The sequence below is a fragment of the Mesorhizobium sp. M0207 genome, from assembly GCF_040321995.1.
Lineage (GTDB): Bacteria > Pseudomonadota > Alphaproteobacteria > Rhizobiales > Rhizobiaceae > Mesorhizobium.
The window spans coordinates 1-56,470 of sequence record NZ_JAMYSQ010000018.1 but is presented as its reverse complement, the minus strand read 5'-3'; the positions used below and the strand labels follow the sequence as shown (position 1 = coordinate 56,470).

Here is a 56,470-nt window from a genome sequence, read left to right as displayed (position 1 = left end):
GCGCTTCGGCGGAAGCGACCGCTGACAGCGTGCGCAGGGCGTTGCGCAATGGCGGCTCGCTGGATGCCGTTCCGGAGGTGTTGTCTTCCGAACTGATCCAGCGCCTACGCGAGCGGCAAGTCGAACTCAAGAACAACATCGCCGACCTTTCCACCACCTTGCTCGACAACCATCCGCGCATCCGCGCGCTGAAGTCGCAGCTCGCGGATCTCGACCGCCAGATCCGCAACGAAGCGGAAAAGATCATGAAAGGTCTGATGGCGCAGGCCGAGACGGCGAAGGCGCGAGAGGCTCAACTCGTGGCAGACGTCAACACGCTGAAGGCGGCGTCCGCCCGCGCCGGCGAAGAGCAGGTGGAACTCGATGCGCTGCAGCGTGATGCCGCGACCAAGCGTCAGCAGCTCGATCTCTATTCATCCAGCTATCTCCAGGCGGCCGCACGCAAGGATCGCAACTATCTGCCCGTCGACGCTCGCGTATTTTCGGACGCCCAGGTGCCGGCCGAACCTTATTTCCCCAAGATTGGTCCGATTGTCAGTGCGGCCTTTGTCGGCTCGTTGCTCATCATGGCGATCGTCACGCTGCTGCAGGAACTGTTTTCCGGCCGCGCCATGCGTCCGGCCGCCGGTGCCCATTTCGAGCGCATCGAGCAGGTTGCGATGCCGGCTGCCCAGGCCGAACGCGTGATGGCCGAGCCCGACCCGTCGGTTGGCCGGTCCGAACCGGCAGTCGTTGAGATCGATGAGGCCGACGACGACAATATCATTGAAAGCAAAGTGGAGCCGGAACCCGTCGCGGTGGCGGAAGCGGCTGCCGAGAAAATCGAACCGGAGTACTCTGAAATGGCCGCTGGAGACATTGAACCGGCACGTTCTATCCTCGGCGAGGTCGACATCGACAAGGCCGCGGAAAAACTGATCGCCACCGGTGCCGCCCGCGCCATATTCGTGTCACCGGAAGGCGACGAGGCGGCCGCCTCGGCAGTGCTGGTGGCGCGCGCAGTCTCCGACGCCGGGCTTCGCGTGCTGCTGCTTGATCTCACCGCTTCGGGTGCTGCCTCGCGGCCGATGCTGGACAGCGGGCTGTTTCCGGGCATCACCGATCTGCTCGCCTCACAAGCGCAGTTCAGCGATGTGATCCACCCCGATCTCTATTCGGACTGCCACGTGATTCCCGTCGGCACAGCCGATCCGGTCCGCGCCATGCGCGCCGCCGACCGGCTGCCGATCATCATGCAGTCGCTGACCACCGCCTATGATTTGGTCGTGGTCGAATGCGGACCGGCCGACGCGCAAGGCATCAGCCGCCTGGTGGGCGAGGGGACCGAGGTTTTGCTCTCCATGCTTGAACCGGACGACGAGGTGACGCAGGCCGCGGTCGCGCTCATCGAGAGTGGCTATCCCGACCTGACGCTGGTCACGCCCATCGGCCATGTGGCGCCGGGCCCAATGCCGGGACGGCGCTCGGCTGCCTGAGGCAGTTTTCTCTCAAATCGAAATCAGCTGTCGTCTTCGCCTGCGGCCGGTGCTGTCCGCCCCACGGCTTTGCGGCGCAGCAGCTTGGTCAGCTTCCAGACCATTGGGCTGTGCTTGATGAATGCCTTCAGGCTTGCGCCGTGCCTGAGCGCAAGCGCCAGCGCACGACCTTTCGGCGTCAGCGGAACCAGCACCTCGAAATGCTGCGTTTCGACATCGCACCACAATCGCTTGTAGGGTTCGTCGCCGACCGAGAAATCATAGATTTCGAAACCCGCCTCGCAGGCTTCCTGGATGTTCTCGAAGAACAGGAAGTCGCCCGGGCTGGTGTGTGCGAGGTCGTCCTCGGCAATCGCCCCGAACTCGCAGATCAGCCGCTTGCCCGAACGGCTCGACCCGGTGACTGCACGAAGTTTGCCGGCGACTTCCAGCCCATGCAGGACGAAGGACGGATCTTCCTCTTGAAGCGCGTCGGCAAACAGCGAGCGGAAAAAAGCGCGCACCTCCGCCTCACCGAAAACATTGGCGATGCCCATCTTGCGGAAGCGGAATTCCTTCATCTCAAAAAAGGCATCGAGCAGCATGTGCACCTCGTCCGCAGTCCTCGCCTCGATGCGACGATAGCTGCCAACGGCCTCGAACTTGCGCGCCTGCGAGCGATGCTTTTTGCGCCTGCGCTTGCCGCTCACGCGGGTGAGCAGTGCGTCAAATCCTCCCACAAGACCGGCAGCCAGCGACAGATTGGGGCTCGAAAAATGCGGCAAGGCGGAGAGCGGGTTGGCAACGCCGTCGAGATCGGGCAGCAGCCGCTCCAGCGCGACAAGATCAATGTCGCGCCGCGCCTTGGCAATCGCCGCCAGCATCGAGCGGATCGCCGCGCTATCGGCATTCGCCAGCCATTGCGGGTCGGCGGCGGCAAAATTGCCGTTTGCATGGCGGCCGCCCATGAACCGGGCGACGCGGAACGCTCCACTGCGAGTGACCTCCAGCGCCAGTGAGAAAACCGGCCTGTCCTCGGCGCGCAGCGTCGCAACGACAACGTCGGCGCCGGTATGTGCGGCCCAGTTCAGGATCCAGCCGGCGCTTTGCGCAGGGGCAAAAAGCGCCGAATGGCAGAATTCTGCGTACGCCGCCAACGCCGCACTATCGGCGACCGAGGTTGACAGGCCGGCTTTGCCGGCCGGCAAGGCATACGGCGACGCCTCGCTGCTTGCCAGCCGATTGCCGTCAAATGACGCGGTGGCGTCAACCATACCTCAATCCTTGGGGCGTATTCGTCGCGATTGGGGGTCCGCGCAGGCGCATTCCATGCTTAATGAGCTTAGGCGCAAAAGGTGAATGAATGATCGACGGGGGCGAGGCAATCCGCAAACTGGCGCTCAATCTCGCCCGCTATTCCGGTCTCGCGCCGCTGGCCAAGCCGTTTATCGGCGGCCTTGGCGCCATCCTGATGCTGCATCGGGTAACCGCGACACCGGAGAAGCCGAACGGTGTCAACCGCCATTTGAACATCGCGCCTGGGTTTCTCGACACCGTGATCGCCGACATGAAGGCGAACGGCTACAGTTTCGTCACGCTTGACGAGGCGATCGAGCGCATCAAGGCCGGCGACAAGGACGGCCAGTTTGCGACGATCACCGCCGACGACGCCTATCGAGACAACATGACCGAGGCGCTGCCGGTGCTGGAGAAGCACGGCGCGCCGATCACCATCTACGTCGCGCCGGGGCTGATCGACGGCGCTGCCGATTTGTGGTGGGACGTGGTCGAGGACATCGTCAATGCGCGCGATCGCCTGACGCTGACGACGCCGGATGGCCCGGTGACAATCGACTGCTCGAGTCCGGGAAAAAAGGTCCAGGCCAATGCGCGCCTGCACGCTCATCTGACGCTGAAGGTGCGCGAGCAGGACCAGCGTGCGGTGTTGCGGGATCTGGCGCGCTCGAACGGCATCGAGTTGGGTGGTCCGCGCCCGAGCACGCTGATGAACTGGGACGAGATCCGCACCATGGCCGGGCACCCGCTGGTGGCGATCGGCGCACATAGCGTCAATCACTGCAATCTGAAGCGGCTTTCCGAGAGCGATGCGCGACATGAGATCGGCGACGTCAAGCGCATATTGCAGGCCAAACTCGGCGAGGAACCGCGCCATTTCGCCTATCCCTACGGTTATGCCAGTGCCGTCGGCCGCCGCGAAGTAGGCCTAGCCCGCGATGCCGGCTACGCCTCGGCGGTGACGACCCGCCACGGCATACTCCGCGCCGAGCATGCCGGCTTCCTGCACGCCCTGCCGCGCATTTCGGTCAATGGCCGCTATCAGAGCGTCGCCCACATCCGAACAATGTTGTCGGGCGTGACGACGCCGCTGGCCAATGCCGGCAAGACGGTGGTGACGATCTAACTGTTGCCTCGCCCCTTCGGCCGCGGCTCCAGGATCAGCCATTTGATGATGCCCATCGCCGGCAGCACCCACAAAAGCCCGCTGAGCAGGAAGAAGATGAAGTGCGCCAGCGGCCCGGACTGCGACAATTGGGCGACCGCCACGATCGAGGCGACCAGCGCATAGACTATGACCAGCACTACCAGCAGGAAGCTTCCGATCAGCTTTTTCAGGCGAATGGGCATGGCGCGATCTCGTTGATCGCTATCGCTTAGGCCGAACAGCCAATACGCGCAACCCGCCAGAAACGGCGCGACGGCGTGCCGCGCTGTCCGGTCTTGCAAGCCGGGTTGCGATGGTTCACCAATCCGCGACTTCAACTGCCGGGACAAATCCATGGCTGCTGCCATATCCGATGCCGCGCCTTTCGCCGCCCGCGATCGCGACCTTCGCAACCGCGCGCTGGTACGCGGTTGGCTCTATGTCGTGCTCCTGGTGCTGTTTGCGCTGGTACTGGTCGGCGGCGCTACAAGGCTCACCAATTCCGGCCTGTCGATCACCGAATGGCAGCCGATACACGGCGTCATCCCGCCGCTCAATGATGCCGAGTGGCAGGAGGAGTTCCTGCGCTACCAGCAGACCCCGCAATATGCCGAACTCAACAACGGCATGAGCATCGAGGCGTTCAAATCGATCTTCTGGTGGGAATGGGTGCACCGCATCCTGGCGCGTAGTGTCGGCGTGGTCTTCGCCCTGCCGCTGCTGTTCTTCTGGGCGACGCGCCGCATCGAGCGGGGCCTCGGCACGAAGTTGTCGGGCATCCTCCTTCTCGGCGCTCTGCAGGGCGCGATAGGCTGGTGGATGGTGGCGTCCGGGTTGGTTGACCGGGTTTCGGTCAGCCAATATCGGCTGGCGACGCATCTGACGCTGGCGGCGCTGATCTTCACGGCGACCATGGTGGTCGCGCGTGGGCTGGCGCCGCACTCGGAACCTGCCGCCGACAGCTCGACGCAACGTCTGGCCGGCTTTCTGGTGCTGCTGGCGCTGGTCCAGATCTATCTCGGCGGGCTGGTCGCAGGGCTAGACGCCGGCTTGAGCTACAACACCTGGCCGCTGATGGACGGTAAGCTGGTTCCCGGCGACCTGCTGCTGCTCGAGCCGGCATGGCGCAATTTCTTCGAAAACCCGAAGACGGTGCAATTCGTCCACCGGGTCGGCGCCTACACGATCTTCGCGGTCGCGCTCTGGCACATGATTGCGACATGCCGGCGCCTGCCGGGCACGACGCATGCCCGGCGCGCGACGCTGCTGTTCCTGATTGTCGCGGTGCAGGCGTCGATCGGCATCGGCACGTTATTGATGCAGGTGCCTCTGCACATGGCCCTGACGCATCAGGCATTCGCGCTCGTTCTGCTGGGCTTCGCCGCCGCGCATTGGCGCGGTACCAAGGGCGCTTACCCGCTGCCCCACGAGATCGCTCTCAGAGGCTGAGCCGCACCCGCCGGATTGCCGCGGCAATCGCCAGCTCGCGGTTTTCGTCGACCGCATTGCGATCTTCATGGTGCCATGCAGCCGACAGACAGCCATAGGCGATGGCGTGGTCCAGTATCGCGGGCGGCGACTGGCCGAGCGTTGCGGCAAAGACATGCGCCATATGCGCGATCCGCCGCGGATCGGTGCAAAGATCGTCTCGGTCGAGTGGGTTGTAGAACACATTGGCGGCATCGAAGCCGGGGTCGCCGAGAACGCCCTTCGGATCGATCGCCAGCCAGCCGCGCGGACCGTGCATGATGTTGTCGTGATGCAGGTCGCCGTGCAGCGGCCGTACGTCGTGCGGATTGGACAACAGCCGTTCCGCGATTTCGGCAGCTTCGACATACAGGCTCTTTTCGCCGGCGGCGCGATCGGCCTTCGCCTTTTTGAACAGGCTGGAAAACCGGGTCCGCAACGGCTGAAGGTCCGGCGGGGCAGGGTGCTTCGACGGCGAGAACAGCTTGGCCATTACCTCCGCCGCGATCGCGGTGGCGGCATTGTCGCCCTGATCCGCAATCATCTGTGACAGCGAGGTTTCGCCGGCATACTCGAGCAGCATCCGGTGGCCATCGCGACCCAGCAGCCGCACCGCGCCTTCGCCACGTCGCCAGGCGAGGAAATGCTCGCCGCGCAACTCGTCCTCGACATCGTCGAAAGGCTTTAGATCCTTGACGATTGCCGGTGAGCCGTCTTCGCGATCAACCTTCCAGATGCGGCTGCTGAACGTTTCGGCGATGAGTTCGGGCGCGCCGACCTTCCAGCGCTTCGGAAATGCTGGCGCATCCATTCAGAGGCCGAGCATCAGATCCATGTTCTGCACGGCAGCGCCCGAGGCGCCCTTGCCGAGATTGTCGTAGACGGCAAGCAGCAGCGCCTGCGCCCTGTTATCATTGGCAAAGACATAGAGCTTCATCCGGTTGGTGCCGTTGTAGATCTCCGGATCGATGTCGGGCATGCGTTCCTGATGCAGATACGGCGCTACCTCGACCACGCCGCCATCGATGGAAGCGAAATGATCGGCGATCGCCGCGTGAAGCTCGGCACCGCTCGGCACATGGTCGAGGCCGCCGAGTTGCAGCGGCACCACCGTGATCATGCCTTGCGCGAAATTGCCGACTGCCGGCTGCATGATCGGATCGTGCGAAAGCCTGGCATAGGTCCTGAGTTCCGGCACGTGCTTGTGCTGCAGCGACAGTCCGTAGGGCAGGAATTCCGGCGCATCCTCGCCCTTGGCGACATAATCCTCGATCATCGGCCGGCCGCCGCCGGAATAGCCGGAAATGCCGTTGACGGTGACCGGAAAATCGGCCGGCAGCAGCCCCGCCGCAACCAGCGGCCGCAGCGTCGCGATTGGTCCTTGCGGCCAGCAGCCAGGATTGGCGACGCGCTTCGCCGAAGCGATCTTCTTCGCCTGGTCCTTGTCCATTTCGGCGAAACCATATTCCCACCCATCGGCGACACGATGCGCCGTCGAGGCGTCGATCACTTTGGTGGTGTCATTGGCGATCAGCGAAACGCTTTCCTTGGCGGCCGCGTCCGGTAGGCAGAGAATCGCGACATCGGCGGCATTGAGGAACTCGGCGCGCGCTGCCGTTTCCTTGCGGCGCTCGGTCGGGATGGAGATGATTTCCAGGTCGCCGCGCTCGGCAAGCAGCGCCCTTATCTGCAGACCGGTGGTGCCGTGCTCGCCGTCGATGAAGATTTTCGGTTTCATTGCGTGCCAAAATTCCTGTTATCTCAAAGCTATATGCCGCTCGCCTGATTCAATCCGGCAACGCTGTGATTGCCTTGGTTCATTTCCTCGAGCCGGGCCTTTCGTTCCGCCAGCAGCCCGAGATAGTGCATGGCCACCATCGAGCCGGCAATCGCCGTTATATCGGCGTGATCATAGGCTGGCGCAACCTCGACGACGTCGGCGCCGACGATATCGAGCTGGTTGATCTGGCGCAGCACCGACAGGATCTTTGCCGAAGACGGGCCTCCCGCGACCGGCGTTCCGGTGCCGGGCGCAAAAGCCGGGTCCAGGCAATCGATGTCGAAAGTGACGTAGGTCTTCTTGCCGCCCGTACGGTCGACGATGGCATACGCGATGTCGGACGCACGCATTTCCTCCACTTCATGGCCATACAGGATCTTGATGCCGAACGTGTCGGGCGCATGGGTGCGGATGCCGATCTGGATCGACCGGTCGGGGTCGATGATGCCCTCCTTGACTGCACGGCCGACGAAGGAGCCGTGATCGATGCGCTTGCCGTCGTCGGGCCAGGTGTCCTGGTGTGCGTCGAACTGCACCAGAGCCAGCGGGCCATGGATGGCGGCATGCGCCTTGAGCAGCGGCCAGGTGACGAAGTGATCGCCACCGAGTGACAGCAGAAAGGCGCCGGATTTCAGGATCTTGGCCGCTTCGCGTTCGATCGTGGCAGGCGTCTTCTGGTGATTGCCGCTGTCGAGCAGGCAGTCGCCATAATCGACCACGGCAAGCTGTTCGAACAGATCGCGCGAAAACGGATATTGCGGGTCGTTGTCGAGGATGGCCGAGGCGCGGCGGATTGCCTGCGGCCCGAAACGGGCGCCCGGCCGATTGGTGACCGCAGCGTCGAAGGGAATGCCCCACACCACCGCATCGGCGTCCTTCACGTCCTTCGAATATTTGCGCCGCATGAACGACAGGGCGCCGGCATAGGTCGGCTCGAACGACGCACCCGTCCTGGAGCGGGTGGTGAAGGCATGATCGATGGTCCTTGGCGGCATGAAGCGATCTCCTGTGCGTCGACGCGCAACCTTATTGGACATAATTCTCAGAATTGCGACCCCTGCGGAGGATCATGGCCATTCGATCCGGTCACAAATCCTTGCTCGCCAGGCGAACCCGGCATGGCTCGCCATGAGATTGCCTGGCAAGCAACCGAAAGTAGCCGCCGAAGACTGCTTCGGCCGGCGCTGACCTGATTTTCCGGCATTTTGCAAGCCGGCTTCGTTCACCTGCCTGTCACGGGCATCGCTTAACCGGGGTGCGATCCCGGTACGGAGCGATTCTCGTGCGAATGACCTGTCTCATGCGAACGATTTGGTTGAGCCTTCTATTTTCCGCGGCGCTGGCGCTCTCCCTTGGCCAGGCATCGGCAGGCGAAACGCGCGCCAGGCAGATTCTCGACCGCTTCGAGCACGCCAACCAATGGCGCGACCATGTGATAGTGGCCGCGCACCGCGCCGGCGGCATGCAATCCGGCAAGACGCTCTATCCCGAAAATTCGATCGCCGCCGCCGAGGCGTCGATCGCAATGGGCGCCGAAATCGTCGAGGTCGATATAAGGCGCTCGAAGGACGGACAGTTCGTCGTCATGCATGACAGTTGGCTCGACCGCACGACGAATTGCAAGGGTGAGGTGGTCAACCGCACGATGGCCGAACTCAAGACGTGCCGTTTGGTGATCGAAGGCACCGGCGCCGTTACGGGCGAGACGGTCTCGACATTGCGCGAGATGTTGATGACGACCAGGGACAGGATCCTCATCAATCTCGACAACAAGCTCGACACCGAAAGCCTCGTCGGCATGGTCGCGGTTGCGCGCGACCTCGACATGGCCGAACAGGTGATCGTCAAGGAGAACCTGTGGAATGCGGAGCGGATTGCCAGTGTCAAGGCCGCCATGGACGCGATCGGCAGCGGCTTCCAGTTCATGCCGATTATCGCCGATGACGCGGTTCGCGACGCCATGTTTGCCGAGAAAGTGGGCCGGGCCTTCCCGATGCGCGCGGTCGAGATGATCAACTGGCGCACGGGATCAGAGACACTGACCGAGACCGGCGGCCCGCTGTTCAGCCCGCGCATGCGCGCGCTGGCGGTGAGGGGCGACTGGCACATCTGGGCCGACACCTATGCCATCGTCAACAAGCCGGGCGGCTTCCTCGCCGGCGGTCGCGGCGACGAGCTGGCGGTTGCGGCCAGCCTGCCGCGCGAGACTTATGGCTTCTGGGTTGAGCGCGGCGCCACCATCATCCAGACCGACGAACCGAAGGCCGCCATCAGTTGGCTGGCGGCGAACGGTTTTCGCGTGCCCTATGCCGGTGAGAAGCGCCCGGCCGAGCCGGCCAACACGGCCAGCATCAACTAGACCGGCGCGGCGAGAATTGGATCTCCCTCTTGTGGTGACGATGCCCGGCAGGGCAGAAGGGCGCTGTCCCGCCGACCCCAGGCCGACAGCGCCAAACTTTCGAAGGAACCCAGAAACAGAAAACCCGCCTCCGTGGGCGGGTCGCTGGAGCCAATTAGCACCATACCCAGATTAGTAGCATAGCTGCCGGCACAAAGCAAGAACAAAATGTGGCGTAGTAGCAGAAAAATGCGACGATCCTTCAGCGCCTCGGCGGTTCCGCCTGCAAGGTCGCGCCTTCGCTGTCCTGCCGGCAATCTCCCCCGCAAGGGAACCCACTTGGGGGAGATTGGCTCATCACTGCCTTCGGCAATCTACCCGCAGGCCGCCATTGCCACACCATCCAGCTCCTTGATGACATCGTCCGACAGTTCGAGGTCGGCAGCGGCGAGGTTCTCTCTGAGATGCGCGACGGAAGACGTGCCGGGAATCAGAAGAATGTTGGGCGCGCGGCGAAGCAGCCAGGCGAGCGCGACCTGCATGGGCGTGGCGCCGAGGCGTGCGGCGACCTTGGACAAGGTCGACGACTGCAACGGGTTGAAGCCGCCAAGCGGGAAGAACGGCACATAGGCGGTGCCGTCGCGGGCGAGATCGTTGATCAAGGCATCATCGCCCCGATGCGCCAGATTGTACTGGTTCTGCACGCAGACGATCCTGCACATCCGGCGGCCTTCGGCGATCTGTGCGGCGGTGACGTTGCTCAGCCCGATGTGGCGCACGAGGCCCTGTCGCTGGAGCTCGGCAAGCGTCGCAAGCGGCGCCTCGATCGACCCTTCGGCGGGGCCATGCGCGTCGAACATGACCCGAAGGTTGACCACCTCCAGCACGTCGAGTCCGAGATTGTGCAGATTGTCGTGCACCGCCTGTGTCAGCTCTTCTGCCGAGAAAGCCGGCAGCCACGAGCCATCCGTGCCGCGTCGGGCACCGATCTTGGTGACAATAACGAGGTCGTCGGGATAGGGTGCGAGCGCTTCGCGGATCAACAGGTTGGTCACCTGCGGGCCATAGAAGTCGCTGGTGTCGATGTGGTTGACGCCTTGTGCAACGGCTTCGCGCAGTACGGCCAATGCCGCGTCGTGGTCCTTTGGTGGGCCGAAGACGCCTGGCCCTGCGAGCTGCATGGCGCCGTAGCCGAGCCGTCTCACCTTGCGGTCGCCGAGGATGAATGTGCCGGACTGGTCGACGCTGGACATGGTCTTTCTCCTTCAGGAACGGTGCACAGATAGACGCTGTCCGATCTCATGATAATTGGCTACAATTCGCACGGGCTGTGCGGAATGACGAACAATGCAGATTGATCTCGGGGACCTGAACGCCTTCGTGGCCGTAGCGCGCGCCAAAGGCTTTCGGGATGCGGCACGCGCCAGCGGCGGCAGTGCGTCCGGCTTGAGCGAGGCGGTGCGGCGCCTGGAGACGCAGCTCGGTGTCAGGCTGCTCAACCGGACGACCCGCAGCGTTGTCCTGACGGAAGCCGGCGAAGGCCTGCTGGCGCGGCTCGGTCCTGCCTTGACCGAGGTGGAGTCGGCTCTCGACGTAGTGAACGGCTTTCGCGACAGGCCGGCAGGTACGTTGCGCCTCAATGTGCCGGTCAGCGCGGCGCGGCTGGTACTGCCCAGCATCGTTCCGCCTTTTCTCGCCGCCTATCCAGGCATCCGGTTGGAGGTGATCTCGGAGGAGAGCTTCGTCGATGTGCTGGCGGCGGGGTGCGACGCCGGCATTCGCTATGAGGAGCGGCTGGAGCAGGACATGATCGCTGTGCCGATCGGACCGCGCGTGCAGCGCTTCGCCACCGCCGCCAGCCCGGCCTACTTGGATCGTCATGGCCGGCCGCAACACCCGCGCGACCTGCTCGGCCACGCCTGCCTGCGCGGCCGCTTTGCCAGCCGTGCGATGCCGCCGTGGGAATTCGAGCGCGACGGCGAGGTGGTGCGGGTCGACCCGACGGGGCCGCTTCTCGTGACCCTGGGCGGGGCGACTGACCTCAAAGTCGATGCAGCCATCGCCGGCACGGGCATCATCAGCCTGTTCGAGGATTGGCTACGCCCTCACTTCGAGAGCGGGGCGCTCGAACCGCTGCTTGAACCCTGGTGGCAGAGCTTCTCCGGGCCGTTCCTTTACTATCCCGGCCGGCGCCTCGTGCCGGCACCGTTGCGGGCGTTCATTGACTTCATCAAGGCGTCCGCCGGCCAGCCCTGACACCCAGGAGAGCCGCGCCCGAAAATAAGCGCGGCTCCCTTCCCTCAGGTGACCCGCCACTACGTTTCGCGGCAGGTCTTGCTTGATCTATTTGACTGGAATCATCAGGTGCGCGTAGGGCGTGTCGGGAAACATGACGTATGGTTGTGTGGGGTTCGGCTCGTGGGGATACAAGGCCATCATGTCTGGTGCGTTCATGACCATCACGTGCGGACCATCATGCAGCCATTCGGCTCCCTCCGGCGGCTTGGTTGCAAAGGGGTCGGTATTGCTGGCCGCATCGCCTCCTTTTAGCATGTAGGCGAAAGCAACTTTCCCTGCAGGCGGCTCCTTCTTGGACATGATCGCGTGCATCCACGCCATCCCGTTCTCATCCGTGCACATTGGGTCGTCGGCGGGAGTGCTCGGGTCGTCCGGGATGCAAGTGAAACCGTTGGTGCCCTTCCTCAACGTTTTCATCTCCCAATTCACGACGGCGGCGTTTTTGCCGACAGCCGCCGGTGCTGCTGTAATCGCATTCTCGATCAGCTGCTCGTCGCTTTTGTCGGCCGCAGGCGCGGCGAATGCCCAAGTGGCGGCGACAGCTGCCAGAAACGCACTGCTGGAATGGATGCGCATTGCCTCCTCCTTCGCGAGCGTCGGGTTACCGGCGCGTCGCAACGTGCACAGCTCCCGCTCTGTGGAGTTGGCTGCTGCCCTGGGATCTGGAACGCGCCTGTAATTAAGATACAACTAATATTACGTTGGGTCACCTGAAGATGCGGGATTGCTATGTCGACAAAGAAAAGGGGGCTGCGAATACGCAGCCCCTCTGAAAAAATCGATAGAAAACAGGTCTCTGTTTAACGCTTCGAGAACTGGAAGGAGCGGCGGGCCTTCGCCTTGCCGTACTTCTTGCGCTCGACGACGCGGCTGTCGCGGGTCAGGAAGCCGCCCTTCTTGAGCACGGCGCGCAGCGCCGGCTCGTAATAGGTCAGCGCCTTGGAGATGCCGTGGCGCACGGCACCCGCCTGGCCGGAAAGGCCGCCGCCGATGACGGTGGCAACGATGTCGTACTGGCCGGCGCGATTGGCGGCGATAATCGGCTGGTTGAGGATCATCTGCAGCACCGGACGCGCGAAATATTCGGCGAACACCTTGTCGTTTACGACGATCTTGCCGGAGCCGGGCTTCACCCAGACGCGGGCGATGGCGTTCTTGCGCTTGCCGGTGGCGTAGGCGCGGCCCGACTTATCGAGTTTCTGGACGTGGACGGGTGCGGCCGGCTGGGTGTTGGTATTGCCGGTGGCAGCTCCGAGTTCTGCGAGCGAGGAAAGCTCAGCCATCTTACGAAACCTTCTTGTTCTTGGCGTTCAGCTTGGCCACGTCGAGGACGACGGGCTGCTGGGCGACATGCGGATGTTCCGTGCCTGCATAGACGCGGAGGTTCTTCATCTGGCGACGGCCGAGCGGGCCACGCGGGATCATGCGTTCGACGGCCTTCTCGACGACACGTTCGGGGAAACGACCCTCGAGCAGCTGGCGCGCGGTGCGCTCCTTGACGCCGCCGGGGTGGCCGGTGTGCCAGTAATAGACCTTGTCGGTGAACTTCTTGCCGGTGAACACCACCTTGTCGGCATTGATGACGATGACGTTGTCGCCGTCGTCGACGTGCGGGGTGAAGGTGGGCTTGTGTTTGCCGCGAAGATGATTGGCGATGACAGTGGCGAGACGGCCGACGACGAGACCCTCGGCGTCGATCAGCACCCACTTCTTCACCACATCCGCAGGCTTCTGCGAAAAGGTTGCCATGGATTGTTGCTTTCGGTTCGGACCTTCAAAAGAAGGCGTTTCTTGTTGCTTGGATTGGCGAAAGGCGCTTGCCCGCCGCCAATAACAAAACGGCGGCCTTTGCGGGCCGCTGTTCCGTGGGGGCTTATAGGGGAGGGGTTCGACCGCGTCAAGGCGCATGAAATGTCGGCGAGCTATCAAAATCCAGCAAAAACAATGCCTTGGATGAAAGGTATTATTTTACCACACCATCAATCCGCTTTGGCGGGATCGAATAGGTGCCCGTTGCGTGCGCTACCGTGTGTCCCTCCGCGCCGGCGACGATGTCGATATCGAACACCATCAGGCTCTTGCCGAGCTTGAGGATGCGGCAATGGCCGTCGATCGGCCCGGCCTCGGCCTTGCGGACGAAATTGATGTTGAGACTGGTGGTGACCGAAAGCGCATCCGGTCCGGCATGCGAGAGCACGCAGACATAACCGCCTATGTCGGCCAGCGTGAACAGCGCCGAACCCGACACGGTGCCGCCGGGACGCAAATGGCGCTCGTCGGCGTTGAGCCGCACGACACAGCCGCCTGGAAACACCTCCAACGCCTCGTAGAAGGTGAACTGGTCGTTGAGCTGCGGGAAAATGGTCGCCATCAGCGCGTTGATTTCGGCAGCCGTCAGCACCGGCTTGAGATTGCTGTGGGCGGGCATTTCAGTCTCCCGGTTTGCGCCCTGCTTGTATGAACGCGACGTGGCGTTTCTGGCAACAGCCATTCATTAGGGCAGTAGCGGACGAGGGAGTTGGACGAAGCGAGACGGCATACTAGATTTGTCCATCAGCGGTCCGGATTCGCGGAGGAACGACCTATGGCCGAAATCGTCGCCATCAAGCCTGCCGTTGCCGAAGGGCCGGTCGTCTCCAGGCTGGACAACGGTGTGCTGCGCCTGACGCTCGCCAATCCGCCGGCCAACGCTCTTTCGCTTGCAGTGATGGCGGCGCTGACGGCGGAACTCGACCGCGCCAAGGCCGACAAATCCGTCCGCGTCATCGTCCTTGGGGCGACCGGCAAAGTGTTCTGCGCCGGGCACGACCTCAAGGAGTTGAGCGCGCACCGCGCCGATGCCGATCGCGGCAGGGGCTTCTTCGAAAAGACGTTTTCCGCCTGCGCCGCGCTGATGCAGGCGATCGTTCGCCATCCTAAGCCGGTGATCGCCGAAGTCGACGGTCTGGCGACGGCGGCCGGATTGCAGTTGGTCGCCAGCTGCGATCTCGCCATCGCCTCGCACGAGGCGACCTTCTGCACGCCTGGCGTCAATATCGGACTGTTCTGCTCGACGCCGATGGTGGCGCTGTCGCGCAACGTTTCGCGCAAGCACGCCATGGAGATGCTTTTGACCGGCGAGACGATCGATGCGGCAACCGCCAAGGAATTCGGCTTGGTCAACCGCGTCGTGCCGCGCGAATATCTGAATCAGATTGTCACCAAATACGCGCAAACCATTGCGTCCAAATCCTCTCTGGTCGTCAAGATCGGCAAGGAAGCCTTCTACGAACAGGCAAAAATGGGGCTGGCCGAGGCCTATGATTACACCGGGCGCGTCATGGTCGAGAACATGCTGGCGCGCGATGCGGAAGAGGGCATTGGCGCCTTCATCGGCAAGCGCAAGCCGGAATGGCCGGAGGAGTAGGAGGCGGATATGGAACCGCGCATCTCCATCGTCACCATCGCCACCGACGATCTCGACCGTGCGACGCGCTTCTATGAGGCGATGGGCCTGACCCGCCATGCCGGGATCACCGACGGCGTTGCCTTCTTCCAGATGGGCGGCGCCATTCTTGGCTTGTTTCCGCGCCCAAGCGCCGAAGAGGATTCGGGCGTCAGCTTCTCGAAGGCGCCGTCGGCCGTCTACCTCGCCTACAACACCCGCTCTGACGCCGAGGTCGACGAAGTGCTTGCGGCGGCTGAGAAGGCTGGCGGCAAGATCGTCAAGCCGGCCGGGCGCGCCTTCTGGGGCGGCTGGTACGGCTATTTCGCCGATGCCGACGGGCATGTCTGGGAAGTCGCGCACAATCCGGCTTTTCCGATCGCGGAAGACGGATCGATTTCGCTGCCGGCCTGACGACGTTCTCCCTGGCCCATTGCAAGCCACTTGCTCGGCTGTTGGCACCTCACTCTGAAGCGCTGTATGACGAGGCATGAACCACGACGCCTACGACAACGCCTATATCGCCGGCATCCTCAATTCGGTGAAGACCATCGCCATGGTTGGCGCGTCGGCCAATGACGTGCGGCCGAGCTATTTCGTGCTCAAATATCTGCTCGGCAAAGGGTTTTCGGTGTTCCCGATCAATCCCGGCCAGGCCGGCAAGGAAATCCTCGGGCGGATGACCTATGCCAGGCTGGCCGATGTTCCAGAGCCAATCGACATGGTCGACGTGTTTCGCGCTTCCGCTGCCGTGCCGGGCATTGTCGACGAGGTGTTGCGGCTCGATCCGCTGCCGAAAGTCATCTGGATGCAGCTTGGCATACGCCATGACGAGGCGGCGACGCGCGCAGAGGCTGTCGGCATCAAGGTGGTGATGAACCGTTGCCCCAAGATCGAATATGGCAAGCTGTCCGGCGAGATCGGCTGGACCGGCGTCAATTCCGGCGTCTTGTCCTCGAAGAAGCCGCTGATGCGCCCGGGATTCCAGAGTTTCGGCGTTCGCCAGAAGTAGGTAGTGAATAGAGAATGGTGAATAGAAAGATTTTTCTGGAAGGCCGGCAAGGCGGCATATGAGCCGCTTGCAATCAGGGTGGGGCTGGCCGACTTTGCCATTCACCATTCACCATTCACCATTCACCATTGAGGGAGGTTTTTCGATGGCCCGCACGCCCGGTTTCAATACGCTCGCCGTCCATGCCGGCGCCAAGCCGGATCCGGCGACGGGCGCACGCGCGACGCCGATCTACCAGACCACCTCCTTCGTCTTCGACGATGCCGACCATGCCGCCTCGCTGTTCGGGCTGAAGGCGTTCGGCAACATCTATACCCGCATCATGAACCCGACGCAGGCGGTGCTGGAAGAGCGCATCGCGGCACTCGAAGGCGGCACGGCAGGCCTTGCGGTCGCCTCCGGCCATGCCGCGCAGGTGCTGGTCTTCCACAATCTAATGCAGCCCGGCGACAATTTCGTTTCAGCGACAAAGCTTTACGGCGGCTCGATCAACCAATTCGGCCACGCCTTCAAGAATTTCGGTTGGCAGGTGCGCTGGGCCGACACCAATGACATCTCGACCTTCGAGAGCCAGATCGACGACAGGACCAAGGCAATCTTCATCGAGAGCCTAGCCAATCCCGGCGGCGTCTTCGTCGATATCGAGAAGATCGGCGACATCGCCCGCAAGCACGGCCTGCCGCTGATCGTCGACAACACGCTGGCCTCGCCCTATCTGCTGCGGCCGATCGAGCATGGCGCCGACATCGTCGTGCATTCGCTGACCAAGTTCATCGGCGGTCACGGCAATTCGATCGGCGGCGCCATTGTCGACGGCGGCACGTTCGATTGGTCGAAGTCGGGCAAGTATCCGATGCTGTCGGAGCCGCGCCCCGAATATGGCGGCCTCGTCCTGCACGAGACCTTCGGCAATTTCGCCTTCGCCATCGCTGCTCGCGTGCTCGGCCTGCGCGACATCGGCGCGGCGATTTCGCCGTTCAACGCATTCCTTATCCTGACCGGTCTGGAAACCTTGCCGCTCAGGATGCAGCGCCACTGCGACAATGCGGCGGCGGTCGCCGGATGGCTTTCCAACCATCCCAAGGTCGCCTGGGTTTCCTATCCCGGCCTGCCCAGCGACAAGAACAACGCGTTGCAGAAGAAGTACTCGCCGCTTGGCGCCGGCGCGGTGTTCACATTCGGGCTGAAGGGCGGCTATGCGGCGGGCATCAAGTTCGTCGAGGCGCTCGAACTGTTCTCGCATCTGGCCAATGTCGGCGACACCAAGTCGCTGGTCATCCACCCGGCATCGACCACGCATCGCCAGCTTTCCGACGAGCAGAAGATCAACGCCGGGGCAGGGCCTGACACGGTCAGGCTTTCGGTCGGCATCGAGGACGTCAACGACATCGTCGCCGATCTGGAACAGGCTCTCGCCAAGGTTTGATCGCCATGGCCACGCCGAAATTTCTTTCCGTCGGCGTCGACGCCGTCGAACCGGAACTTGGCGCACCAGCGCCGGATCGCCTGATTTCGGGCGATCCGAAATTCCGCACCTGGAATGTCGAGGAACAGCACGGCGGCCTCTATGCCGGCGTCTGGGAAGCAACGCCAGGCAAATGGCGCATCGAATATGATGAGTGGGAGTTCTGCCACATCCTGTCAGGGGTTTCGGTGATCGCCGAAGATGGTGGCGACGCGCGCACCGTCAGGGCAGGCGACAGTTTCGTGCTCAGGCCGGGCTTTAGAGGAAGCTGGGAAGTGCTTGAAACGACGCGCAAGGAGTATGTGATCAAGCTTTGATCTCGCATCGCGCCGGACTTTACAAAAGGCGATCGATGTCCGTGTCGGAAAATCCGTATCGGCTCATAATGCCGCGGTGCCATGAAACTTTCCCAGCAAATCATGACTGCCTCCGCTTCCGCGCTCCGACTAAGGCTTCATTCAGGGTGAATGTGACCGTCACGTTCGATCCGTTTCCGGCCGCGGGCCGGTGTAGCGGAGAATCCAGAGCCCCTGGTTCTTGTCAGTTATGTAAATGAAGCCGCGCCGGTCCACGACCACGTCCTCGGTCTGAACAACCAGCTTGTCTTCCGGCATAGGGCCGTAGCGTCGGACTGGCTCCGGCGGGATGAAGTAGCCGACCTCGCGCGGAAGCCGAGTATTCGAGACGTCATAGACCCTGAGCCCGGCGTTGAAGTGCGCGATATAGAACAGATCGCCTTGTTTCTGGACATCGGGATGATGCTGGTGGTGGTTGATGTTGTGCGGTCCGCGCCAGCCGCCACGAGTTGTGAAATCCGAATAGGGAGCGCCTTCGGGTGGCACTGGTTCGGGCAACAGCGACAGCAGAAAGGGTTCACTGGAATCGGAAATATCGACGATCGAAGCGTGATGCATCGGACCAAGTCCATAGGTGACGTTCTCCGAATTGGCGAAGGCAATGCCGCGCTCTGGAATCGGCAGCACGCTATGCACACCGAAGCGCGAGTGAAACGGAGGGCTGAAGCTCAGGCCGCCGACCTGCCTCGGCTGGGAGACATCGCTAATATCGAGCACAACGATTCCCGCCGCACCATAAGGCAAATAGACAAGATCGCCAGTGACATAAGGCGGGCCGTGCAGCGAGACATCCTCGCCCGTGCTGGCGCAGAAGGCGCCGCACATGCATTGCGGCTTCAGTCGCAACCGGTAGCGATCGGCGGTCTCCTGGTCGGCGGCGGGCTTCGCAGCCGCAAAGCTCTCGCCGCCGGCCTCGTGCTGGCCCGGCACCCACCAGCGTCCGGCTTCGCGCGGATTCGAGCGATCCGAAATATCGAGGATGACGTAGATGTTGCCCCTGTAACCCGGCATGCCGGCGGCAAGGTGGACATAACGTCCACCGGGATAGAGGTTGCGATGCGTGCCGTTTCCGCCGGTGCGGTAGTGACTGAGTTGTTTCGGATTGATGGGGTCCGCGATATCCCAGATCAGAACGCCTTCGCCGAACGGTGCGTCGGGGTCACCGCCGAAATTAGCAAAGGGCTTTTCGAGGGCGGTCACCATCGTGTCGCCGGACAAATCTATTTGTAGAGTCCAAGTATTCGTGCCGAGATAGGGCACGAACTTGACCGTCTCGGGCTTGGCCGGGTCGGTCACGTCCACGATGCTCCAGCCGGAGTGCCAGAAGTGCCCAGTGTAGAGATACCAACGTTCGCCAACCTGCCTGATCGCCATTTTGAAGGCTGGGCGATGATCGAGATCGGTATAGCCCACAGCTTCGACATTGTGGGCGAAAGCGCCAGGGGGCGCTGGCGACGAAGCTGGAACGGGTTGGGCAAGGGCCTCGCAGACAAGACCGGATTGAGATGTCGCGGCGATCGTCGCGCCGATGAGCGGCACTTTCAGCATCTGGCGGCGTGAAATCTCGGAATTTTTCAAAGCGTGTCTCCCGGATTTTGCAGCTTTCCGGATTTTGCAGATTCCGATACTTTCCGTCCAATATCGTTTGAGCCATGGGTAATTCTATTTGGGAAATTAAAGGCTGAAGATGAACCACAAGCTGATGCAGTCCTTCATGGCCGTCGCCGAAGAGCTGCATTTCGGGCGCGCGGCAGCGCGCTTGCATATCTCACAGCCGCCCCTGACAAAGCAGATCCAGCAACTGGAACAGGCGATGGGTGTGCGCTTGCTGGAGCGCACCAAGCGCAAGGTCGAGCTGACTGCGGCGGGGCGTGTGTTCCTTGATGAGGTTAGGGCCGTGCTTCAGCAGACAGAGCAGGCGGTGGAGCTTGCTCGCAAAGCCGATCGTGGCGAAACCGGCCATCTTGCTGTCGGATTCATCGACGCGGCTATCTACAGCGTGGTGCCTTCTGTCGTCCAACGCTTCACCAAGCGCTATCCCGAGGTCGAGTTGAGCCTGACCGACCTGCGCATTCCCAATCAAGTCAGGGCTGTGGCCGAACGCCAGCTCGATATCGGTTTTGTTCATCCTCCCGTCGTTCACAAGGCATTGAAGGTCGAAAGCATACTGGTCGAACCCCTGATCGTGGCCTTGCCGGAAACGCATCGGCTAGCCTCGGAAGCAGAGGTCGCGCTAGCCGACTTGGCCTCCGAAGCGTTGATTCAGTTCCCGCGCAGCATCAATCCATCCCTCTATGACGAGATCGTCGGGTTGTGCCGTTCATCCGGGTTCAGCCCGAGGATCGTTCGAGAAGCGACGCCAAAGCAGACAATCATCGGACTTGTATCCGTCGGGCTGGGCGTCTCGCTGCTGCCCGCCTGTCTGCAAAATTTGCGCCGGAGCGGCGTCGTTTATCGCCCTATCCAGGGACGAACCTTGTCTATCGACACTTCAATCATCTACCGGCATGAACAACCCTCGCCGGTGCTGAAGGCCTTCCTCGACATCGTCCGCGAGACGACGCAAAAAGATTCAAATCCCGTCTCTCTTCAAGCTTCATGACCGAATTTCTATAGGCATCCGGGATTGTTAGTGTGAGGTCCTGCTTCCGGTAGCTTCATCGTTCGATCAGCGATTATTTGGCACTCGCGGCCTTGAGATGTTACCTATTTGACCGGAATTCGCCGGAGCCGGCTTCGAAGCCTGTCGTCGGAAGCCGTCCTCAGATTCTGACGGCAAGCGTTTCCAGCCCGTGGAAATGATACGTGTCACGGAAGCGCGGCTGTTCGGCCATTTGGAGCCGCGGCAGGCGTTCGAACAAGGTTTTCAGCGACACCTGCAGTTCGAGCCGGGCGAGCGGCGCGCCGATGCAGAAATGGATGCCGGCGCCGAACGACACGTTCTTCTGGTCGGCACGGTCCGGCCTGAAGGCGAGGGGCTCGGCAAACGCAGTAGGGTCGCGATTGGCCATGCCGAGCAGCAGACCGATCGTCTCGCCCGGCTGGACGATGATCCCCGGCCCGGCCTCGGCCTCCTGATAGGCGTAGCGCGTGAACATGTGTAGCGGCGCGTCGAAGCGCAGGCACTCTTCGACCGTCGCGGCTGTTGCTTCCGGTGAGGCGAAGAAGCGGCGCGGGTCGCCGCCTTGCGCAAGGATCGAGCGCACCGCATTGCCGGTCTGGTGGACAGTTGCTTCATGGCCGGCATTGAGCAAAAGGATGGCCGAGGATACCAGTTCGTTCTCCGACAGTTTCTGGCCGTCCTCCTGTGCCGCAATCAGCAGCGACAGAAGATCCTCGCCCGGCCTCTTTCGCCGCTCGGCGACGTAGCCGCGCAGAAAATCGGAAAAGTCGCGCGCGGCGCGATTGGCCGTGTCCTCCGTCTCGCGGGTGCGGCCATGCATGTACATGGCGACCATCCGATGCGACCAGTCGAGCAGCTGCGGCCCCATGTCGACCGGCACGCCGAGCATTTCCGCAATGATGGTAATCGGCAAGGGAGCTGCGAATGCCGGCAGCAGGTCGACTCCTCCTGGTTCGAAACGGTCGATCAGTTCGTTGGCCAGCGCCTCGACACGTGGCCTGAGCCGCTCGACCTGGCGCGAGACGAAGGCGCGGTTGACCAGCGTTCTGAGCCGTGTGTGGACAGGCGGCTCCAGCTCCAGCATCGAATTGGCCTCGATGCCGTCGAACGCGCTGAGGTGCGTGCGGTCCTGACCGATGCCTCGGCTGTCCGGAATGCCGGCCGGGTTCTGCCGGCCGAAGCGGCGATCGCGCAGCAGCCGGTTGACGTCGTCGAAGCCGCCAAAGCACCAGAAACCAAACTCCTCCCAGAAGAAGGCGTTCGATGCGCCATGCAGGAAGGCGTAGGCTTCGTACGGATTCTGGAAGAACGCCGGCTCGTGCGGATCGAGCCGCAGGCGACGCGTGGCTGGATCAAAAGCAAGGTAGGGCGGCTTCAATTCGGTCATGCCAGATCATTAGCGCGGCTTGCCAGTCTGGTGCCAGACCGTATGTTGGCCCTCCAGTGAGGTGAGCCGCCGAAGCGGTTGCGGAAGGACGGTTTTCATGAATGTGATCGTGGTCGGTGCAGGCATTGCCGGGCTATCCACGGCGTGGTCACTGGTCAGGGCCGGGCACCTCGTCTCGATCGTCGAGCAGGGACCGATCCCCAATCCGCTTGCCGCGTCGGGCGACCATCATCGCATCATCCGCCGCGCCTACCGGGCCGGAACGGGCTACGGCCGGCTGATCACCGAAGCCTATGAAGCCTGGGATGAGATGTGGGCCGATCTCGGTGAAAGCCATCTCGATCCGCGCGGCTTCATCTGCATTTCGCGCCAGCCGGGCGATGAGGCCGAGGAATACCGCGAAGGCATGGAAGCCGGGAACTACCCGTTCGAATTGTTCGAGCCGGACGCCGCGGTCGAACGCTGGCCGTTCCTGCAGCCCGGTTCATTCCGCTATGCGTATTTTTCGCCGGACGGCGGCGCGCTGCACTGCCGCAAGATCGCCGCCGGCCTCGCCAGATGGCTGCGCGCGAACGGCGCCAATGTCTACGAAAACAGCAAGGTGGTCGAGATCGACGCCGAGGCCGGGCATATCGTGCTGGCAGGCGGCGAAACGATGCAGGCCGACCGGATCGTCGTCGCTGCCGGCGCCTGGGTGCTGAAACTGTTCCCGGAGCTGGACGGCGAGCTGAAAACCTGGCGCACCGCGCTCGCCTATGTCGAACCGCCGGCGGATCTGCAGGCAGCCTGGCAGGCAGCGCCGGTTGTCCTCGACATTGGCGGCACTGTCGACGGCTACGCAATCCCGCCGACAGGCGGCGCCGGCATGAAATTCGGCTCGGGCCTGCACAGGGTGCCGACCAGCGATGCCGACTGGAACCGTCAGCCGGTGCCGGGCGAGGGTGAGGCGATCCGCAACCTGTTTTCGCCGCCGCTTGCCCGTATCGAGGAGTATAAGGTCACCGAGGTGGTCACCTGCGCCTACACATTCACCGCCGACGAGAAATTTCTGGCACACCAGAAAGGCAGATGCCTGGTCGTCTCGGCCTGCTCCGGCCACGGCTACAAGTTCGGCGCGGCAGTCGGCAGAAGGGTTGCGGCCTGCGTCGGCAATGGCGATGTCGACGGCCTGAAGAAATGGCTCAGGGCAGAGGTGGCCTGAGCGGCTGCTAGTACCGGCAGTGGCGTGGGATGTGCACGCGCCGCCAGCTGGATGAGCCCTCCCTGACCACCACGCGGCGAGCCACTGTCTGATAAGACGCCGGAATGTCGACGATGCGCTGTTGCTCCGGCCGCACGAGAACCTCTTCGGCGACGCTCTCGTATTCGGCGGGCAGGACAACGCGCCGCCGGCGTTCCGGCTCAATCACGACGATCTCGGCCACGCGTTCATAGCGCGCCTTGTGCCTGACCTTGCACAGCACCTTGCGGCCATTGATGATGCGCCATTCCCAGGAATAGCCGCCGTCATCGACCCTCACGGACCGGTAGATGGTGCGGGTGATGGCGGGCACGATCTCGTAGCTGACGCGCGCCGGCGCGATCTGCACCACGCGCTCGCGCGTCCCGTAGATTGGCGCCTCGTATTCCACCTGCTGGCCGGCTGGGCTGACGAGCACATCCTCGTAGACGGTGTCGTAGACGGCCGGCCGATTGACCTGCTCGTAGCATTCGACCGCGCGTCCGCCGGCCGCCGTTTCCGACATTGTGCCGAGCATGGTCAGGCCGGCAATGGCGAAGGAAGAAGCTTTCCTGGTCATGGAACTCCCCCTGTTCGAACCGCATGAAGCGGGTTCAACGTTGAACTGTAGGGAAAGCCATGTCGTGGAAAAGGCGATTCATCAAACTTCGTTAATTCGACTACCTGAGTCCGACACACAAATTCTTGCTGCCAATTAAGCATCCGCTAACAATCAACGAATAACATTTGACGTATTCGAGTTGATTGACTTGGTCGCTGGTCAGGAACGTCGTGGGGGGACGTAGCTGGCCATCCGGTGTCGCATGCGATCCCGCGTTTTCCGCATATCTCGTCCTGCAACAATCCTTTCAGTAAATGTGACGTTGCCCTTGGATCCTCCACCCAGGCTGCAAGTCGTACCTGTGGCGGCGTTCCTTTGCGAGCGCCGGGCAAATGGAGGCCGACATGCCCGCAGAACCTGTTGCGAAATCCGTTGTGCAACTGCCGGCACCGACGGCTTCCACCGCAAGCCATGAACTCACCGACCTTTGCCTGGCACTCTGGGCCAGAATGGGATTGTCCTGGAAGCCTGCCGTCGAATGGTTCCCACGCGTGGTCGTTCTGCATTCGGCGATCTACCGCACGATGTTCGACTCCTCGTCGGAAGGGGACATCGATGCCGTTCTTCTGGCCGATGAGCGGCGTAACTCGCCGCTGGACAACCTGCGTGACCACATTCCGCTGGCGATGGTGCCTGTCATCGATCTGGGCGGCCGTGCCGGCCGGTTCGCGGATGTACATTTCGATCTGATGCAGCAAACGACTTGGGCGGAGACGGCAAAATGCATTCTCGATTTTCGCCGCCGCCGCGAACAGCTTGCCGCGCACATCCGTTCGACAAATACGCCCGAAACGCGCTTTCTTGCGCATGCCTTCGTCGCCGGCAGAAGCATCGAAGCCAAGCGCTATCCGATGACGTCGGCCTCCATAAGCTATCCGGGCTTTCCGTCGGCGGCCAAGACGATCCCGATCGCCGAAGATCTCTCCCATCGCGGACTTCTGCTTAAGACCTTCTTCGACCGCGTGCATGAGTGCGGCGCCTGCGGGTCGCGGCGGCTTACCGTTCGCGAGGAATGTCCCTCCTGCCGTTCGGCCGATATGTTCGAGGCCGAGCTTATTCATCATTATCGTTGCGCGGCTCTTCGTCCTGAAGGCGATTTTCGGCAGGGAAGCGCACTGGTCTGCCCCAAATGCAGCCAGCAATTGCGTCACTATGGAAAGGACTATGACAAGCCCGGCCACTCGCAAATCTGCAGGAGGTGCAAGGATTCGACATCGGAGCCGGCTGTTGGATTCGTCTGCCAGGATTGTGATGCGCGGGCTGATGGCGACAGCGTTAAACGTATCGACTTTTTTTCCTACGCACTCACGGATCAGGCGCTGTCTCTGCTCACCAGTCCGGAGAAAAAGCTGCCAACGTCCTTGTTGGGGTTGCCGCCATCCCTGGTTCAGGAACTCGACCGCGCACGCATGACCGGAGCGAAGGGCCCGCCGTTGGCGGTCACGGAATTGCGTTACGGAGCACGAGATTCGCTCATAAAATCAAAGGGCCAGGACGTGTTTGAGAAACTGCGCCGTCTCTTCATCGAAAACCTGAGCAATTACCTTGCGGAGACAGGATCGGTGCACAAAGGCGCCGCCGCCGACTATTTCATCATGACGGCGAAGGGCGACGAGACATTGTCGGAGCAGATATCGGCAATGCTTTCAATCTGCGAGGCGTCTTTGGGCGAAAAGCTTGACCCTCGCCCTCGGGTGGCGACCAAAACGGGGCAAGCCTCGCGTTGAATGATCTCGAACTCGGATTTGCATTCCTGCTAGCTCAATCGACGGCGAGCCTGGCCTCCGTTTTCTGGTACACGCTGGTCTTTGAGTTCCCCCGTTACATCATTCCGTTCGTCGCGGCCGCTGTGACCATGCGTTCGCGTGATGCCGCGGGTTCGATTGAGCATGAGCGACCATTACGGCCCAATGTAAGCATCATTCTGGTTGGCCATAATGAGGCTGAGTCCATCGAAACCTGCGTCCGCTCGTTGCGGGAACAGTCTTTCAATGACTTCGAAGTTGTCATTGTCAGTGATGGTTCGACCGATCGGATGAGCAGGGTCTCGCAAGCTCTGGTCAAGAAAGGTTATGCCTCGCGCATCATTTCGACGGATCTGAGGGGCGGCAAGGCGAGCGGGATCAATCTGGCGTGCCGCGTAGCCAAAGGCGACATACTGATCAATGTCGATTGCGACTGTTCGTTTGATCGGTACGCGATCGAAAATATTCTCGGCCCCTTTTCGGATCCAGCGGTTGGAGCGGCATGCGGCGATATTGCACCGCGCAACGGCCACGCGAGTATCGTCGCCCAGTTTCAGGAGATCGAATATTTACAGTCGATTTCGGTCGGAAAGCGTATTGCTGGAGCTCTCGATCAGGTCGTTTGCATTTCGGGAGCGTTCAGCGCCTTCAGGCGCAAAGCCCTTTTGGGGGTTGGGGGATTCGACGTAGGCGGTGGCGAGGATCTGGATGTCACGCTGAGATTGCGGCGGGCGGGCTGGCGCATGGCCTATGTCCCGGATGCGATCTGCTATACGGACGTCCCGATAACCGCATACCAATATATCCGCCAGCGATTGCGCTGGGAGCGCGATGCCATTTGGCTACGCTTTCGCAAACACTACCGCCTGTTTCGTGTCTCGGACTCGGGTTTCCGGCTTCCGGAGGCCCTACACCAATGGGATTTCCTCCTTTTCAACGTCGTTGGTGCAGCGATATTCCCGCTCTATCTCGTCTGGCTTGCCCTCCAGTACGGCTCTTTCACGCCCGCGATCCTCATCGGCATGCAGTGCGGTCTCCTGGTTCTCGACGTGTTTGTGCTGGCGCTGGCCAGTTGGACCACCGAGCGGCGGGGGTTCTGGCGAAGCATATGGTTCCTGCCCGGCTACTCCCTGTTCATGACCTATGTGATGAGACCCGTTCGATTGATCGCCTATATCGATGAATGGGTGTTCTCAGGTTCACATCGCGACAACTACACGCCGATCAAAGTTCGGCTAGAGCGGCCCTGGTAGAGAACGAGCTTCAGATGAAATACATTCGAAAACACGTCCGAGTGGACAATCTGGGAAAACAGCAGCGCGCGAGTGTGGGAAGTTGGGATCGCATCGTTTACCTCGCTCTCCTCGGTTTGTTTTCCTCTTCGATCGTCTACTACCTCATTGGTGATGCGGTCGTCTTGTCAGCGGACGGTATTGTCCTGAAGGATCGGTATGCCGTCGATGCCGCCTATCCGGCCAAGGTAACGCATGTCTTTGTCAAGGCGGGAGACAAGGTCGAGCCCGGTACATTGCTCGTCGAGCTTCAATCGTTCGACATGGTCAAGGAGATCGCGGAGCTGCTGTTGCGACAGGGTGAACTCGCCGTTCGCGAGGGCCAGCTCCACAGCCGACACGAAGCGATCCAGTCCGTGATGCCGCTGGCCGAGCGGACAGCGCGTGAAACCAGGACGACACTTGCGAGAATCGACACCATCGTCACGGCAGGCATCGTCTCGACTTCGACGAAGGACGAAGCCGTTCGTGGCAGCTTCCAGGCCGCCGAACATCTGGCTGATCTGACCGGTCAACTGCAAGCGACCAAATCCGAACTCGCCCTGGTGGCGCAATTCCGTGCGAGATCGGGCGAGGCTATGGATGAGGTAAAGGCCATATATGACGGCGGAAACATCCGCTCGGTCACGGAGGGGGTCGTTGGCGCCAAGGTGCCGGTCCCGGGCCAGGTGCTGCGGTTCGGCGATCCGCTTCTACAGATCGACGGCGGCAAGTCCTACGTCCTCGCCTATCTGCCGGACAACTATCTGTTTTCGCTGCGCGAAGGAATGGCGGTCGACGTGGGTAACGGAACCGAGCGTGCAAGAGGAACAGTCGAAAAGATTCTGTCGGTCGCCGACGCGTTGCCGGACGAGTTTCAGAACATGTTCCGGCCCCGCGACAGGTCAAGGCTGATCCGTATCGCACTCGATGAGGCGAATTCCTTCGCGGTCTCGCAAAAAGTATCAGTGAGTGGTTGCGCGTTCGGCTTCTGTTGGGCCAGGTAATGCCTGCTTAATCCTGCGGAGGCAGCTACTTAGCCGTCCCGGGAACGCAGTCAATCTTCCTCGCCCGATACGACGTTCCAGGCCCTTCGCGTTGCGAGCAACGCCAGTGCCACCATGGCCGCGCGAAACCGTGGGATCAAAGAGGTGAAGTCAATCCACCAGGATCCGTGCCGCGTCCTCCGGGCACCGTCCGGCAAGCTTGATTCGTTTTAACCAAGTGGCTAGGAGAGGCGGCCTTGCGCTAGGGTGAGCCGGCATCCTATTTACACAATAACGATCCAGAACCGATTCTGCCCGATTGCAAATCTCCGGCGCCGGAATCCCATCCTCAAAAAGGGATAGTCCATGAAGAACCCCGTCGAAACCTACATGAACCTCGTTCCGATGGTGGTCGAACAGACCAATCGCGGCGAGCGGGCCTACGACATTTTCTCGCGGCTCCTCAAGGAGCGCATCATTTTCATCACCGGCCCGGTCGAGGATGGCATGGCGACGCTGGTCTGCGCGCAGCTGCTGTTCCTCGAGGCGGAGAATCCGAAGAAGGAAATCAACCTCTATATCAACTCGCCCGGCGGCGTCGTCACCTCCGGCATGGCGATCTACGACACCATGCAGTTCATCAAGCCTGCGGTGTCGACGCTCTGCATCGGTCAGGCCGCCTCGATGGGCTCGCTGCTCTTGACGGCGGGCCACAAGGATATGCGCTTTGCCACGCCGAACGCCCGCATCATGGTCCACCAGCCTTCCGGCGGTTTCCAGGGCCAGGCTTCCGACATCGAGCGCCATGCCCAGGACATCATCAAGCTGAAGCGCCGCCTCAACGAGGTTTACGTCAAGCACACCGGCAAGAGTTATGATGAGATTGAAAAAACGCTCGACCGTGACCATTTCATGACTGCCGACGAGGCCAGGGATTTCGGCCTCATCGACAAGGTCATTTCGTCACGTGAGCCGGTCGAAGGTATTGCCTTATAGGCCCGCGGTGGCTCCGCGGTGGCAATGAGTGGCGGGATCACGCGCTTTTGGCGCAGCTTGCGGCATTTCGGCCACAATTGGCTGTTCCCTCGACGGGTGCAATTGCCTACGTTAAGGCTATGTTGATTTTCGACGGCTTAGCTTTGCGTGGGGTTGTTCGAATCATTGCCCCGTTTTCCGATTTGTGTTTCGTACGGAATGCGTTGCGGGAGCCGGGGCACTGGCGGCGGCGGATTCCCGCGATAGATTGAATATGCGCCCTTTCAACCAGACCATCGGCGGGCGGCCATGAAAGGACATGAAAATGAGCAAGGTCGGCAACAACAGCGGTGATTCCAAGAACACGCTTTATTGCTCGTTTTGCGGCAAAAGCCAGCACGAAGTGCGCAAGCTGATCGCCGGGCCGACGGTGTTCATCTGCGACGAATGCGTCGAACTGTGCATGGACATCATCCGCGAGGAGAACAAGACCTCGATGGTGAAGTCGCGCGAGGGCGTGCCGACCCCGCAGGAAATCCTCAAGGTTCTCGACGACTACGTCATCGGCCAGCCTTACGCCAAGCGCGTGCTGTCGGTGGCCGTCCACAACCACTACAAGCGCCTCGCCCATGCCGGCAAGAACAACGACGTCGAGCTGGCGAAGTCGAACATCCTGCTGATCGGCCCGACCGGCTGCGGCAAGACGTTGCTGGCGCAGACGCTGGCCCGCATCATCGACGTCCCCTTCACCATGGCCGACGCGACGACGTTGACCGAGGCCGGCTATGTCGGCGAGGACGTCGAAAACATCATCCTGAAGCTGTTGCAGTCGGCCGACTACAATGTCGAGCGCGCCCAGCGCGGCATCGTCTATATCGACGAGATCGACAAGATCTCGCGCAAGTCGGACAATCCCTCGATCACCCGCGACGTGTCGGGCGAGGGCGTGCAGCAGGCACTTTTGAAGATTATGGAAGGCACTGTCGCCTCCGTGCCGCCGCAGGGCGGCAGGAAGCATCCGCAGCAGGAATTCCTGCAGGTCGACACCGCCAACATCCTGTTCATCTGCGGCGGCGCTTTCGCCGGCCTGGACAAGATCATCTCGGATCGCGGCAGGAAGACCTCGATCGGATTCGGCGCCATCGTCGCTTCGCCCGAGGATCGCCGCACCGGCGATGTTTTCCGCCTGGTCGAGCCTGAGGATCTGTTGAAGTTCGGCCTCATTCCCGAGTTCGTCGGCCGTCTGCCTGTCCTGGCGACGCTGGAGGATCTCGACGAGCCGGCGCTGATCCAGATCCTGACCGAACCGAAGAACGCGCTGGTCAAGCAGTATCAGCGGCTGTTCGAGATGGAGAATGTCGACCTGACCTTCCATGAGAACGCGCTGTCGGCGATCGCCAAGCGCGCCATCGAGCGCAAGACCGGCGCACGCGGCCTGCGTTCGATCATGGAAGCGATCCTGCTCGACACCATGTTCGAGCTGCCGGCACTGGAAGGCGTGCGCGAAGTGGTTATTTCGGAAGAGGTGGTGTCAGGCAACGCCAGGCCGCTCTACATCTATTCCGAGCAGAAGGAAAAGAAGGGCAACGTCAGCGCCTGACGTGAGCCGGCAATGGATTTTTCTGAAACGGCGCCGCAGGGCGCCGTTTTGCTGTCGCACACCGCGTACGGCGCCGCGTAGTGGCTGCGGATTGGAGGGACGGACCGTGTTGACCCTTGATCTTTACCCCCCGGGCCTCCAACTAAAGGCGGAAGGCCGTGGTGCCGAATTCTGTGCTGTAAAACTCCCGTCACAAACGGTGGTAGGCGGAACGATCCCCGGTCGTTAATATGAGATTCGCGGTTGGCCGATTGGCGGCCGCGACATGAAAGGTTGGACAATGGCCAAATTATCCAAGGCTCCCAGCGACGGCGTCTTCGCAGTCCTCCCACTGCGCGACATCGTGGTGTTCCCGCACATGATCGTTCCGCTCTTCGTCGGGCGCGAAAAGTCGATCAAGGCGCTGGAAGAAGTGATGGGTCAGGAAAAGCAGATCCTGCTCGCGACCCAGATGAATGCCGCCGACGACGATCCGGAGCCCGATGCCATCTTTGACATCGGCACGCTCGCCAATGTGCTGCAATTGCTGAAACTGCCGGACGGCACCGTGAAGGTGCTGGTCGAAGGTGCCTCGCGCGCGAAAATCGTCGCGTTCACCGACCGTCCCGACTTCCACGAGGCCCGTGCTGCGGCGCTGGTCGAACCGGAGGAGGAAGAGGTCGAAGTCGAGGCGCTGGCACGTTCCGTGGTCACCGACTTCGAGAACTACGTCAAGCTGAACAAGAAGATCTCGCCCGAAGTGGTGGGTGCTGCCAGCCAGATCGACGACTATTCCAAGCTCGCCGACACGGTCGCTTCGCACCTTGCCATCAAGATCCCCGAGAAGCAGGAGATGCTCGCCACGCTGTCCGTCAAGGAACGGCTGGAAAAGGCGATGGGCTTCATGGAAGCCGAAATCTCGGTGCTCCAGGTGGAGAAGCGCATCCGCTCGCGCGTCAAGCGCCAGATGGAGAAGACGCAGCGCGAATACTACCTCAACGAGCAGATGAAGGCGATCCAGAAGGAGCTCGGCGAGGGCGAGGACGGCCGCGACGAGGCCGCCGAGATCGAGGCGCGCATCAAGAAGACCAAGCTCTCCAAGGAGGCCCGCGAAAAGGCGGAAGCCGAGCTGAAGAAGCTGCGGACGATGTCGCCGATGTCGGCTGAATCGACCGTCGTGCGCAACTATCTCGACTGGCTGCTGTCGATCCCGTGGGGCAGGAACTCCAAGGTCAAGCAGGACCTGGCCTTTGCCCAGAATGTGCTCGATACCGATCATTTCGGCCTCGACAAGGTCAAGGACCGCATCGTCGAATATCTCGCTGTGCAGAGCCGCCAGAAGAAGCTGAAGGGGCCGATCCTGTGCCTCGTCGGACCTCCCGGCGTGGGCAAGACCTCGCTCGGCAAGTCGATCGCCAAGGCGACCGGCCGTGAGTTCATCCGCATGGCGCTGGGCGGCGTGCGCGACGAGGCCGAGATCCGTGGTCACCGCCGCACCTACATCGGCTCGATGCCCGGCAAGGTCATCCAGTCGATGAAGAAGGCGAAGAAATCCAACCCGCTCTTCCTGCTCGACGAGATCGACAAGATGGGCCAGGATTTCCGCGGCGATCCGTCATCGGCTTTGCTCGAGGTGCTCGATCCCGAGCAGAACTCGACGTTCATGGACCATTACCTCGAGGTCGAATACGACCTGTCGAGCGTGATGTTCGTGACGACGGCGAACACGCTGAACATCCCTGCGCCCTTGATGGACCGCATGGAGATCATCCGTATCGCCGGCTACACCGAGGACGAGAAGATCGAGATCGCCAAGCGTCACCTGATGCCCAAGGTGATCCGCGACCACGCGTTGCAACCGAAGGAGTTCTCCGTCGGCGAGGACGCGATCCGCGGCATCATCCAGACCTACACCCGTGAAGCGGGCGTCAGGAGCCTGGAGCGCGAGCTGATGAAGCTCGGGCGCAAGGCGGTGACCGAGATCCTGAAGACGAAGAAGAAGACGATCAACATCACGGCGGACAATCTTGCCGATTACCTTGGTGTTCCGCGCTTCCGCTTCGGCCAGGTCGAGAGCGACGATCAGGTCGGCGTGGTCACTGGGCTCGCCTGGACGGAAGTCGGCGGCGAGCTGTTGACGGTGGAAGGCGTCATGATGCCCGGCAAAGGCCGCATGACCGTGACCGGCAATCTGCGCGATGTGATGAAGGAATCGATCTCGGCGGCGGCCTCTTACGTCCGCTCGCGGGCCATCGATTTCGGCGTCGAGCCGCCGCTGTTCGACAAGCGCGATATCCACGTCCACGTGCCAGAGGGTGCAACCCCGAAGGACGGACCGTCGGCTGGCGTGGCGATGGCGACGGCGATCGTCTCGGTGCTGACCGGTATCCCGGTCAGGGCCGATGTGGCGATGACCGGCGAGATCACGCTGCGCGGCAGGGTGCTGCCGATCGGCGGCCTTAAGGAAAAGCTGCTTGCCGCACTCCGCGGCGGCATCAAGAAGGTGCTGATCCCGGAAGAGAACGCCAAGGATCTGGCGGAGATTCCGGAGAACGTGAAGAGCGGCATGGAGATCATTCCGGTCTCACGGGTTGGCGAAGTGTTGCGCCATGCGCTGGTGCGCATGCCGGAACCGATCCAGTGGGTCGAACCCGTCAATGCGCCGGCCGTGGTCGATGTCGGAGACGAGGCTGGTAAATCGCTGGCGCATTAGTGCTTGCTAAAGTTGCAATGCACAAAGAGAGAGCCGGGCCTTGAGCCCGGCTTTTTCATGTGAAGAACCGCGGATTTCCGGGCTTTTTTCGACTTTCCTGGCGCTTTTCGACTTGGTTGCCGGAGCGCTTCTTTCTAAAGTCCGTTTCCTGCCGGATGAGTCGAGTGTTCCGGTTTTCTCATGGAAGGGAATTTTTATGAACAAGAACGAACTGGTGTCCGCTGTCGCCGATGCCGCGAGTATTTCGAAGGGTGACGCGCAGTCGGCGGTTGATGCGGTGTTTTCCGTGATCACCGGCGAACTGAAAAAGGGCGGCGATGTCCGGCTTGTCGGCTTCGGAAATTTCACCGTGTCAAAACGCGCCGCGTCGACCGGCCGCAATCCGCAGACCGGTGCGGAAGTGAAGATCCCGGCGCGCACCGTGCCGAAGTTCTCGGCCGGCAAGGGCCTCAAGGACGCGGTCAACTAGGCGCCTCCTTAAGTCTTTCAGAGAAAAGAAAAGCCGGCATATCCGGTTTTTCTTTTCTGTTGGAAAAGGCGGCGCTATGCCGTCGGCGCGTCCGTGCGCATCAAGCCTTCTTTCTTGAGATCGGTCCACAGCGCCGATGGCAGCTTTGCGTCGAGCAGGGAGCGATTGCTTTCGACTTCGCCCGGCCGCTGGCCGCCGGGGATTACCGAGACGACGGAAGGATGCAGCAGCGGGAACTGCAGCGCCGCCTCGATCAGGCGCACGCCGTGGCGTTTGCAGACGGCCTCGATGCGGGTGACGCGGTCGATGATGTCCTGCGGCGCCTCCGAATAATTGTAGTAGGCGCCGGGGTTCGGCCCGGTTGCCAGGATGCCGGAATTGTAAGGCCCGCCGAGAACGATGCCGATGCCGCGTTGCTGGCATAGCGGCAGGAAAGACTGCAGCGCTTCCTGCTCCAGCAGCGTGTAACGCCCGGCAAGCAGGAACAGATCGAAATCGCCGCGCTCGGCCAGCGTCTGGGCAACCTGCCACTCGTTGATGCCGCCGCCGAAAGCCTTGATCACGCCCTGGTCGCGCAATGCCAGCAATCCGTAGTAGCCGGAGCTCATGAATTCCTGGATGCGCTGGTCCGAGGCTTCCTTGCTGCCATGGGTGAAGATGTCGACATCGTGCACGAAGAGGATGTCGATGCGGTCGACGCCGAGCCGTTCCAGCGAGGCTTCGAAGGAGCGCATGACGCCGTCATAGCTGTAATCGTAGACCTCTCGGCGCGACGGCGTGTCGAAGAATTTGCCGATGCCGGTGCGCTGTTCCGGCGGGCAGGCGCGCATTATGCGCCCGACTTTGCTGGACAGCACGTAGTCGTCGCGCTTCTTCGAACGCAGGAACGGATTGAGCCGCGTTTCGGCTAGGCCCAGCCCATAGAGCGGCGCGGTGTCGTAGTAGCGGCAGCCGACCCGCCATGCCGCCTCCAGCGTAGCATTGGCATCCTCATCGGAGACGGCGCGGTAAAGATTGCCGAGCGGCGCGGTGCCGAAGCCGAGCTCGGTGAAATTGATGCCGCCATTACCGATGCGGTCGAAATGCCGTGTCTTCATATGCTGCCGTTTCCTCATTTGGATTTGCCGTGACACTATCACGGCTGTAGCGCATCAAAAGCACTGCGTGTCGTTGGACACCGATTTTCGCGGTGATAGCATGAATGAAAACAAGCCGTTCGGGGCAAAGGTGACTGAGATATTCAAATGGTTCTCCGGCACCGGCAAGCTGGTGCAAATGTCATGACGGACGCCGGCGAAAACCTGTTTGGGATTGCGCTGAACGAGCTTGGCACCGTGCTGGAGCGTATCGACGCAAGCCGCATCGACGCCGCTTGCGCCATCTTGGCCGGTGCGAAAAAGATCGTCACCTATGGCTGCGGCCGCGAGGCGCTGCAGGTCAAGGGTTTTGCCATGCGGCTCTATCATCTCGGTCTGCCGGTGTCGGTCGTCGGCGACATGACCACGCCGCCGCTGGGCGCGGGCGATGTCTTCCTCGCCAGTTCCGGCCCGGGTGAGACGTCGACGGTGCTGACCTTGATGCAGGTCGCGCGCGAGGTCGGTGCCACCGTCCTGCTGCTCACCGCGCAAGCCGACAGCACTGCCGCAAAGCTGGCCGACTTCACATTGCTTATCCCGGCTCAGACCATGGCCGACGACCAGGGTCCCGAAAAGACATCCGTCCTGCCGATGGGCTCGGTGTTCGAAGGCGCGCTGTTCGTCCTCTTCGAAGTGATGGTGCTGAAGCTCAGGGACCTGACCGGCGTCTCGGCGGAAGCGATGCGCGCCCGCCACACCAATATGGAGTAGGTGTCATGCGCTACGAATTGATGCTGCCGCATCAGATACGCAAGGTGATCGCCGAAAACCGGCCGGTCGTGTTGCCGCTGGGTGTGCTTGAATATCACGGCGAGCACATGGCCGTCGGCATGGACACGCTGGCGGTGGTCAAGAGCCTGGAACTGTTCGAAAAAGAAGCCGAAATCGTCATTCTGCCGCCCTTCTATTACGGCGCGGCGAGCTATGCCGTTGCAGCACCGGAGGGCAGTGGTTCGCTGCAGGTCGGCGGCAATGTGCTGGCGCCATTTGCGGAAGAACTGTTCTATAGCCTGCTGCGCATCGGCTTCCGCAACATCCACGCCATCATTCACCACCAGACCGAAAATTTTGCCGCCGGCATGCCAACCGATCTCGCCTTCAAGGCCGCCGGCCGGCAGGCGATCTTCCGCTTCCTGGAGAAAGAACGTGGCGAAGGCTGGTGGGGCTCTGCGGCGATGGCTGACTATTATGCCGAACACGCCGAGGGCAGCAATTTCTTCAACTGGGTGCAGGTGCATCCGTTGATGCCGGCCTCAATGCACAGCCAGTACCCGTTCGACCATGCCGGCATCGGCGAGACGTCGCTGATGCTGGCGCTGTGCCCGGAGGCGGTGGATGCCGGCCGCTTCGCCGACAACACCGGCTGGTACACGGCAAGTGCGCCCGAAGCTTCGGCGGAATTGGGGCAAAAAGGGGTTGCCATGATCCTCGAGCATTTGCGGGCAACACTTTCGGGTTAGCGCGCTTTTCCCTTCTCCCGCAACAAGGGGAGAAGGGAGAGCCGGCGCAGTTATTTCACCGCGCCCGCTGTCATGCCCATGATCAGGTAACGCTCGAGCGCGATGCCGATGACGGCGAGCGGTGTGATGGCGGCGGTGGCAAGCGCCGCCATTGACCACCAGTTGATGCCTTGTGAGCCGGTCTGGCTCGCCACCATGACAGGGATGGTCTTTGCGTCGGTCGAGGTCAAAAGCGCGGCGAAGAAATACTCGTTCCAGCACAGCACCATCGCCAGGATGAAGGCGGCGACCATGCCCGGCAGCGCGATCGGCATGACGATGCGCAAGAAGGCGCCCCAGATCGACAGGCCGTCGACGAGTGCTGCCTCCTCCAGCTCCACCGGGATGGAGTTGAACTGGTCGCGCATGATCCAGATGACGATCGGCAGCACCATCAGCGTATAGAGCAGGATCAGCCCGACGCGTGTGTCGAGCAGGCCGACCTCCCGGTAAAGCACGAGGAAGGGCAAGGCCAAAACCACCGGCGGCAGGATCAGCTGAGACAGGAAGAAGAAGGAAATATCCTCGTTCCTGAACCAGGCGAACTTGTAACGATAGCGGGTCAGCCCGTAGGCGGCGAGGCTGCCGATGACGATGGCGAGGCTCGACGCGCCGACCGAAGTGATGACCGAATTCATGAAGCGCTTGATGAATTCGTCGCGGACCGTCGACGTCCGAAAGATCGAGTCCGGCGACAGGCCGAGCGAACGCCAGCCTTTCCAGTCGGGCCGGAAGTCGACGAACGGGATCAGATGGCCCTGGGTGACGTCGACCGCGGTCTTGAACGAAGTGGTTATCGTCCAATAGATCGGGAACAGGCAGATGAAAGCCCAGAAGATGAGCGCGCCGTAGATGAAGACGCGGTTGGCGACGAAGCTCGCCGGCGAGCGGATTTCGGAAGCGGCATAGTCGGTGGTCTGAACGCTCATCTTGCCGGCCCGATCAGTTGACGTTGCGCACGAAGCGGCTGGCGAACTTCAGCAGCCAGGTCACGAACACGATGATGATGATCAAATAGGCCATCGCCAGCATCGTGCCGTAGCCGACGTTCGAACGGTCGCGATATTCGCGGTAGATGAAACTGGACACCGAATCGGTCGCGCCGCCCGGCCCGCCGGAGGTGACGGTGATGATGATATCGGCGAGCTTCAGCTTGAAGATGATGCGCAGGATGACCGCTGTCACCGACACCGGCAGCATCAGCGGGAAGGTGACCTGCCAGAAGGTCTGCCAGGCGGTGGCGCCATCGACACGCGCTGCCTCGAGCACCTCGCGCGACATCGCCTGCAGGCCGGCGAGCAGCATGATCATCATGAACGGGATGAACGTCCACGCGTCGAGCACCATGATCGAGATGCGGGCGGTGATCGGGTTGGAGAAGAAGGCCGGGTTTTCCCAGCCGAGGTGGCGCGCCAGCGTCGCGGCGGGCCCGAAGCGGTATTCCATCAGCGACTTGCCGATCATCCACGACACCGCCACCGGCGACAGCATCAGCGGCATGAGAAACACGACGCGGAAGAATTTTCGTGCCCTAATCTGCGCGTTGAGCAGCAGCGCCAGGCCGAAGGCGATGACATATTCGACGAACACCGCCAGCACGTAGAGCACCATGTTGAACAGCGCATTGCGATAATAGGCGTCGTTCAGCATCTGCCAGAAATTGTCGAGCCCATTGAACTGCCGTCCGCTGAAGGAACTGAGGTTCCAGTCGGTCAGCGCGATGTAGAAGCCGAACAGCGTCGGGAAGATCACCATGGCAATGGTAAACAGCAGCGCCGGCAGCAGGAACAGAGCGCGCTGGCCGTCCTCGCCGCGCGTCAGCACCTGGCCGATGCCGAGCGCGACACCCCACAGCACGTAGGCGTAGACCACCGGCCGCCAGGTGTCGAAGCCGATAGTGTCGACCTCGCTCTTGTAGAGGATTTGCAGCGCGATCACCGCCAGAAGGCCGAGCGTCGCAGCAGCCATCAGCGCCCAGCCAAGCCGTTTGCGGCTCCGCGGAATCAGGTCGGATGGCACGGCGCCTGCCGGCCATTCACTTGTCGACAAAGTCTGGTCAGCCAGGGTCCGGTCAGCCACGCGTCTTGCCTGTTCACAGGAGGCTCGATGACCGGCCGAGCCGATCGAGGCCGGGCCGGTAAAGCGGATGTCCGGCGGCTGTGCGCCGCCGGACGAGGTTTCACGATCTCAGCCTACATGCCGAGCGATGCCTTGTAGAGCTTGACCTGTTTGTCGCGGCCGATCTGGTCGGTCAGCTTCTCCCAGGCGGCTGCGATGGCGTCGGCGCCTTCCTGCGCCTTCATCTTGCCGGCAAAGGTGTTGGCCAAAATGTCCTCGGCGGCGCTGTAGTACTGGAAGATGCCGGGGATGCGCGGCTCGATCGCCGCGTTTGGATGGTTGTAGCTGTCGGCTTCCGACTTCAGATACGAGGTGATGAACGCCTCGTCGTAGCCCGCCGCCACCCATTCCGGAATGTTGAAATGCGAGTTGCGATAGGGCTGGAAACCCGACGGATAGGCCGCGCACCAGAGCGACAGGTCCTTGCCGCCGAGGTGGGCAGCGGCAGACCATGCCGCCTTCTTCTTCTTTTCGTCGCTGTCGACGCGGGCCATGACGTAAACGCCCCAGCCGAGATAGGCGCAGTTCGGCGCATGGTTCGGGCCGCTGGCGAGCTTGTCCCACTGGCCGGTCTTGGAGTTGTAGACATCGTCCGAGCCCGGCAGGATCGAGAAGCCGGTGATGTCGCCGACGACCGAGGAATCGTTGGTCTTGACGTTCGAACCGACGTCGCCCCACCAGGTAACCATCGAACCGGTGCCTGCCAGGAATTGCTGGAAGGCGGTGGTGTTCGGGTCGGCGTTGATCTGGTCGGCAGGTTCGGAGGGCAGGGCATCGATGACGTCCTGGATCGCCCGCACCCATGCCGGATTGTTAACGCGCGGCTTCATCGTGTCGGCATCAAACAGCCAGGCCTTGTCATCGGGATGCTTGGCGTAGGCGCTGGCGCGGCTGCCGAGGAAATAAAAGCCGAAACCGCCCCAGGGCTTGGGCGCATCGAGATAGCCAAAGACGTCCTGGCCTTTCACCTGCTTGCCCTTGAGGAACTTCGTCACCGCCTGCACCTGCTGCCAGGTCTTCGGCACGCCCCATTCGCCTTCTCCGCCGCCGTCCTTCCAGGCCTTGGCGAGGTCGGCATCGGCAAACACGTCGGTGCGGTAGTTGAAATTATGTGCGTCGCCGTCAACGGTCACGCGATATTGCTTGCCGTCCCATGTGCCCACCGGCGGCTGCAGATAGGCCACGACATCCTTCATGTCGATCTGGTCCTTGACCCAGTCCGGCATCTCGGAGGTGAGACCCTTGCCGCAGACGTCGCCTTCGAACGGTGCCCCCATTTCGATGATGTCGAAATCGACGGTGCCGGTCGCGATCGACTGCTGCAGGCGGGCGTTGTAGTCAGCCTGCGCCAGGTCGATCCAGTTGATCTTGGCGCCGGTATAGGTCTCCCACGGCTTCAGGAAGCCGCGAAACAGCACATTGTGCAGGTTCTGGTTGTTGAGGCCCATGAAGGTGAGTTCGACACCGGCGAATTCGCCTTCCTTGACATTGGCCTTGGTGGCGCCAAGGCAAAGCTCGCCGACCTGCTGGAAATCGGCATCGGTCGGCTGACCCTTGCCGACACCCGGAATCTGCAGGATCTGCGCGCGCAGGTCGTCGGCGGCCGCAGCCGTGCGCGTCAGCGCACCAAGTCCGGCGCTTGAGGCCGCCGCGAGGGCGGCCATGCTGGCCGCTCCCTTCAGCACGTCGCGGCGGGTGGCCCCGGCGCGGACAAGTTGGTTATAAAGGCTGACTTTCATTTCGTTCCTCCCAGAAGGTCAATTGTGAATTGGTTCAGATGGTGGAGCGCCGATTATGTTCCCCAACGACAGCGACTCCCGTAAATAGCGGCCCGAATTCTCCCTCCCGCGACGCTTGGCATTCAGTGCCGGACAAGCGTACCGGTGCGCCCGGAACAGGGTCATAAGCCGGACACTGTCACTATTCGCACAACGAAGTGCGGTGTCAACGTGAATGGGTTTTTTATCTATAAGAGACTGACTTGCCCTAGCCGTTTGCGTTGTTTAGCTTCACGGCAACTGAAGGGGGAATGATGGCTCAAGTCGCGATCCGCAATGTGGCCAAGGCGTTCGGAACCGTCAAGGTTCTGCACGATGTCAGCGTCGACATCGCCGACGGGCAGTTCGTGGTGCTGGTCGGGCCTTCCGGCTGCGGCAAGTCCACGCTGCTGAGGATGGTGGCCGGGCTGGAAACGGTCTCCGGCGGCACCATCGCCATCGGCGAGCGCATCGTCAACCATCTGCCGCCGGCCAAGCGCGACATCGCCATGGTGTTCCAGAACTACGCGCTCTATCCGCACAAGACGGTCGAGCAGAACATGGCCTTTGCTCTCAAGCTGCGCAAAACCGACCCGGCGGTGGTCACTGAGCGGGTCAAGCGCGCCGCCGACATCCTCGACCTCAATCCCTACCTCAAGCGCTATCCGCGCCAGCTCTCTGGCGGGCAGCGCCAGCGCGTCGCCATGGGCCGCGCCATCGTGCGCAACCCGCAGGTGTTCCTCTTCGACGAGCCGCTCTCCAATCTCGACGCCAAGCTGCGTGTCCAGATGCGCACCGAGATCAAGGAACTGCACCAGCGGCTGAAGACCACCACCATCTACGTCACCCACGACCAGATCGAGGCGATGACCATGGCCGACAAGATCGTGGTGATGCGCGACGGTCGCATCGAACAGGTCGGCGCGCCGCTGGAATTATTCGACCGGCCGGCCAACCTGTTTGTCGCCGGCTTCATCGGCTCACCCTCGATGAACCTGCTCAAGGGCGTCGTGCGCAAGGGCGACAAGCCTGTCGTCGAGATCGCCGGGACGCCGTTCCCGATTGCGGCGACCAGTGCCGTCGAGGATGGCCGTAATGTCGTCTACGGCGTGCGGCCCGAGCATCTCGAAATCCATCCAGATGGTGTTCCGGCGAAGATTTCGGTGGTCGAGCCGACCGGTTCCGAGACTTTGGTGTTCCTGCGCTTCGGCGAGGGCGAGATGGTGGCGCTGTTCCGTGAGCGCCACGACTTCAAGCCGGGCGACACACTGCACCTGAAACCGCGGCTCGACCAGGTGCATCTCTTCGACGCAGAGACCGGCAAGCGTCTCTGATTTCGCCCCAGCAAACTTCGCGAGGAATGCCATGCTCAAAGGAATCAATCCGCTGCTCAATGCCGATGTGCTGCAGGCGCTGCGGGCGATGGGCCACGGTGACGATCTGATTATCGCCGACACCAATTTCCCGTCCGATTCGGTGGCGCGCCAGACCGTGCTTGGCCGGCTGCTGCGCATCGATGCGTCGGCGGCCGACGTGGTCAAGGCGGTACTGTCGCTCTATCCGCTGGACACCTTCGTCGACGATGCCGCCGCGCGCATGGAGATCGTCGGCAAGCCGGACGACATTCCCGCCGTGCAGAAGGAAGTGCAAAAAGAGATCGATGCCGCCGAGGGCAAGGCCTGGCCGATGATCTCGGTCGAGCGCTACGCCTTCTACGAACGCGCCAAGAAGGCCTATTGCGTCATCCAGACCGGCGAGCGCCGCTTCTATGGCTGTTTTGCGTTCCGCAAGGGCGTCGTGCCACCGGATGCGGAGTAGCGGGATGCCGGCGAATCCGATCGTCATGAAGCCGGTTGTCATATTGGGCGTCTTCGTCGCCGATACGGCCTACCGCGCCGCCCGCCAGCCGCGCATGGGCGAGACGATCCTGGGCACGTCCTTCACGCTCGGCCCCGGCGGCAAGGGCTCGAACCAGGCGGTGGCGGCCGGCCGGCTCGGCGCCGACGTCACCTTCCTTACCCGCCTCGGCGTCGACCCCTTTGCCGATATGGCGAGACAGACCTGGTCGCACGCCGGCGTGAAGAGCGCCGTCATCGACACACCGGAAAGCTACACCGGTGCCGCCTATATCTTCATCGAGGAGACGAGCGGCAACAACGCGATCATCGTCAGTCCGGGTGCGGCGATGCTGATCTCGCCCGCCGATATCGAGGCAAATGCCGGCCTGATCCGCGCGGCCGGCGTTTTCGTCACCCAGCTCGAACAGCCGATCGAGGCGGCGCTGCGGGCGCTGGAGATCGCGCGCGGGGCAGGGGTGACCACCATCCTCAACCCGGCGCCCGCGGCCAGGCTTCCGGACCGCATCTACACGCTTTGCGACTATGTCACGCCGAACGAAACCGAGGCCGAGGAACTGACCGGCATCAAGGTGTCCTCGATCGACGACGCCCGCCGTGCCGCCGACAGCCTGCTTGAGAAGGGCGTTGGGGCAGTCATCGTGACGCTTGGCGAAAACGGTGCGCTGCTGCACACGGCCGATCGTTCCGAGCATGTCGCAGCGGTCGCCGCCGGCCCGGTTGTCGAGACCACAGGCGCGGGCGACGCCTTCAACGGCGGCCTGGCTGCCGCGCTGTCGAGGGGGATCGAACCTCTGGAAGCGGTGCGCTTCGCCTGCGCCGTCGCCGGCATCTCGGTGACGCGCCCAGGCACCGCGCCGTCCATGCCGACGCTGCAGGAAGTCGAGGCGCTGCTCGCCAAGAGGTGAGACCGTATGGATTACATCATGAACGACGACGGTTTTTGACAAATCAACGTCGACATTTCTCCGACACCAGGGGACGTGACCCCAAAGGAGAAATGGCGCGAGTGACGGGGCTCGAACCCGCGACCTCCGGCGTGACAGGCCGGCACTCTAACCAACTGAGCTACACCCGCGCATGGACGAGCACGTGTCAGCCGTGTTCGTCGTTGGGGCGGTGGATAAGGGGTAAGCCACCGGGTGTCAAGCGGACCCGGACAGCATAACAGCAAACAGCAGAAGGTTTTTTGACAAGCCGAACTTTGTTGCCGAAACCGGCTCCCGGCCAAGCCACTGGCCGCTCATTTGGCCTTGCGAAGCCGGTCCTAACTGCTTAAAGGTCCGGCCCGGAGCGGGCGATTAGCTCAGTTGGTAGAGCGCTTCGTTTACACCGAAGATGTCGGCGGTTCGAGCCCGTCATCGCCCACCATTTTCCTCGATGTGTTCAGTTTGGGCTACACCGCTCAAGCTGATCGCCAGGTGAGACGCATCCGACCACTGTGCTACTCGGACTTTGGTCTGATTCAAACTGTCTTTCCGCAGGGACTTAAGTCTGATCTGCTTGCCTCTCATGAGGGAAACGATTGCCGAAAGCTACAACTTGCAGTATCTCAATTGCGTATGGGCATGGGCGGGAGCGAAAATATTCCTGGATGGCTTGCGAGTCATCTTCCGGACGATCCCGTGATCGCAGGAGATCTCGCGGATAAGATATCGAAGGAAGCTGAAAAAAACCGGCTTCCAGGCGATCGGGTTGTGAAGACAACCCGTAACGAAGAAGACACCTTCAAGAAAGAACAAGTCGAAGCTTATCCCGACGCCGCGGTTGCAGGAGTCTTTGCCAGCGGTTCATTCCTCGCCCTGTTGGTATTAGCCATTTATCTGCTTTATGTGCTCTCGATTGTGGCCGGGGGAACGGTCGCGGATGTTCCCCTGCCGCCCATACTGCACTAGTAGACGCTCCGCCAACACTCGAATTAGCCCCGCACCGTGTTGATGCTGGTGACTTTCGTGTTTGCGGTGGAGCACGCGACGAAGGTTTCGTTCCCGCGGCAAAGATGTTCACGCGGGGCAACTGGCTGCTGCAGAACGGCAGCATTGTACTTCCATAGGCCTCCCGGTTCTTTGCAACTTGGGCGATTGGCTTGTCGCAGATCAGTCTGCAATCGCCGGAGCGTGAGCAATCCGTTTCGCCACATAAACACAACACTTCGATGAATCAGGGTCCTGCACCACCTCAAATCCAATCGCCTTGTAGAACCTTAGCGCACCATCGTTCTCCGGCATGACTTCGAGGTGGATGCCGGTCGAGCCGCTCGCGGCAAGCCCCTGCTCGAGGAAGGCCATCGCGCGCCGGCCGATGCCTTTCCCGCGCGCTTGCGGCAACAGGTCGATATGGCCATGCGACGGATAGGCGGTCAGCGCAGGCGGAACAGCGAAATCGGGACGATGGACCCGATGCCGCGCCCAGTCGCTGCCGCGCCAGCGCGAGCTGTCGGGTCCGGGGTCTGCCACGCGCCGCTGAAGGTCGGGATACCAGTCTGATGCCAGGCTGGCATTGAAAGCGCCCGTATCGGCCGCGCCAAGCAGGTAGCCGGCCGCACCTGCGGGACTATCGATAATGAAGGCCAGCTCGGGTTCGAGCACCTGGTAGGGAATAGTGTAGAGGAGGCCGAGCAGGTCCGGGTCGTCCTCGCGGCCGCTGGCATCCTTGCCGGCATCGCCGGTCTTGAGACAGATCATCGCAAGCGCTGCATGATCGGCGGTGGTCGCCCGGCGCAGGAAGAAACCGCCGCCGAAATCGAGGATCATGGCGGCAGCAGCCGGAAATCCTTGCCCTCGGGCAAAAGCTGCCCGCCGTCGACGATGATGGTCGTGCCCGTGATGTAGCTGGCGTCGTCCGAGGCCAGGAACAGGAAGGCGTTGGCCACGTCGCGCGGGCTGCCGAGCCGGCCGAGCGGAATGGCGTCTTCCATGTTCTTGATGAAGGCCGCACCGCGATGCTGCTCTATGCCTTCGGTGAGGATGTTGCCGGGCTCGACGCCGTTGACCGTAACGCCGTAGCCCGAGAATTCGAGCGCAGCCGAACGGATCAGCCCATTGATGCCGGCCTTGGTCGCTGAATAATGGCCGTGGCCGGGGCTGGTGACATGCGGGCCGGTGATCGAGGAGGTGAACAGCATGCGGCCAAAATGCTGTGCCTTCATTGGCACCAGTGCGGCGCGAGCAGCGATGAAGCTGCCGCGCAAGTTCACCGCCATGACCCGGTCCCAGTCGTCGGGACTGGTGTTTTCCAGCAATTGCCAGGGATAGATGCCGGCATTCTGCACCATGATGTCGAGCCGGCCGTGACGGTCGAGGGCCAGCGCCACGGCGGCTTGCGCATCGGCCATCTGCGAGATGTCGGTGCGGATGAAGGCGGCGCCGAGTTCGTTCGCGGTCGCTTGCCCCGCCTCGGCCTCGGTGTCGGCCAGGACCAGCTTCGCGCCCTCTTCGGCAAAACGCTGTGCGATGCCCTTGCCGATGCCACGTGCGCTGCCGACGATCAGCGCGACTTTGTCTTCCAGACGGCCGGTCATGCCAGCCTCTGGCGTATCGTCTGCTTGAACGCATCGAGCAGCACGGCGGCAAGCACCAGCAGGCCATGGATCACCTGGGTGAAGTTGGCCGGCAGGCCCATCAAATTGATCGCCGTGTTGATGGCCGAGAGCAGCAGCACGCCGGCATAGACGCCGGGCAAGGTGCCGACGCCGCCCTTCAGACTGACGCCGCCGATGACGACCGCGGCGAAGGCATTGAACAACAGGCCGACGCCGAGATTAGCTGTCGCGCCGGAGGTACGGATCGCCAGCAGCCAACCGGCAAGGCCGGCGATGGCGCCGGCGAGAACGAAGGCTATGACCAGGTTGCGGTTGACGCGGATGCCGGCGCGAAAGGTCGCCGTCTCGTTGCCGCCGATCATGACCAGGTGCCGGCCGAAGGGCGTCTTGGCCATGATCAGCGAGAACACCACGAAGCACGCAATGGCGATCCAGGCAGTCAGCGGCAGGCCACCCAGGCGCTGGATGGCGAACCAGCGGATTGCCGGCGCCAGGTCCTGTGCCGAGCGGCCACCGGAAATAACCAGCACCAGGCCGCGCACCCAGATGTAGGACGCCAGCGTGATGATGAAGGCGCTCATCTTCACCTTGACCACGAGGACGCCGTTGAAGGCTCCGATGAGGCCGCCGACGGCAAGCGCGATGAGCAGCGAAACCGGAACCATCAGCCATTGCGGCTGCAACTGGATGCCAAGGCCGATGCCCGACGAGCAGAACAGGATGCCGACCGCCATGGCGCTGAGCGCCGCGACCGATTCGACCGACAGGTCCATATGGCCGGCGATGATGACCAGCGCCAGGCCGATCGACATTACGCCGAGCACGCTCGACGCCTCGATGATGTTGGCGAAGATGCCGAGCTGAAAATAGTTCGGGATAAGGATGGAAAAGACCACCAGCACGAAGACCAGCATGAACCAGACAAGATTGTCGAGGATGAACTCGAGGGTTTGGCGCGTGCGGGGGTTCATCTGCGGATCCGGTTGGCGCGTCAGCCCAAAAAACCACTCGGTTCTTCGGAAAGATCAGGCGGGGTTGAAAATTGCTGCAGCATTCCCGTGCGCGTCCGTTCGAACGCACCGGGGCTGCAGGGCTGGGCTCCGGGCCGGCATGGCCCGGAGCTTCTGGCGAGTTCGCTATTCGACCGGCTTTATGGTTTCGGTCGGCGGCTTCATGTTGCCCCAGAAGGCCGGGTTATCGACATTTTCCTTGGTGATCGCAGCGCCGGGGATCTTGATGTTCGGTCCCCACGCTTCCTTGGTCAGGGTTGATTTCAGGCCAAGCACATCATATTCGCCGGGCTTGATCTCCTGCTTGTTGACCACCTTGTCCATGAACATCGCGACCGCCGCGGCCTGGGCGTAGAGCGGCTGCTCGACTTCGACGTTGAGCCAGCCCTTGCGGATCAGGTCGAGGCCGACCGGAGCGCCGTTCGAGCTCATCAGCATGACGTCGCCCGGCTTCTTGCCGGCGGCCTCGAGCGAGGCGACGGCAGCGACCGAAAGATGCGCGGCATGGCTGAAGATCAGGTCGATGTCGGGGTTGGCGAGCATCTGGTCGGCGACGATGGTGCCGGCGTTGCTGGCCTCCCATTGCATGGCCGGCAGCGAGATGATCTTGACGTCCGGGAACGCCTTCATTTTCTCCTCGAAACCCTTCTGGATGTCGAGCGTGTAGGGATCGCCCGGATCGCCGAGCACCTGCAGGATCTTGCCCTTCACCGAGCCGTTCTTCGCGGTCAGGAGCTTTTGTGCCTGGTCGGCGGCGACGTAGCCGATCTCGACGGTTCCGGCCACCGAGGTGAAGTCTGACGGGGTCGAGGTTATCTGGCGGTCGAACTCGACGACCGGGATGCCGGCGGCACGGGCCGCCTCGATCGACGGTTTCAGCGCATTGAAATCGACGGCGGCAAGGATGATCGCCGCCGGCTTCAGCGCGATGACGTCGTTCATCTGCGATTGCTGAGCGTCGGTCTTGTTGTCGGCGTTCAACGTCTTCATCTCGTAGCCGACCTGCTTCAGGAACAGTTCCAGCGCGCTCACCGAGCCGGTCTGGAATTCATCGAGCAATGTCGGCACCATGTAGTAGACGGTGCCCTTGGACTGGGCGAATGCCGGCGTGAGCGTGGCAAAGGCCAGTGCCAGGATACCGAAGACGGAAAGAAGTATTTTCTTCATGTCGTTCGCTCCTCTTGCGCCGGACCCCTCATTTGTCCCTCAGCTCGCCGGTCCGGCACCGGCGAGCGTCTCTCCGGTGATCATGTTGATCACCGCGTCGGGACTTGTTTTGTTGCGTGCGACGTCGCCCGCCACGACGCCTTGCCGGATCACCACGATCCGGTCGGCGACCTGGAAGGCCTGTTGCATGATATGGGTGATGATGACGACGCCGATGCCCTGGCTCGCCACCTGGCGGATCATGTCGAGGCCGCGCCGCGTCTGCTCGACGCCGAGCGCTGCGAACGGCTCGTCGAGAAGCACCAGCTTGCCGCCAAAATGCACGAACCGGTTGAGCTCGATGGCCTGCCGCTGGCCGCCGGAAAGATGCTCGACATTGGTGCGAAGCGAGGGAATGCGGGTGCCGGCGCTGGCCAGCGCCTTTTGCACCACCTGCTCCATAGCGCGCTCGTCGAGCACCGGAATGCCGAGAACCTTCCTGGTGATCTCGCGGCCCATGAAGAAATTGGCGACCACGTCGACATTGGTGCAAAGCGACAGGTCCTGGTAGACCGTCTCGATCCCCGCGGCCTTGGCCTCGGCGGGAGATTTGGCTAGGAATTCCTTGCCTTCGAACAGCATGCGGCCGGAGGTCGGCTCGAGGCCGCCGGCAATGATCTTGACCAGCGTCGATTTGCCGGCGCCGTTGTCGCCCAGAAGCGCCACCACTTCGCCCTTGTCGATCGAAAAGCTGATGCCTTTCAGCGCTTCGATGGCGCCGTAATTCTTGGCTACGTTGTCGAGCACCAGCAGCGGTTCGCTCATGCCGCGATCCCCTTGTTATGCAAGAGATCTCGCCCGCGTTCGCGCTCGGCGGTGAAGATCTGGCCGAAGCGCGGCGAAAGCACCCCGGAGACGGCAAGCGCGGCGGCGCCGCGCAACACCGCATGCTGGCCGCCGCGCGCGACGCTGACGCGGGGCGTCGTGCGATCGCTTCGCGCTGAGACCGAATTGGGCAGGTGCGCGGCCGCGCCGGCAAGCCTTTCGAGCAGCTCGGTGGACGCCAGCCCGCCGAGGATGATGGTTTCGGGATCGAACAGGTTTTCGATGATGGTGACGGCGTTGCGGAAGATCGGCGCAATCTCGCTCACCCACTCGGCGTCGGCGATGTTGCGGCGCCGCAGCGCCTCGAGCGAGAGATACCGTTCGAGGCAGCCGCGATTGCCGCACGGGCAGGGCTCGCCGCCCGGCACCGCGGGAATGTGGCCGATTTCACCGGCGTTTCCCCAGGCGCCGCGCAATGCCGCCCCGTCATGCACCATGACGCCGCCGAGACCGACGCCGAAATAAAGATAGTAATACTCGGAATATGCCGTTCCGAGGCCGTAGAGGCGCTCGCCGATGGCAGCCGCCGCCATATCGGTTTCGAAAAAGGCCGGCAGTCCGGTCGAGGCGGCCAGCCGCTCGCGCAGCGCCACATCCTTCCAGCCGGTCATGGTGGTCGGCCCGACAAAGCTCATGGACTCCACGCCGAACGGTCCGGGCAGCGCCATGCCAATGCCGAGAACGCGGCCACCGGGCCGCAATGCCGTCAATTCGAGCACCATGGCGCCGATCAGCTCGAAAGCGTGATCGGGCGTTGCATTTGGGGCTTCGCGGTAGGTGCTCTCGATAACATCGCCGCTTAGGTTGATCAGGGCGGCATTGATGCCCAGCGGGGTGACGTGGATGCCGACGGCATAGCCGCCTTCCGGATTGATGCGCAGCGTTGCCGGTGGCAGGCCGCGCCCCTTGGGCTCTTCGCGCAACGACAGCACGTAACCGTGCTCTTCCAGCTCGCGAACGATGGTTGACACCGTCTGCACGGTGAGTCCGACCCGCCTGGCGATATCGCCGCGGGCGATCGGTCCGTGAAGGCGGATGGATTCGAGCACGATGCGCCGGTTATACGGCCGCCCGAACTCCTGATTGGTCCCGCGCAATGCCATGTCTGGCGCCCTCTCGAGAGAGCAGAGGTTCGCATCGAATATTTATTCAGTCAAATGGAATTCAAAAATAATTCGCCTGTGGCCAAGGCCTTCTAACGCCGGCGGATTCGCGCCCGCCGGCGGATGGGCCAACTCTGGCAATTTTCCAGTATGAAGCGCCACCGGCTGGACGGGACGCCAGGCATGACCTTGGCCGGCATTCCGATCAGCGCCCTGAAGCCCATTTCGGAACCGGTTGTGAGCCGGCCAAGGATCGGAGTTCGTTGCGCCTTTCCGTTGCAGGGAGCATACTTCCTCTCGCCGGTCGGCGGGAGGAGATGCGATGCCGAAGCTGACCCTCGACGGGATTGATCTCGGCTATGAGGTGCGGGGCGACGGGCCGCCGGTGCTGTTCGTCCACGGCAGCGTCACGAACGGCATGATGACATGGTCCGCCCAGCTACCGCTTGCGGAGCGCTGGAAGCTGGTTGTGGTCGACCGGCCCGGATACGGATCAAGTTCCCCTGCCGAACGCGAGGATTTCGTCGTCGACGCCGGACTGGTCGCCGGATTCCTCGATCGGAAGCATGACCTCTGGGGCGAAAGCCGCGTCCATCTGGTCGGGCATTCCTATGGCGGCGTCATCTCTCTTCTTGCAGCAGCGATGCGCCCGCGAGCAATCCGTTCGCTCACGGTGATCGAGCCGCCGGCCTTTGACCTTGCGCGCGGGGATGTTGCCGTCAATGAACTCGTGACGCGCCTGAAGACCCACTGGCAAAGCGGACCGCGCGACGATCCCGCGCTTTTCTTGCGCCAGTTCCTCCATCTGGTCGGCTCGGCGATACAATTGCCAGACCCGCTGCCGCCCCCGCTCGCGCAGGGCGCGGCCATGCTCGTCGTCGAACGCGGGCCATGGGAGGCCGAAATTCCGCTTCGGCAACTTGCCGATGCGCCGTTCCCGAAACTGGTGGTATCCGGCGGGCACAGCGCAGCATTCGACGCCGTCTGCGACGTGCTCGAAAACGTGCTTGGTGCCGATCGTGCCGTGATCGCCGGCGCGGGGCACAGCGTTCAGCAGACCGGTGAGCCGTTCAACCGGCGGCTCGGCGCGTTCATGGCTGCTGCTGAGGGCTGAAAGCGATCTATCTCTGATATTGCCTGGCGGGCGGTTGGCCGCGCGACAGGCTTCACGCCGAATGAATCGCCGGCTCTACAGATACCGCTCGACCTTCTTGCCGACGGTCAGGAACCGCAGCGGATCGATTGCCTCGCCATTGTGGCGGACCTCGTAATGCAGGTGCGGGCCGGTCGAGCGGCCGCTGTTGCCGGTCTTGCCGATGACGTCTCCGGCATCGAGCTTCTGGCCGACGGCGACGTCGATTTCGCTGAGATGCCCGTAACGCGTCACAAAACCGTTGCCGTGGTCGACCTCGATCATGCGGCCGTAGCCGCCGTTCCAGCCGGCCTTGACGACGACGCCGGCTGCCGTGACCTTGGCCGGCATACCGACCGGCGCCCTGAAATCCATGCCGGAATGCAAGGCGGCCGTGCCGAGGATGGGGTCGGTGCGCACGCCGAACGGGCTGGTAACGCTGCGGCCGGGGGCGGGGTTGGCGAGCGGCAGCCGGCGCGCTTCCTTTTTAAGATGATCCAGCGCGTCAAGAGCCTCGTCCAACTCCTTGACCTTGCTGTCGAAGACCAACGAGCTGTCGAGTGGTATCAGCGGGCCACCAACGTCGCTCTTTTCGAATTCGCTATCAACGGGCAGGCCGGCGGCCTCGAGCGCCTGCGAGATCGCGTCGGCGCTTTTGTAGGCATTGTCGGCAAGTGTGGCGATGCGGGTGAGCTGCTGGCTCTCGATGACCTTCAGCGAGTTGTTGATCGAAACGAAGAGCTTGTCTGCCCGGTCGGCCGCGCTTTCGCTCGGCAGCGGATCGGCGCGGGTCGACCACAGCGAGAACGGCCTGGTGTCGTCAACGCCCACAGGAGCGGCAAGGGGGGCAGCAAGGCTGGCGGCGGAATAGGCCGTCGGCTGGATGCTGCCGGCCGCGTCGGCATGTTCGTCCGGCTTTGCCGCCGGCACGGGCGGCGTTGCGACCTCGTTTTCGGCTCGTTCGAGGATCGGGCCGAGACGGCCGTGACGCAGGCTGAGCTGGCTCTGCCGTTCCAGCAGCTCGCTGACCTTGGTTTCCATCAGCTGCTGATCGAGTAGCTGGCGGCTGGTGATGCGGTCGACCTGGCTGCGCAGTGCCGAGATACGGTCTTCGTAGGCCTGCTGCATGCGCGCCTGCCGCGCCGTCGTGGCGCCGAGCAGATCGTCGCGCAGCACCAGATAGGAGGTCGCCAGCAGGTAGCCGATGACGACCGCCGCCAGCGCCGAGCCGCAAAATGCAGCCAGCCACGGGCGTATGGTGAAATGCCTTATCTGGTCGCCTCGGGCGATGATGACCGTGTGGGGCTCTCTGCGTCTGCCGAAGACCGCTGACTGACTGGCTACGTTCACGGGACCAAGCTTTCGTTACGACACCAACGACGAGCCTGATTACACATTATTAGGGTTAACAAAGTTTTGCCGGATCGAACGACAGGCAAGGTCTTCGCGCAAAACGGGTATCGAATTGCAGCGGCCTGGCGCAGCTCTCAAAGGGCGCGAACCGCCTCCAGCACTTCTTCGGCGTGCCCCCTGACGCGGACGTTGCGCCAGATCCTGGCGATGCGTCCGTCGCGGCCAATCAGGAACGTCGCCCGCTCGACGCCCATATAGGTGCGACCGTAGAGCTTCTTTTCCACCCACAAATGGTAAGCCTCGATCACTTTGCGCTCTTCGTCGGCGACAAGGTCGACGCTCAGATCGTATTTCGCCTTGAATTTGTCGTGTTTCTTGACGTTGTCCGGCGAGAGCCCGATGACGACGGCGCCGGCCTTTTCGAACTCCGGCTTCAACTGCGAAAAGCCGATCGCCTCGTTGGTGCAGCTTGTGGTGTCGTCCTGTGGGTAGAAATAGAGTACGATGGGTTTTCCCAGCAATGCGGCGAGGCTGAGTGAACCGCCGCCGTCGCGCGGAAGTTCGAACTGCGGCGGAACATCGCCCACGTCGAGGTCAGCCATACCGATGCCCTTGTTTGAGGTTACGCGCCAGGCTGCATCGATATAATGTCGAGCGGGGATTCGTCCACGATCGAATTCGTTTCAACGGAAGATTGCGTGGATCAGGAGCTACCGCAGCACGAGAAGATCAGGTTCAGGCGTGACGAGATCACCGACCTGGGAACCTTTCCGTCCGCGTGCCGCGTCCCGCCGCTCGGCCAGGCGTCGATCGGTCGCGGCGTCCGTTTGATGGCGCGGCTGTTTGCCGGCCTTGTCGCCCTTGTGCTGCTGGCTGGCGCCGGCGTCTACGCGATCGGCGTGTCCGGCTTCGGCTCGGAGCGGCTTCGCGCGGAAGCCGAAACGGCAATCGAGAGATTGGCCGGCTTCGATGTCGACGTTGCCGTCGGGCCAGCCCGGCTGACGCTTGACGGGTCGAGCTTCATTGCGCTGCAGGTCAGCGACGTCAGCCTCAAGACCGCCGACGGCAAACCGATGGCCGATGCCGGCCGGGTCCGCTTCGGCATCCGGCTGATCCCGCTGCTTTCGGGCGAGGTACGGCTGACCAGCGCCCGGATTTCCGACGCGCACATCGTCATGGCCGCGATGCCGTCCGGCGGCGACTGGACGGCCGGGCTGCGCAACCAGGATGGCCTCATCGATCCGGAAAAACTTTCCGCCGCCGTCTTCGCCAACGTCAACGGCGCGCTCGATGCGGTGCGCGAGGATTCGATGCGCCAGATCGATCTGCGCAACGTCGAGCTGGAACTGCCCGAGACCGGATCGGTCAAGTCGGTCACCATCGCCGACGCCTCCGTGTCGCAGACGGGACCGGGAAGCATGGAGTTTTCATCCGATGCGGATGTCGACGGCAGGGCGCTTACCATCGCCGCTTCCGCCACCCGCGATCCGGCGACGCGACGCATCACCACGCTGGACGCCAGCATCCAGGCGGCGGATGCCGAAGCTGCGGCAGCAGGCGGCAAATTGGGCGCGATCGCCTTGAAGCTGGCGGGGTCGGAAGGGACCGGCGACAACAGTTCGCGGCTGACCGCCGCCCTGTCACTGACCGGGTCGGTGCTCGATCTCGGTTCGCGCGGCCTGCTTCCGGCCGACATCGATCTCGATGCGACGCTCGTCGCCGGGTCGAACAAGATCCAGGTCGAAAGTTTGCTGGTGAAAACCGGCCGCTCGACCTTCGATTTCGCCGGTTCGATCGGCCCGAAGCCCGCTACCGGCGCAGCGGGCGAGGAGCCATCCTATCGTTACGACCTGACCAGCGACGGTTCGACCCTGGCGCCTTCGGATTCGCCGGAGCCGGCGCTCAGCTTCATTGCCCGTATTGCCGGCGTCTACCAGCCGACGAGCCAAAAGCTGGTCGCCGAGCAGATCGGCGTCCGGTCCGGACCGGGCAGCGAAGTGCTGGGCACGGCTTCGGTTTCATTCGTCGCCAACCAGGCGCCGGGCATATCGGTGGCGCTCAATGTCCACGACATGCCGGTCTCGCACGTCAAGCAATTATGGCCTTGGTTTTCGGCGCGCAATGCCAGGCTGTGGGTGCTCAAGAACCTATTCGGCGGCCGCGTCGTCGATGGCAGCCTGCAGTTCCAGGTCGTGCCCGGACGGCTCGGCAACGGCGTGCCGCTTTCCGCCGATGAAGTGTTCGGCCGATTCCAGGTCGAAGGATCGCGCTTCGACACGGCCGGCCGCATTCCGCCGATCCGCGATGCCGTCGGCGTCGTCGGCTTCCACGGCAATGACGTCGACGTCGCGCTGTCGTCGGGCAGCGTCTATATGCCGAGCGGCCGCACGGTGGCGGCGAGCAACGGCACGCTCACCGTCAAGGCGGCGAACCATCCGCCGGTGATCGGCGCGCTCGACATCGACGTCGCCGGCGAGGCGCCGGCAATCGCCGAGCTGGCATCGTTTGACCCGATCAACGCCATGCGCCATGTCGGCCTGCTGCCGGACGACCTGTCCGGCACGGTGACCGGCCACGTCAAGGCCGATATTCCGCTGCAGTCCGGTGTCGACTCTTCCAAACTCGATTGGCTGGTGGCGCTCGACTACAAGGACCTGTCGCTGGGCAAGCCGTTCGAGGGCCAGACGGTCAGCCATGCCGACGGCTCGATCACGGTCGCGCCCGACCGGGCGGTGATCTCGGCGAAGGCGCTGCTCAACGGCATTCCGGCCGAGCTCGACCTGATCGAGCCGCTCAGGGATGGCGGCCCGCCGCGCAGTCGTAAAGTGGCGCTGGTGCTCGACGACAAGACGCGCGCCACCGCCATGCCTGGCCTGTCGACGCTGCTGTCCGGAACCATCAAGGTGGCGATCGACAAGAGTGGCACCGGCAACCAGAACGTGTCGGCCGACCTGACCAATGCCAGGCTGGACATTCCCTGGGCCGGCTGGAGCAAGGGCCCCGGCATTCCCGCCAAGGTCGTCTTCGCCATGGCGAAGACCGGCGACACCACGACGCTCTCCAATTTCGAACTCGATGGCAAGACCTTTTCCATCGACGGCAGCGCGGTGCTGGTCAAGGGCGCCTTGTCCTCGGCCCAGTTCAGCAAGGTCACCTTGAACAGGGGCGACGACGTCGCCGTCTCGGTGAAGCGGTCGGGCAAGGCCTATGCTGTCGAGGTCAGCGGCAGCGCGCTGGACGCACGCTCGCTGATCAAGCAATTCACGTCCGATGTCGACACCGCCACCAAGACCACTGGCGTCGATGCGATCTCGGTCAGCGCCGACGTCAGCTCCCTGACCGGCTTCCACGACGAGGTGCTGTCGAATCTGAAGCTCGACTACAGCGCCGCAGGCTCCCGGGTGAACGGGCTCAAGGTGAGCGCCACGGCAAGTTCGGGAGCCGCCATCACCATCAGCAACACGGCCGGCGGCGGCCTGCGCACGCTCAACATGAAGTCGGCCGACGCCGGCGCCATACTGCGCTTCCTCAATATCTACGAGCATATGGAAGGCGGCTCGATCACGCTGGCGCTCACCGGGGCCGGCGACGGTCCGATGAAAGGCCAGGTCGACGCCAAGAACTTCTTTATCGTCAACGAGCCGAAGCTCGCCTCGATCGTGTCGACGACGCCGGCCGGCGACAACCGCAGCCTCAACGAGGCGGTCAAAGGCAATCTCGACACGTCGAGGGTGAAGTTCGAGCGCGGTTTCAGCGAGATCGATAAGGGCAGCGGCTATCTCAAGCTGCGCAACGGCGTGCTGCGCGGCTCGCGCATCGGCACCACCTTCCAGGGCACGCTCTACGACCAGAACAACAATATGGACATGACCGGCACGTTCATGCCGGCCTACGGCGTAAACCGCATCTTCGGCGAACTGCCGCTGATCGGCGCACTGCTCGGCAACGGCCGCGACCGCGGCCTGATCGGCGTCACCTACAGGCTCAAGGGCAACGCCAACAAGCCGAACCTGGAGGTCAATCCGCTATCGGTGATAGCGCCCGGGATTTTCAGGTCGATCTTCGAGTATCGGTGAGGTCAAAACCCAATTACCTCGAGCGACCGAGTTTTGATCTTAAGCGGCCGCTCGTCCGCCCCGCGAATTCACGCCCATGATCCAAAGGCGACTGACGTCCGCCCGGGCCTAAATGGCCGCTTTGCGCCTAATGCACGAACCCGCTTCGCGGGAGGGGCGCCTCGTTCTGAGATGGCGCGACTGCCATTTTGACTTGAGCGGGTAGAGGGGTCGATCTGACCATGGAGTTCCC

General features: G+C 62.4%; 52 protein-coding genes and 2 tRNA genes (1 of these 54 cut by a window edge). 28 read left to right on the top strand and 26 right to left on the bottom strand.

Annotated features, from left to right (window positions below):
* Positions 1 to 1,475, top strand: partial view of a GumC family protein gene (locus NKJ15_RS22410; RefSeq protein WP_352817636.1) — the 3' portion only. The gene continues 775 nt to the left of window position 1, outside the view; 1,475 of the gene's 2,250 nt are visible here — the last part of the coding sequence; its start codon lies beyond the left edge, outside the window; its stop codon occupies positions 1,473 to 1,475.
* A 23-nt stretch (positions 1,476 to 1,498) separates the two neighbouring features.
* Here the strand turns inward: NKJ15_RS22410 and NKJ15_RS22405 are convergent, their stop codons facing one another.
* Entirely contained in the window at positions 1,499 to 2,728 is a 1,230-nt protein-coding gene (locus NKJ15_RS22405) for a GNAT family N-acetyltransferase (RefSeq protein WP_352817633.1), read from the bottom strand.
* 89 nt (positions 2,729 to 2,817) lie between these two features.
* On the opposite strand from NKJ15_RS22405, the gene NKJ15_RS22400 reads away from it, so the two are divergent.
* On the top strand, positions 2,818 to 3,876 hold the full coding sequence (locus tag NKJ15_RS22400) for a polysaccharide deacetylase family protein (RefSeq protein WP_352471988.1): 1,059 nt from the start codon (positions 2,818 to 2,820) through the stop codon (positions 3,874 to 3,876).
* Here NKJ15_RS22400 and NKJ15_RS22395 read toward each other — a convergent pair.
* On the bottom strand, positions 3,873 to 4,100 hold the full coding sequence (locus tag NKJ15_RS22395; protein WP_023674629.1) for a DUF2842 domain-containing protein: 228 nt from the start codon (positions 4,098 to 4,100) through the stop codon (positions 3,873 to 3,875). The genes NKJ15_RS22400 and NKJ15_RS22395 overlap by 4 nt on opposite strands.
* A gap of 151 nt (positions 4,101 to 4,251) precedes the next feature.
* Between NKJ15_RS22395 and NKJ15_RS22390 the strand changes: the two genes are divergently transcribed.
* Entirely contained in the window at positions 4,252 to 5,346 is a 1,095-nt protein-coding gene (locus NKJ15_RS22390; RefSeq protein ID WP_352817631.1) for a COX15/CtaA family protein, read from the top strand.
* Here NKJ15_RS22390 and NKJ15_RS22385 read toward each other — a convergent pair.
* The 3 genes from NKJ15_RS22385 to speB are packed head-to-tail and all read right to left on the bottom strand — an operon-like array spanning position 5,336 to position 8,139.
* On the bottom strand, positions 5,336 to 6,175 hold the full coding sequence (locus tag NKJ15_RS22385) for an aminoglycoside phosphotransferase family protein (protein WP_352817628.1): 840 nt from the start codon (positions 6,173 to 6,175) through the stop codon (positions 5,336 to 5,338). The genes NKJ15_RS22390 and NKJ15_RS22385 overlap by 11 nt on opposite strands.
* Positions 6,176 to 7,102: an N-acetyl-gamma-glutamyl-phosphate reductase gene (gene argC / locus NKJ15_RS22380; protein ID WP_352817626.1), complete on the bottom strand. Its 927-nt coding sequence runs from the start codon at positions 7,100 to 7,102 to the stop codon at positions 6,176 to 6,178.
* Between the two features lie 29 nt (positions 7,103 to 7,131).
* Complete coding sequence (gene speB, locus NKJ15_RS22375) at positions 7,132 to 8,139, bottom strand: agmatinase (RefSeq protein WP_352471982.1); 1,008 nt, start codon at positions 8,137 to 8,139, stop codon at positions 7,132 to 7,134.
* A 305-nt stretch (positions 8,140 to 8,444) separates the two neighbouring features.
* Here speB and NKJ15_RS22370 point away from each other — a divergent pair, with 305 nt between their 5' ends.
* Positions 8,445 to 9,503 carry a glycerophosphodiester phosphodiesterase family protein gene (locus NKJ15_RS22370; protein WP_352817624.1) on the top strand — a complete coding sequence of 353 codons (1,059 nt, stop codon included), beginning with the start codon at positions 8,445 to 8,447 and terminating at the stop codon, positions 9,501 to 9,503.
* Positions 9,504 to 9,856: 353 nt separating this feature from the next.
* Here the strand turns inward: NKJ15_RS22370 and NKJ15_RS22365 are convergent, their stop codons facing one another.
* Positions 9,857 to 10,735, bottom strand: coding sequence for an aldo/keto reductase family oxidoreductase (locus NKJ15_RS22365; protein ID WP_352817622.1), 879 nt, complete (start codon positions 10,733 to 10,735; stop codon positions 9,857 to 9,859).
* Positions 10,736 to 10,829: 94 nt separating this feature from the next.
* On the opposite strand from NKJ15_RS22365, the gene NKJ15_RS22360 reads away from it, so the two are divergent.
* Positions 10,830 to 11,738: a LysR family transcriptional regulator gene (locus tag NKJ15_RS22360; protein WP_352614137.1), complete on the top strand. Its 909-nt coding sequence runs from the start codon at positions 10,830 to 10,832 to the stop codon at positions 11,736 to 11,738.
* Positions 11,739 to 11,825: 87 nt separating this feature from the next.
* Here the strand turns inward: NKJ15_RS22360 and NKJ15_RS22355 are convergent, their stop codons facing one another.
* The 4 genes from NKJ15_RS22355 to NKJ15_RS22340 all read right to left on the bottom strand — a co-directional run bounded on the left by NKJ15_RS22355 (position 11,826) and on the right by NKJ15_RS22340 (position 14,208).
* Entirely contained in the window at positions 11,826 to 12,356 is a 531-nt protein-coding gene (locus NKJ15_RS22355) for a hypothetical protein (protein ID WP_352817620.1), read from the bottom strand.
* 224 nt (positions 12,357 to 12,580) lie between these two features.
* Complete coding sequence (gene rpsI, locus NKJ15_RS22350; RefSeq protein WP_023674644.1) at positions 12,581 to 13,063, bottom strand: 30S ribosomal protein S9; 483 nt, start codon at positions 13,061 to 13,063, stop codon at positions 12,581 to 12,583.
* A gap of 1 nt (position 13,064) precedes the next feature.
* Positions 13,065 to 13,529, bottom strand: a complete 465-nt coding sequence (gene rplM / locus NKJ15_RS22345; protein WP_023674645.1) for a 50S ribosomal protein L13 — start codon at positions 13,527 to 13,529, stop codon at positions 13,065 to 13,067.
* Between the two features lie 214 nt (positions 13,530 to 13,743).
* On the bottom strand, positions 13,744 to 14,208 hold the full coding sequence (locus NKJ15_RS22340) for a PaaI family thioesterase (protein WP_352817618.1): 465 nt from the start codon (positions 14,206 to 14,208) through the stop codon (positions 13,744 to 13,746).
* 156 nt (positions 14,209 to 14,364) lie between these two features.
* Here NKJ15_RS22340 and NKJ15_RS22335 point away from each other — a divergent pair, with 156 nt between their 5' ends.
* From NKJ15_RS22335 to NKJ15_RS22315, 5 genes are all read left to right on the top strand, one after another.
* Positions 14,365 to 15,186, top strand: a complete 822-nt coding sequence (locus NKJ15_RS22335) for an enoyl-CoA hydratase (protein WP_352817615.1) — start codon at positions 14,365 to 14,367, stop codon at positions 15,184 to 15,186.
* 9 nt (positions 15,187 to 15,195) lie between these two features.
* Positions 15,196 to 15,618, top strand: coding sequence for a VOC family protein (locus NKJ15_RS22330; protein ID WP_352471976.1), 423 nt, complete (start codon positions 15,196 to 15,198; stop codon positions 15,616 to 15,618).
* A 76-nt stretch (positions 15,619 to 15,694) separates the two neighbouring features.
* Complete coding sequence (locus tag NKJ15_RS22325; RefSeq protein WP_352471975.1) at positions 15,695 to 16,216, top strand: CoA-binding protein; 522 nt, start codon at positions 15,695 to 15,697, stop codon at positions 16,214 to 16,216.
* A 145-nt stretch (positions 16,217 to 16,361) separates the two neighbouring features.
* On the top strand, positions 16,362 to 17,642 hold the full coding sequence (locus NKJ15_RS22320) for an O-acetylhomoserine aminocarboxypropyltransferase (protein WP_023674650.1): 1,281 nt from the start codon (positions 16,362 to 16,364) through the stop codon (positions 17,640 to 17,642).
* 5 nt (positions 17,643 to 17,647) lie between these two features.
* On the top strand, positions 17,648 to 17,998 hold the full coding sequence (locus tag NKJ15_RS22315; protein ID WP_352471974.1) for a cupin domain-containing protein: 351 nt from the start codon (positions 17,648 to 17,650) through the stop codon (positions 17,996 to 17,998).
* Between the two features lie 159 nt (positions 17,999 to 18,157).
* Here the strand turns inward: NKJ15_RS22315 and NKJ15_RS22310 are convergent, their stop codons facing one another.
* Entirely contained in the window at positions 18,158 to 19,615 is a 1,458-nt protein-coding gene (locus NKJ15_RS22310) for an LVIVD repeat-containing protein (RefSeq protein WP_352449344.1), read from the bottom strand.
* Between the two features lie 109 nt (positions 19,616 to 19,724).
* On the opposite strand from NKJ15_RS22310, the gene NKJ15_RS22305 reads away from it, so the two are divergent.
* Entirely contained in the window at positions 19,725 to 20,639 is a 915-nt protein-coding gene (locus NKJ15_RS22305; protein WP_352471971.1) for a LysR family transcriptional regulator, read from the top strand.
* Between the two features lie 160 nt (positions 20,640 to 20,799).
* On the opposite strand, the gene NKJ15_RS22300 is transcribed toward NKJ15_RS22305, so the two are convergent.
* Complete coding sequence (locus NKJ15_RS22300) at positions 20,800 to 22,047, bottom strand: cytochrome P450 (RefSeq protein WP_352614131.1); 1,248 nt, start codon at positions 22,045 to 22,047, stop codon at positions 20,800 to 20,802.
* Positions 22,048 to 22,144: 97 nt separating this feature from the next.
* Here NKJ15_RS22300 and NKJ15_RS22295 point away from each other — a divergent pair, with 97 nt between their 5' ends.
* The gene (locus NKJ15_RS22295) at positions 22,145 to 23,248 is read left to right on the top strand and encodes an NAD(P)/FAD-dependent oxidoreductase (RefSeq protein WP_352817612.1); all 1,104 of its coding nucleotides are present in this window, start codon (positions 22,145 to 22,147) and stop codon (positions 23,246 to 23,248) included.
* A gap of 7 nt (positions 23,249 to 23,255) precedes the next feature.
* Here NKJ15_RS22295 and NKJ15_RS22290 read toward each other — a convergent pair whose 3' ends face one another.
* Positions 23,256 to 23,846 (bottom strand): hypothetical protein, encoded by a 591-nt coding sequence (locus tag NKJ15_RS22290; RefSeq protein WP_352542611.1) that lies wholly within the window; start codon positions 23,844 to 23,846, stop codon positions 23,256 to 23,258.
* Between the two features lie 374 nt (positions 23,847 to 24,220).
* Between NKJ15_RS22290 and NKJ15_RS22285 the strand changes: the two genes are divergently transcribed.
* From NKJ15_RS22285 to NKJ15_RS22255, 7 genes are all read left to right on the top strand, one after another.
* Complete coding sequence (locus tag NKJ15_RS22285; protein WP_352614129.1) at positions 24,221 to 25,615, top strand: TackOD1 domain-containing metal-binding protein; 1,395 nt, start codon at positions 24,221 to 24,223, stop codon at positions 25,613 to 25,615.
* Positions 25,612 to 26,886, top strand: a complete 1,275-nt coding sequence (locus NKJ15_RS22280; protein ID WP_352471966.1) for a glycosyltransferase family 2 protein — start codon at positions 25,612 to 25,614, stop codon at positions 26,884 to 26,886. Before NKJ15_RS22285 ends, NKJ15_RS22280 begins: the two co-directional genes overlap by 4 nt.
* 14 nt (positions 26,887 to 26,900) lie before the next feature.
* Positions 26,901 to 27,911 carry an HlyD family secretion protein gene (locus tag NKJ15_RS22275; RefSeq protein ID WP_352817610.1) on the top strand — a complete coding sequence of 337 codons (1,011 nt, stop codon included), beginning with the start codon at positions 26,901 to 26,903 and terminating at the stop codon, positions 27,909 to 27,911.
* Positions 27,912 to 28,256: 345 nt separating this feature from the next.
* Positions 28,257 to 28,886, top strand: a complete 630-nt coding sequence (locus tag NKJ15_RS22270) for an ATP-dependent Clp protease proteolytic subunit (RefSeq protein WP_023674655.1) — start codon at positions 28,257 to 28,259, stop codon at positions 28,884 to 28,886.
* Positions 28,887 to 29,190: 304 nt separating this feature from the next.
* Entirely contained in the window at positions 29,191 to 30,465 is a 1,275-nt protein-coding gene (gene clpX / locus NKJ15_RS22265; RefSeq protein WP_006332719.1) for an ATP-dependent Clp protease ATP-binding subunit ClpX, read from the top strand.
* Positions 30,466 to 30,745: 280 nt separating this feature from the next.
* Positions 30,746 to 33,157: an endopeptidase La gene (lon, locus tag NKJ15_RS22260; RefSeq protein WP_352501552.1), complete on the top strand. Its 2,412-nt coding sequence runs from the start codon at positions 30,746 to 30,748 to the stop codon at positions 33,155 to 33,157.
* A gap of 196 nt (positions 33,158 to 33,353) precedes the next feature.
* Positions 33,354 to 33,626 (top strand): HU family DNA-binding protein, encoded by a 273-nt coding sequence (locus NKJ15_RS22255; RefSeq protein ID WP_006201846.1) that lies wholly within the window; start codon positions 33,354 to 33,356, stop codon positions 33,624 to 33,626.
* A gap of 74 nt (positions 33,627 to 33,700) precedes the next feature.
* Here NKJ15_RS22255 and NKJ15_RS22250 read toward each other — a convergent pair whose 3' ends face one another.
* The gene (locus tag NKJ15_RS22250; RefSeq protein WP_352817608.1) at positions 33,701 to 34,723 is read right to left on the bottom strand and encodes an aldo/keto reductase; all 1,023 of its coding nucleotides are present in this window, start codon (positions 34,721 to 34,723) and stop codon (positions 33,701 to 33,703) included.
* A 183-nt stretch (positions 34,724 to 34,906) separates the two neighbouring features.
* Between NKJ15_RS22250 and hxlB the strand changes: the two genes are divergently transcribed.
* Both hxlB and NKJ15_RS22240 read left to right on the top strand, forming a co-directional pair.
* The gene (gene hxlB / locus NKJ15_RS22245) at positions 34,907 to 35,473 is read left to right on the top strand and encodes a 6-phospho-3-hexuloisomerase (RefSeq protein ID WP_352817605.1); all 567 of its coding nucleotides are present in this window, start codon (positions 34,907 to 34,909) and stop codon (positions 35,471 to 35,473) included.
* A gap of 5 nt (positions 35,474 to 35,478) precedes the next feature.
* Positions 35,479 to 36,222 carry a creatininase family protein gene (locus tag NKJ15_RS22240; protein WP_352817604.1) on the top strand — a complete coding sequence of 248 codons (744 nt, stop codon included), beginning with the start codon at positions 35,479 to 35,481 and terminating at the stop codon, positions 36,220 to 36,222.
* Between the two features lie 50 nt (positions 36,223 to 36,272).
* Here the strand turns inward: NKJ15_RS22240 and NKJ15_RS22235 are convergent, their stop codons facing one another.
* The 3 genes from NKJ15_RS22235 to NKJ15_RS22225 form a co-directional block, all read right to left on the bottom strand.
* Complete coding sequence (locus NKJ15_RS22235) at positions 36,273 to 37,190, bottom strand: carbohydrate ABC transporter permease (protein ID WP_352614125.1); 918 nt, start codon at positions 37,188 to 37,190, stop codon at positions 36,273 to 36,275.
* 13 nt (positions 37,191 to 37,203) lie between these two features.
* Positions 37,204 to 38,325 carry a carbohydrate ABC transporter permease gene (locus NKJ15_RS22230; RefSeq protein WP_352456633.1) on the bottom strand — a complete coding sequence of 374 codons (1,122 nt, stop codon included), beginning with the start codon at positions 38,323 to 38,325 and terminating at the stop codon, positions 37,204 to 37,206.
* 128 nt (positions 38,326 to 38,453) lie between these two features.
* A complete protein-coding gene (locus NKJ15_RS22225; protein ID WP_023674663.1) occupies positions 38,454 to 40,118 on the bottom strand; it encodes an ABC transporter substrate-binding protein in 1,665 nt (554 codons plus the stop codon).
* Positions 40,119 to 40,411: 293 nt separating this feature from the next.
* Here NKJ15_RS22225 and NKJ15_RS22220 point away from each other — a divergent pair, with 293 nt between their 5' ends.
* The 3 genes from NKJ15_RS22220 to rbsK are packed head-to-tail and all read left to right on the top strand — an operon-like array spanning position 40,412 to position 42,900.
* Positions 40,412 to 41,470, top strand: coding sequence for an ABC transporter ATP-binding protein (locus NKJ15_RS22220; protein WP_352449436.1), 1,059 nt, complete (start codon positions 40,412 to 40,414; stop codon positions 41,468 to 41,470).
* Positions 41,471 to 41,501: 31 nt separating this feature from the next.
* Positions 41,502 to 41,954: an RbsD/FucU family protein gene (locus tag NKJ15_RS22215; RefSeq protein ID WP_352471958.1), complete on the top strand. Its 453-nt coding sequence runs from the start codon at positions 41,502 to 41,504 to the stop codon at positions 41,952 to 41,954.
* Positions 41,955 to 41,958: 4 nt separating this feature from the next.
* Positions 41,959 to 42,900: a ribokinase gene (gene rbsK / locus NKJ15_RS22210; protein ID WP_352501556.1), complete on the top strand. Its 942-nt coding sequence runs from the start codon at positions 41,959 to 41,961 to the stop codon at positions 42,898 to 42,900.
* A 93-nt stretch (positions 42,901 to 42,993) separates the two neighbouring features.
* Here rbsK and NKJ15_RS22205 read toward each other — a convergent pair.
* A tRNA-Asp gene (locus tag NKJ15_RS22205) sits at positions 42,994 to 43,070 on the bottom strand.
* 217 nt (positions 43,071 to 43,287) lie between these two features.
* Here NKJ15_RS22205 and NKJ15_RS22200 point away from each other — a divergent pair.
* Positions 43,288 to 43,363: transfer RNA gene (locus NKJ15_RS22200), tRNA-Val, on the top strand.
* Between the two features lie 20 nt (positions 43,364 to 43,383).
* On the top strand, positions 43,384 to 43,887 hold the full coding sequence (locus NKJ15_RS22195) for a hypothetical protein (RefSeq protein WP_352471956.1): 504 nt from the start codon (positions 43,384 to 43,386) through the stop codon (positions 43,885 to 43,887).
* A gap of 201 nt (positions 43,888 to 44,088) precedes the next feature.
* Here NKJ15_RS22195 and NKJ15_RS22190 read toward each other — a convergent pair whose 3' ends face one another.
* The 6 genes from NKJ15_RS22190 to NKJ15_RS22165 all read right to left on the bottom strand — a co-directional run bounded on the left by NKJ15_RS22190 (position 44,089) and on the right by NKJ15_RS22165 (position 49,677).
* Positions 44,089 to 44,745: a GNAT family N-acetyltransferase gene (locus tag NKJ15_RS22190; protein ID WP_352817599.1), complete on the bottom strand. Its 657-nt coding sequence runs from the start codon at positions 44,743 to 44,745 to the stop codon at positions 44,089 to 44,091.
* Complete coding sequence (locus NKJ15_RS22185) at positions 44,742 to 45,512, bottom strand: SDR family oxidoreductase (protein ID WP_352817597.1); 771 nt, start codon at positions 45,510 to 45,512, stop codon at positions 44,742 to 44,744. Before NKJ15_RS22185 ends, NKJ15_RS22190 begins: the two co-directional genes overlap by 4 nt.
* Positions 45,509 to 46,504: an ABC transporter permease gene (locus NKJ15_RS22180; protein ID WP_352471952.1), complete on the bottom strand. Its 996-nt coding sequence runs from the start codon at positions 46,502 to 46,504 to the stop codon at positions 45,509 to 45,511. The genes NKJ15_RS22185 and NKJ15_RS22180 overlap by 4 nt, the downstream gene beginning before the upstream one ends.
* Before the next feature lie 165 nt (positions 46,505 to 46,669).
* The gene (locus NKJ15_RS22175) at positions 46,670 to 47,710 is read right to left on the bottom strand and encodes a sugar ABC transporter substrate-binding protein (RefSeq protein ID WP_352471951.1); all 1,041 of its coding nucleotides are present in this window, start codon (positions 47,708 to 47,710) and stop codon (positions 46,670 to 46,672) included.
* 39 nt (positions 47,711 to 47,749) lie between these two features.
* Positions 47,750 to 48,514, bottom strand: coding sequence for an ATP-binding cassette domain-containing protein (locus NKJ15_RS22170; protein ID WP_292663106.1), 765 nt, complete (start codon positions 48,512 to 48,514; stop codon positions 47,750 to 47,752).
* A complete protein-coding gene (locus NKJ15_RS22165) occupies positions 48,511 to 49,677 on the bottom strand; it encodes an ROK family transcriptional regulator (protein ID WP_352471948.1) in 1,167 nt (388 codons plus the stop codon). Before NKJ15_RS22165 ends, NKJ15_RS22170 begins: the two co-directional genes overlap by 4 nt.
* A 322-nt stretch (positions 49,678 to 49,999) precedes the next feature.
* On the opposite strand from NKJ15_RS22165, the gene NKJ15_RS22160 reads away from it, so the two are divergent.
* The gene (locus NKJ15_RS22160) at positions 50,000 to 50,791 is read left to right on the top strand and encodes an alpha/beta fold hydrolase (protein WP_352817594.1); all 792 of its coding nucleotides are present in this window, start codon (positions 50,000 to 50,002) and stop codon (positions 50,789 to 50,791) included.
* 75 nt (positions 50,792 to 50,866) lie between these two features.
* On the opposite strand, the gene NKJ15_RS22155 is transcribed toward NKJ15_RS22160, so the two are convergent.
* A complete protein-coding gene (locus NKJ15_RS22155; protein WP_352817591.1) occupies positions 50,867 to 52,159 on the bottom strand; it encodes a M23 family metallopeptidase in 1,293 nt (430 codons plus the stop codon).
* 137 nt (positions 52,160 to 52,296) lie between these two features.
* On the bottom strand, positions 52,297 to 52,764 hold the full coding sequence (locus NKJ15_RS22150) for a peroxiredoxin (protein ID WP_352501560.1): 468 nt from the start codon (positions 52,762 to 52,764) through the stop codon (positions 52,297 to 52,299).
* Positions 52,765 to 52,860: 96 nt separating this feature from the next.
* On the opposite strand from NKJ15_RS22150, the gene NKJ15_RS22145 reads away from it, so the two are divergent.
* Entirely contained in the window at positions 52,861 to 56,238 is a 3,378-nt protein-coding gene (locus NKJ15_RS22145; RefSeq protein ID WP_352817588.1) for a hypothetical protein, read from the top strand.
* Positions 56,239 to 56,470: the final 232 nt, after the last annotated feature.

Coding starts and splice junctions, on each gene's coding strand:
- NKJ15_RS22405 (WP_352817633.1), bottom strand. CDS start 2,728: ATGGTTGACGCCACCGCGTCATTTGACGGCAATCGGCTGGCAAGCAGC.
- NKJ15_RS22400 (WP_352471988.1), top strand. CDS start 2,818: ATGATCGACGGGGGCGAGGCAATCCGCAAACTGGCGCTCAATCTCGCC.
- NKJ15_RS22395 (WP_023674629.1), bottom strand. CDS start 4,100: ATGCCCATTCGCCTGAAAAAGCTGATCGGAAGCTTCCTGCTGGTAGTG.
- NKJ15_RS22390 (WP_352817631.1), top strand. CDS start 4,252: ATGGCTGCTGCCATATCCGATGCCGCGCCTTTCGCCGCCCGCGATCGC.
- NKJ15_RS22385 (WP_352817628.1), bottom strand. CDS start 6,175: ATGGATGCGCCAGCATTTCCGAAGCGCTGGAAGGTCGGCGCGCCCGAA.
- argC (WP_352817626.1), bottom strand. CDS start 7,102: ATGAAACCGAAAATCTTCATCGACGGCGAGCACGGCACCACCGGTCTG.
- speB (WP_352471982.1), bottom strand. CDS start 8,139: ATGCCGCCAAGGACCATCGATCATGCCTTCACCACCCGCTCCAGGACG.
- NKJ15_RS22370 (WP_352817624.1), top strand. CDS start 8,445: ATGCGAACGATTTGGTTGAGCCTTCTATTTTCCGCGGCGCTGGCGCTC.
- NKJ15_RS22365 (WP_352817622.1), bottom strand. CDS start 10,735: ATGTCCAGCGTCGACCAGTCCGGCACATTCATCCTCGGCGACCGCAAG.
- NKJ15_RS22360 (WP_352614137.1), top strand. CDS start 10,830: ATGCAGATTGATCTCGGGGACCTGAACGCCTTCGTGGCCGTAGCGCGC.
- NKJ15_RS22355 (WP_352817620.1), bottom strand. CDS start 12,356: ATGCGCATCCATTCCAGCAGTGCGTTTCTGGCAGCTGTCGCCGCCACT.
- rpsI (WP_023674644.1), bottom strand. CDS start 13,063: ATGGCTGAGCTTTCCTCGCTCGCAGAACTCGGAGCTGCCACCGGCAAT.
- rplM (WP_023674645.1), bottom strand. CDS start 13,529: ATGGCAACCTTTTCGCAGAAGCCTGCGGATGTGGTGAAGAAGTGGGTG.
- NKJ15_RS22340 (WP_352817618.1), bottom strand. CDS start 14,208: ATGCCCGCCCACAGCAATCTCAAGCCGGTGCTGACGGCTGCCGAAATC.
- NKJ15_RS22335 (WP_352817615.1), top strand. CDS start 14,365: ATGGCCGAAATCGTCGCCATCAAGCCTGCCGTTGCCGAAGGGCCGGTC.
- NKJ15_RS22330 (WP_352471976.1), top strand. CDS start 15,196: ATGGAACCGCGCATCTCCATCGTCACCATCGCCACCGACGATCTCGAC.
- NKJ15_RS22325 (WP_352471975.1), top strand. CDS start 15,695: ATGAACCACGACGCCTACGACAACGCCTATATCGCCGGCATCCTCAAT.
- NKJ15_RS22320 (WP_023674650.1), top strand. CDS start 16,362: ATGGCCCGCACGCCCGGTTTCAATACGCTCGCCGTCCATGCCGGCGCC.
- NKJ15_RS22315 (WP_352471974.1), top strand. CDS start 17,648: ATGGCCACGCCGAAATTTCTTTCCGTCGGCGTCGACGCCGTCGAACCG.
- NKJ15_RS22305 (WP_352471971.1), top strand. CDS start 19,725: ATGAACCACAAGCTGATGCAGTCCTTCATGGCCGTCGCCGAAGAGCTG.
- NKJ15_RS22300 (WP_352614131.1), bottom strand. CDS start 22,047: ATGACCGAATTGAAGCCGCCCTACCTTGCTTTTGATCCAGCCACGCGT.
- NKJ15_RS22295 (WP_352817612.1), top strand. CDS start 22,145: ATGAATGTGATCGTGGTCGGTGCAGGCATTGCCGGGCTATCCACGGCG.
- NKJ15_RS22290 (WP_352542611.1), bottom strand. CDS start 23,846: ATGACCAGGAAAGCTTCTTCCTTCGCCATTGCCGGCCTGACCATGCTC.
- NKJ15_RS22285 (WP_352614129.1), top strand. CDS start 24,221: ATGGAGGCCGACATGCCCGCAGAACCTGTTGCGAAATCCGTTGTGCAA.
- NKJ15_RS22275 (WP_352817610.1), top strand. CDS start 26,901: ATGAAATACATTCGAAAACACGTCCGAGTGGACAATCTGGGAAAACAG.
- NKJ15_RS22270 (WP_023674655.1), top strand. CDS start 28,257: ATGAAGAACCCCGTCGAAACCTACATGAACCTCGTTCCGATGGTGGTC.
- clpX (WP_006332719.1), top strand. CDS start 29,191: ATGAGCAAGGTCGGCAACAACAGCGGTGATTCCAAGAACACGCTTTAT.
- lon (WP_352501552.1), top strand. CDS start 30,746: ATGGCCAAATTATCCAAGGCTCCCAGCGACGGCGTCTTCGCAGTCCTC.
- NKJ15_RS22255 (WP_006201846.1), top strand. CDS start 33,354: ATGAACAAGAACGAACTGGTGTCCGCTGTCGCCGATGCCGCGAGTATT.
- NKJ15_RS22250 (WP_352817608.1), bottom strand. CDS start 34,723: ATGAAGACACGGCATTTCGACCGCATCGGTAATGGCGGCATCAATTTC.
- hxlB (WP_352817605.1), top strand. CDS start 34,907: ATGACGGACGCCGGCGAAAACCTGTTTGGGATTGCGCTGAACGAGCTT.
- NKJ15_RS22240 (WP_352817604.1), top strand. CDS start 35,479: ATGCGCTACGAATTGATGCTGCCGCATCAGATACGCAAGGTGATCGCC.
- NKJ15_RS22235 (WP_352614125.1), bottom strand. CDS start 37,190: ATGAGCGTTCAGACCACCGACTATGCCGCTTCCGAAATCCGCTCGCCG.
- NKJ15_RS22225 (WP_023674663.1), bottom strand. CDS start 40,118: ATGAAAGTCAGCCTTTATAACCAACTTGTCCGCGCCGGGGCCACCCGC.
- NKJ15_RS22220 (WP_352449436.1), top strand. CDS start 40,412: ATGGCTCAAGTCGCGATCCGCAATGTGGCCAAGGCGTTCGGAACCGTC.
- NKJ15_RS22215 (WP_352471958.1), top strand. CDS start 41,502: ATGCTCAAAGGAATCAATCCGCTGCTCAATGCCGATGTGCTGCAGGCG.
- rbsK (WP_352501556.1), top strand. CDS start 41,959: ATGCCGGCGAATCCGATCGTCATGAAGCCGGTTGTCATATTGGGCGTC.
- NKJ15_RS22190 (WP_352817599.1), bottom strand. CDS start 44,745: ATGATCCTCGATTTCGGCGGCGGTTTCTTCCTGCGCCGGGCGACCACC.
- NKJ15_RS22185 (WP_352817597.1), bottom strand. CDS start 45,512: ATGACCGGCCGTCTGGAAGACAAAGTCGCGCTGATCGTCGGCAGCGCA.
- NKJ15_RS22180 (WP_352471952.1), bottom strand. CDS start 46,504: ATGAACCCCCGCACGCGCCAAACCCTCGAGTTCATCCTCGACAATCTT.
- NKJ15_RS22175 (WP_352471951.1), bottom strand. CDS start 47,710: ATGAAGAAAATACTTCTTTCCGTCTTCGGTATCCTGGCACTGGCCTTT.
- NKJ15_RS22170 (WP_292663106.1), bottom strand. CDS start 48,514: ATGAGCGAACCGCTGCTGGTGCTCGACAACGTAGCCAAGAATTACGGC.
- NKJ15_RS22165 (WP_352471948.1), bottom strand. CDS start 49,677: ATGGCATTGCGCGGGACCAATCAGGAGTTCGGGCGGCCGTATAACCGG.
- NKJ15_RS22160 (WP_352817594.1), top strand. CDS start 50,000: ATGCCGAAGCTGACCCTCGACGGGATTGATCTCGGCTATGAGGTGCGG.
- NKJ15_RS22150 (WP_352501560.1), bottom strand. CDS start 52,764: ATGGCTGACCTCGACGTGGGCGATGTTCCGCCGCAGTTCGAACTTCCG.